Source organism: Gardnerella sp. c23Ub_4 (genome assembly GCF_055804115.1).
The window spans coordinates 114,465-172,135 of record NZ_JANUYO010000001.1 but is presented as its reverse complement, the minus strand read 5'-3'; the positions used below and the strand labels follow the sequence as shown (position 1 = coordinate 172,135).

Genomic DNA, 57,671 nt, shown 5'->3' with positions numbered 1-57,671 from the left:
AAAGAAGTTGGGTGCGCTCGATGGGGATTAGAGCCAAAGGAGATATGGAGACATTATGCACGCGTGTGCAAAAGCGCGCCAAAAAGCACAGCAAGTGTATGCATTTTTACTTGCGATATGCGTTTTTGTAAGTTGCGCAATAGGGTTTGCTGGTGTTGCTGGAATTGCTGGAATTGCTGAGCTAATCGCGGCTCCAACGCCTGCTTATGCTACAGATGCCAATAAAACATACAACACTTGGTCGGAAGTTGCTTTAGCTATTAAAGATCAGCTAGAACAAGGCAAAAGCGAGTATGCAAACGCAAATATGGCAGGAGCAGCAACCAGGTTTCAAGCTGCATACAACTCTGTTTATGTAGCTTCAAACATGATTACAGTTGTGCGAGATACGATTAGTCAGAATAAAGTTCAATCGCAAAGTGACCAATTCCAACAGTTACAAACGTTGGTATATCAACAAAATCAGGCCGCGCAAATTAGTGAAGTTGTATCTACTCTAGAAGCAGACGTTGCGCAAACCGCAACTCAATTAGACGCAAACGCAAGTCTAGATAAGCCGAATGTTTATGCATCCAAATTGCGCGCTCAAATCGCAAAAGAACGCAAAAAACTCGATGCTGCAAAAAAGAAGAATCTTGGGCGAAACGGCAGAACTTGGGGCCAAGTAGCGCGAGAAATGAACGTTATACTAGATAAATCTGCATCAACATACAAGGCAGCAAGAGGAAACAAGCAAGAAGTTGCCAAAGCTGTTGATTTAGTAAACGAAGCCTACTACCAGTATTACGAAAAGCTCGGCTTTGAGAAGAACGTTATGAACGCAATAAGCGGAAGCCGAGTAAGCACTGTTGAATATCAATTCAAAGAGTGCAGACAAGCTATGAACAATGGCAAATCGTTTGCGCAAACAAAAAAGTTCGTTACAGATCTTAAGTCAATGCTTATTGAAGATGCTGCAAAACTAGACGGCGGAGCGGCGGCTAATGCCAATCCGTTTATGCAATTTATAACAAGCTCCTTTGGTCAGGCTTTTATAATCTTGCTGCGCGAAGGGTTGGAAGCTCTGCTGGTTGTTGCCGCAATAATCGCGTATCTTATTAAATCTGGGCACAAGCACATGGTTAAGTACATTTACATGGGGCTTGTTGCTGGAATTGCGGCGTCGCTTGTTGTTGCTGCGCTTTTTGGATTGTTGTTCAATGGCTCTGGCCCGCAGCAAGAGATTACGGAAGGCGTTGTGGCGCTGTTTGCAATGCTTATGCTGCTGTACACAAGCAATTGGATGATTTCAAGATCTTCTGTGCAAGCTTGGAACGAGTATATTCGCAACCAAACAACGGCAGCTGTTTCTAAAGGCAGCTTGATTTCTCTAGCGTTGCTAAGCTTTCTAGCGGTGTTCCGCGAAGGCGCAGAAACTGTAATCTTCTACCAGGCGATTTTTGCTGTATCAAGCGGAGCTGACTCCATGATTTGGGGCGGATTCGTGGCCGCAGCCGCCGTGCTGGTTGTAATCTTCTTGCTGATTCGCTTTGCATCTGTGCGCATACCGATTCGCCCGTTCTTTGCAGGAACAAGCGCGCTTATGTGCATTTTAGTTGTGATTTTTGCTGGCGGAGGTGTGCATGCGCTTATAGAGGGCGATGCGCTCGCTGGCGCGTATATTCAAGGCTTGCCAACTAACGATTGGCTTGGATTCTATCCGTACGTTGAAACGATTTCGGCGCAAGTCGTAGCTGCAATCGTAGTTGTTGCGCTGCTGTGCGCGAGTTTTGTGCGCGCGCGCAAATCGCAAGCAACCGTTGGTAACAGTTAACGGATAAGTCAAAACTAAAAATCAAAACTAAAAATCAAAACTAAAAATCAAGCAATAATAAACAATAACTAATAGAAAAGGTTAGATATGAAGAATAAAAAGATGATGGCAATTGCAGCCTTAGCGCTCGCAGGAATGCTAACACTCACTGGCTGTGGCGCAAACGGAAACGCAGCAAAGTCTGCGTCAAAGCCACAAGCATCCGAGCAAAAGGCTGACGATAAGGGCGGAGACAAGGGCTTTGAAGAGGTTCCAGTTGGACCTAACCAAGACCAGAACATTGGCCCGCTTACGATTGGTGCTGTGTACTTCCAGCCAGTCGACATGGTTCCAGCAGGCATGGGCTTAAAGGCAAGCGAGGCAAGCTTCCACCTTGAGGCAGATATTCACGCAAACAAGAAAGGTACACAGCTTGGCTACGGTAAGGGCGAGTTTATTCCAGATTTGACTGTGAATTATCAAATTATTGATAAGGCGAGCGGAGACGCTGTTGTAAAGGGTACGTTTATGCAAATGAACGCTTCCGATGGCCCACACTACGGCGCAAATGTTAAGCTCGATAAGGCTGGAAACTACAAGTTGGTGCTTTCTGTTGAATCGCCAGAAAAGAAGGGCTGGATGCTTCACGTAGATCCTGCTACGGGCGTGACTGGCCGATTCTGGACTGAGCCAATTACTGCTACATTCGACGATTGGAAGTACACTCCACGTCAGTGGTAGTTTTGCGCATGAAATGCATTAGTAATGCATAAATAGCGCAAAATAGTGCGAAATAGTGCAAAATGGCGCATAAATAAAAAACAAAAATAGATAACAAATAATCACGTAAACAGCAAAGGAGGGAGACATGCTCAGGCTGTTCGTTACAGTACTTCCGGGGCTGCTCCCTCTTGCGCTGCTTACAATGGGATTAAGCGCAACTCTAAGCGTTGGCGAGGGGCGAGATAAGCCAATCAGTTCTCGCTGGCGACTTTTCGGCTTGGTTTTTGGAACAGTTGCGGCGCTTGTTTTTGCATTTTTGCGCGCAAGCGTGGTGATTAATCAGCGCAATTTTGTGAATCTTCCAGCGCTTTGCATTGCCGTTCCGCTAGATATTGCAACAATCGCTTGTGTTGCTGCATCTGGCAAAACGGTTGCAAAATGGCGCAAAAATCCGCGGCCCTTGCACATAAGCAATGCAATTGGCGCGCTATGCCTAGCGTTTACAGTGTTTTACGCGCTTCCAGACGTGATTTTGCAGCTTACGATTTTCGTTGACTCCAGCACGCCTCCGTTTACTTCCGACATGCTTCTTCGCGCGCTAGGATTTATTCTTGGCGCGGCTGCTGCGGTTTGCATAAGTCTTATGGTTCGTTCTTTGCGCGCAACCGCCAGTAAAGTCGTCTTTAGAATCGCAATTATTCTAAGCATAGTAATCTTGCTAATTCAGCATTTAACGTCTTTGTTGCAAATTATGCAAGGAAGTATTTTGCTGTATATAGACGATTTTTCGTTTAGCATTCTTGTTTGGCTTATAAACAACGCTCCGCTTATGATTATGGCGCAAATTTGCGTGTTTTTGATTCCTGCATTTGCGTCTATTGTGATTGGTTTTAAGACGCCTGTAGTTGGAGAAAATCCTGCACAAATCCGCGCAAAGCGAGCGTTTAAGCGCAAGTCTAGAAGGTCTGCGCTTGCGGCGCTAATGGCTGCAATCGTAGTAATACTTACACTTACTGCTGGCGTGTCTCTTATGAATATTAAGCCAACGCTTACGCCGCCAGAACCGTACGAATTGCATGATGGCGTAGCAACAATCAACTTTGTTCAAATTAGCGATGGCCACTTGCATCGATTCCAATACAAAGCTAAAGATGGCACTGTTATGCGCTTTATAATCATCAAGAAAAATGGTGGAGCGTATGGCGTGGGCTTGGATGCTTGCGAAAATTGCGGAGATGCTGGCTACTACGAAAAAGATGGCAAGATAATATGCCGAAAATGCGATGTTGCTATAAACTTGGCGACTATTGGATTTAAGGGCGGATGCAACCCGATTCCATTCCCGTACAAGGCTGGTGGTGGCAAAATTACCATTCACACAGCCGATTTAGACGTGCTTAGCTCGCACTTTAAGTAGGAGTGCTTGCAAATGTTTATGATTCGAATGGTTGCGCGATCTCTTGCAAGACAGATTAAAAAACGAGTTCTTATAGCGATTGTTGTGTGCTTGAGTGCGTGTGTAAGCGTGGCAATGCTCAGTGTTGTTTACGACGTTGGAGACAAAATTAACGCGGAACTTAGCTCTTACGGATCCAATATTATTGTTCAGCCTAAGTCGAATGCTGTTGTGAACGACCTGTATGCGTCTCGCACAAAGTCAGCTTATAGTAATTCGCAATCTTCGCAATCTTCACAAACTTTGGCTGATGCGGAAAGCGAAGAATCTACTGCTTTTTTGAAGGAATCGGATGCTGCAAAAATCAAAATGATTTTTTGGGCGTTTAACATAACGAATTTTGCGCCAAAACTAACGATTTACGCAAATCTTAAAGCAAATCTTAAAGCAAATTCTTCTGCTGAATCTGCTAATTCTGCTAACTCCACTAATTCTGCTAATTCAGTAGTTCCGATTGTTGGCACGTGGTTTAATCGCAAGCTTGCGCTCGCTTCTGGAGAAACAACAGTTGTTGGCGTGCAAGGAATGCGGTCTTGGTGGAAGATGATTGAAGGCAGATTCCCACGCGATTTTAAGCGCGAAGCCGCTGTTGGCACAAATCTTGCTAAAAGTCATAATATAAAAGTTGGTCAGCGAATAAAACTAACTCGTTCTGGCAGGCAAATCTCACTTAAAATTGTTGGCATCTACGATTCTGGAGATAGCGACAATAATGCGATTTACGCGGATTCTAGCGAAGCTCAAAGCCTTGCAAATAAGCCAAATATGGTTGAGGCGATTGAGGTTAAGGCTTTGACTACGCCAGAAAACGATTTAGCGCGTAAAGCAGCTAAGAATCCAGCGGCTCTTAGCCAAGAAGAGTGGGAGACTTGGTATTGCACGGCTTACCCAAGCTCGATTACTTACCAGATTGAAGAAGTGATTCCAGGAGCCGTTGCAAAGCAAGTGCGGCAAGTTTCGGCTATGCAAGGCAGCGTGCTTAACAAGACGCGCGCTGTGATGGTGCTTATGACGGCGCTTAGCTTGGTTGCGGCGGCTGTTGCGGTTGCAAATCTTATGGCGGCTGCGATTTCGGAGCGCTCGGGGGAGCTTGCGCTGCTCAAGGCGCTGGGTGCGCGCGATGGCGCTGTTGCGCGGCTAATGCTTATGGAAACAGCGGTTATTGCGTGCGTTGGTGCGCTAATTGGCATGATTGCAGGCTTTGGAGTTGCACAAGTGATTGGATTTGGCGTGTTTGGTTCTGCGATTTCGCTTCGACCAATGGTATTTGTGCTGGTGTTTGTTCTTCTTGCGATTACTGTTCTTGCTGCCGCTGGCTCTTCTATTCGCTCTATTTTGCATGTGCGTCCTGCGGAGGTGCTTCATGGGCGTTAAATCTGGTTCGGGTATGACTTCTAATAGCGCAATGTTTGCGACTATGCTCTTTGGCGCGGTTTTTCGCCGAAAGTCGCGTGCGCTTATGGCAGTAGTTGCCACTCTTGTTGGTGCTGCAACGCTATTTTGTTTGGCTGCAATTTGCATTGTTGTTCCTCAACAAATGAGTGACGAAATGCGCGCATATGGAGCGAATATTATTGTGACGCCGCTTGCAGGCGAGTGGAAAAATGGCATTGATCGCGCAATGGTTTTGCACACTAACGACATGGTTCTTGCAAAAGGCGCTATGCGATTCTCTACGTACCGTTACGAAAATGTGCGCATTAATGCGGCTCCGTACGTGCTTGCTGGAGTAGATGTTTCTGCTGTTAAGTCGCTTAATAAGCATTGGAATGTGGACGGCGCTTGGCCTAGCAGTGGAAACGTTATGGTTGGGCGAGATGTGTCTACTGCTATGGGCTTGAAGATTGGTTCGCGCATTGCAATCGCGTATCGCGCTGGCGATAATTCCTCGGATTCGCATAAGCCTGCACAAAAGTCTCAAGGTAAGTCGCAAGGTAATCAAGCAGATAATCAAACAGGTAATCAAACGGAAAAGTCTTCCCAAAATAAGCTTGTTGAAGGCAGAGTTTCCACGGATATTATGGATACTCACGGCACAACTTTCCGCGTTTGCGGCATTCTAGATACGGGAGACGCCGAAGATTCCATGCTTTACGCAACTAACGCGGATTTGCGTGTGCTTACAGGCGTTAAGCGCGGTGCGGACGTGATTGCTTACTCGTCTTCTGCGCCGAACGTAGATGCTGTTGTGCGCAGCATTAACGATATGACTTCTATGCGTGTTCGCGCGCAACAAGTAACCAAAGTTACGGCTGCAGACACTGGCATTATTGCTATGCTTCGCAGCCTATTTTGGATTGTTTCGCTGGTTGTTCTTGCGTTGATGATGGTTGGCGTAAGCACTACGATTTCTTCGATTGTGCAACAGCGCAGAAATGAGATTGGCTTGCGCAAAGCTTTGGGCGCGAGTGCTAAGAGCATTGGCGTTGAATTCACTGCGGAATCTGGGCTTTATGGCTTTATTGGCGGAATCGCAGGTACGGCAGTAGGGTATGGTTTTGCGCGTTTGCTTGCGTCAATGGTGTTTGCGCGAGATTTGAGCGTGAATTGGTGGCTGGTAGCGTTTTCTATTGTGTTTAGCGTTGCAGCGTCTTGCGTTGCCGCGTTGCCGCCTGTTTTGCGCGCGTCAAGAATCGACCCTGCGATTGTGCTTCGAGAAGAATAGTTTAGAGTGATTTTAGAATGATTTTAGAATGTTTAGTTAAGGATTTTTAAGGATTTGATATGGCAGAGAATGTAGAAAATAGGCAGGAAAATACAGATTCCAAGACAGAAATGCTGTTGACTTTGGACCACGTTTCCAAGATTTACGGCTCTCTTCGCGCTGTTGACGATTTGTCGCTTACTGTGCCGCAAGGCGAGTGGCTTTCGATTGTTGGCTCGAGCGGCTCTGGCAAAACTACGCTAATGAACATTATTGGGTGCATGGACTCGCCGTCTAAAGGATCCGTTGCTTTGCAAGGCCGAAAGCTCGAGGATTTGAACGCGGGTCAGCTTGCAGATGTTCGTAAAAACGTAATCGGTCTTGTGTTTCAAAAGTTTTATCTTGTGCCGCATTTAACAGCAGTTGAAAACGTGATGGTTGCGCAATATTATCATTCAGTTGTAGATGAATCGCAAGCAATGGAAGCCTTGGAGCGAGTTGGATTAAAGGATCGCGCTCACCATTTACCAAGCCAGCTTTCTGGCGGTGAGCAGCAGCGCGTGTGCGTTGCGCGTGCTCTTATTAACTGCCCGAAGTTGCTTCTTGCAGATGAGCCGACTGGTAATTTGGACGAAAAAAATGAGCAGATTGTGCTCGACTTGTTTAAGCAGCTTCACTCCCAGGGCACTACGATTATTGTTGTAACGCATGATTCTTTGGTTGCTCAATGCGCGGATCGCGAAATCATGCTTAACCACGGTGTGCTTGTTGGGGAGCGTTGGAATAATGATAGTGCGCGCAAAGAGTACGAGGCGATTGGTGGAAAACCTGCGTTTACGAGCGCTCACGTTGATGAAAGTGTTGCAGAAGCTTTGCAAAATCATGAGCCTACTAAATCGCCTAAATTAGCGAATTTAGATGATTAGTTTTTAGATGATTAGTTGCGTATGGTTTTAATTTAAGATTTAAAGGCGATGATTTTATGGTTTCAGATAATATGTTTCACGATGTTTCACGCTGCAATAATTTGCGTGATGATTTGAAGTCTAAAAAAATTGCAAAAACGGTTGCTGCGATTGCTGTTTTAGCTAGCTCAAGTGCGTTTCTTGCATCTTGCGGTGAGCCGAGTGCTGTTCCAATGAATGATGAGTTTGCTGGTAATTCTGGTCAAAGCGAAAACGATAGTGGCAATGCTTCGAAATCTTACGATTCTGGTGCTCAACAATCGCACGCTTCTGCGCAAAGTGAAGATTCTGGGGACTCTAAAAACCAATCTAAAACCGATACTGGCAACTACAAAGATGGCGATTACAAAATCAAAGCTACGTATGGCCCAGTTGCAGAAGACAGTATTGATGTGAATTTAAGCGTTGCAAGCGGCAATGTGAGTAGTGTTGAAATTACGCCTCACCCGTTTACGCCAATCTCCAAAAAACACATGAGCGCTTTTAGCGAGGCTATTCCAGGTAAAATCGTTGGAAAGCCGTTGAAAGATTTGCATATCTCGGTTGTTGCTGGAGCAAGTTGGACTAGTGATGCCTTCAACAAAGCGCTTGACGTTGCTCGTCAAGAGGCCTCAATTCAATCCGCAAAATAATTTACAGCAACCTTAATTTTTAATATAACCGTGATTATATTGTTGAATATTTGTGTGTATTAATAGGGGTTAGTACTGCAGTTGTTTACAATACTAACCCCTATTTTGTTTATTTTTTATGAAATTATTGCTTATTTATTTTTATGCGCTTTAATTTTGCTATTACTACAGCAAGTCCGAATATTGCAATCGCAGCAAAGGCAGTTAGTAATATTTCGCTTCCTGTTTTTGGAAGTTGGTTATTATCGTGTTTGCGTTTTTCTGCAATTTTATTATTCGGATTTTCTTTTGGTTGTGGCGCAGGGTTTGGTGTTTTTTCTGGCGTCGGCTTATATTTTGGCCATGGTGTTTGTTCTGGGGTTGGTTCTGGAACGGGTGTAGGTTCTGGAACAGGCGTTGGTTCTGGAACAGGCGTTGGTTCAGGAACTGGTGCTGGCGGTGTTGGGGGTGTCGGCGGAGTTGGAGGAGTTGGAGGATTATATTCTACTGTGAGAGAAATATCATTAGCGCCTGCTGCTGCGTCAGAGTTTTTCCCTTCGCTTGTTTGCGAGCCGTTCCAAGTAAAGTCAAATAATTTTGTTGTTCCATTAAATGTTGCAGCTGCGTGGAATGAGCCCGATACGGTTCCAACAATTGTAGCTTTTCCGGAGAAATCTTGGTTTATCTTTATTCCCGGAATAGTGATTTTCATTGCGTCGCCAAGATTTGTTTGTACTGCTGTCTGTAATTCCGCATACGTTTTAATACCAGATTTCAAATTAATAGTAACTGTTACAGTTTTGTCTTTAACTTGCACATCCTGGATAGCAAAAGTATCTGAGAATCCATCGAGCTTAAGCGTATTTTTTGTGATATTTTCAGGCAGCGTTAAACTGTCTGGGATAGTAAATGTAGCCATGAAAGAAGATGTCATATCGCTTAGAGCAATATTGCTATAATCTGTCGCTTTTACTTTGTTAAATTTATTTTCTATCGCTTTCATTTGGTCTTTTACTACTGAAGCTGTGATTGTGCCAGTGAAATCAATAGTTTGTCCTGGTGTAACTTTGTATGCTGTAGTTGCTGTGTTATCGCCAGTTAATAAATCTGCAGGAAGATTAATATTCTCCTGCTGTATGTGTTCAATGCTTGGATCAATCTTCCACTTAAGGTAGAAGGTAAGATCATCGTTCACTTTTGGATCATTGTCAATAGTAGCTTTTTCTGTTCCATCCTTGTCTTTGAACCAGTAGTAGTAATCTGTGCTATACACATAGCCAAAGAGTGAGTTTTCTTTTTTCTCATTTATTAAATGATAATATTTGCGCGTGGCAAGATTCGTATAATTTGCATCTGAATCGGAACTTGCTTTGCCACTAATGCCAGGTGTGTCTATATTGACATTATCATCCAAACTTTTAATAAGATTGATTAGCGTCTTGTTTTCGCTAAATTTTGCTGTTTTCTTAACAACAGCAACATCTCCACCGTGCTCATCTTTTTTAATCTCAAATACTTTTGTATTTTTCTTAAAAATACTGCTATCGGAGAAAGTTCCGCCGTTTGCTGAGAATTTTACTGTAAATTCTTTTTCTTCCCAATTTGCATATAAGTCAATTAAGTTTTTATTCTTCGCTATAGCAATATTGCTACCTGCTTTTACAGTCTTGCCTTTGCCGTTTTTCTCTGTGGTCCAACCTTTGAAGACCATTCCTTCGCGGGCAAATTTTGCATTATTCTTAATAACTTCGTCGAATGAAAGAACTTTGCTGGTGCGTTTTGGGTTAGTTTCACTAACAAGGTATGTTGCATCATCTTGAGCGCAATTATGGTAGCGAACAGCATAAGATGAGGCATCTTTTTCCCATTTTGCATACACTGTTGTGTCGCTTGTTATAGGCATACTTTCAGTAAATTGTTGCTCTTTATTCTCAGCGTTCTTGAAGAACCACCCGAGGAACTTATATCCAGGAGCAATTGGATTTGCTGGTACTTCAGTACTTCCTCCTGCCACTGTTTTTGCAAAGTTTAATGCGTAACCTCGTACGGCAAGGGATTCTTTTGCTTTAGTTGAAGAGTCAGAGAATATAGCTTCTTTAGCTTTTTTAGAATCCTCAGCATTTGTATCATTGAGCTCGAATGTCACTTTTGCTGCTGGAACCCATACGTGCTTTTTGTTATCTTTAGAAGCTTTTTTAACTGAGTATATGTAGGCATTTCCATTTTTGTTAATTGGTTTTATCTCATTTACAGAACTATCAGCAAGAGTAAAGAGACTTAGCCTTTCATTACCGTTTTCTTTACCGTTTACAGGAACAGTGCTTCCCCTGTTGCTGTGATAATCAGGAGCATATGTAACCATGTGCGAGCCTCCAGTAACAACATAGCTATTTCCTGTTCCAGCTCCACCATCTGCATTTTTGATTGCCGGGCTATCTATTAAGCAGTCTTCTCTAAGTTCAATAGATCCGTTTTCCTGAGCTCCAAAAAGCGCTCCACTATTTTTTCCATTGCCTTTGATTGTAGAATCGGAGATAATTACTTTTCCGGTATTTACATTTAAGCCGCCAGTGCCACCATTATTAAATTCAAGAGTAGAGTTGGTAACAGTTAATTTTCCGTTTGATATTCCAACGGAAATGCCTGCTGTAGATCCTGCATTCGCAACAATTCGTGAATTATTGGTAACAGTTGAGTCGCCTTGAATTGTTAAACCAGTTGAGTGCCTCCAACCAATTTTATTAATCACAAACTCCGAATTATCCATGTTTAATTTGTTTACGTAGTATGACATTCCAAAGCCTGCTACAGTAAGTGAAGAATTCTTCAAAGTTAAATCTCTTGCATCAAACCATGTGCGAATTTGTGATTTAACGTTAATAGTAGCGTTTTCGAAAGTAATACCATCAGCATAAAAATCTGTATCACAGTTGTCGTCAGCAGTAATTGTTAATTTATCTTTGCTTGTACCTTTTACTGTTCCCGCAAGGTAGATTCCGTTACTGTCTTTTACTCCGTTATCTTTGAAATTGTATGTGCCGTCCGTAATAAGAGAGCCTTCTTCTGCTGTAAGTGCTACCTTAAACGCAGTCATTTTCAATTCGCCGTCACCGCGAAGTGTGGAACCAGATTTCAGCGTGATTCCATCGTTGGCACTATTCGAGCCTGTTATTGTGGCGCCGGATTTATCGATAGAAAGTGTAATGCCTTGTGGAATTTCTATAGGTGCATTAAGTGAAAAATTGCCTTTAATGTTGATATTTGCAGGTTTTTGTGTGGCTTTTTCAAGAGCTTTTTGAATAGTTTTTAATGGCTTACTTTCAGATCCATCGTTTGTGTCTGATCCGTTTGTGCCATCTACAACAAGTTGTGTTTTTGGAGCTGGGTTAGTTACGGTTACTTCTGTTGATGGGGGGGGGTAACAGCTAATGCACTTATTGGATATACAGAAAGTAGCGACATTGCTGCAATGATAGTTGAAGCAGTAAGTATGCGCATGCCTTTATATTTATTATTTCTTCTCATTGTTAGCTCCATATTATCTGCTGAAGTTTGGCATTAGTTAATGCATCGTATTAGTACAATCTCTACACTATACCCGTAGAAGGTAAAAGTATACTCGTATTTGTATTAAACACGATAGTTTGTGAATATTTGCAAATGCTCTAATTAATAGTGCAATATCATCTGTGCTGTGTGTTTATAGCAGCAAAATGTTGAATATTTCATATAAAATATTCCCATGCAAATTCTTTTTTTGGACGAGAGTGGAACTGCACCTAAATGTGATGCTGTAGAGCAAAATCCTTATTTTGTTTTGGGTGGATTAGTTATTCCTGAATCGAAATGGAAATCATTACAAAGTAATCTGCACGGATTAAAAAAGAAATATGGGATTGAAGGGGAAGTTAAGTGGCGTTATTTTATTAATCATCCATTAAGCAACAAGACCACGCCTCTTTCTAATTTAAGTGTTAATGAATTGAATGAATTGCGTGAGGATCTGTTTAAACTGATTTCGGAAAATGAAAATTTTAAAATTATTGCTGCTGTAGTGAACACTAAGGAGTATTACGATAAATATAAAGATGACAATGCTGAAAATATGTATCACACTGCATTTGAAAAAATATGTGAACGTTTTCAGTATTATCTTCAAGATTTAAGTAAAAATGCTGGTACAAAAGTTTATGGAATGATAGTTATTGATGCTCGTAATAGTAAGCAAAATAAGCAACTTGATGATTTCCATTTTGATTTACTTAATAATCATGACTCACATCGAGCTGATTATAACAATCTAATTGAAGGATTATTTATAGCAGCTTCGCATCACAGTGTAGGTGTGCAGTTTGCAGATTTAGTTGCAGGAGCAGTTTATAGAAAATGTTCTAAAGGAGATTCAACTTTTTATAATATGATAAGAAATAACGTTCGTAGAAATAGTCAAGGTAAAGCGGAAGGATTTGGAGTAGTAGCTGTACCTAGTGGTAGCCGTATTATTGAAAAGTGAAATAATAAAAATAGACGCCGTGTTGAAGATTAACCTCAAACCTGCAATATGGCGCAGTCACGACGTGTGTAAATTATATCATAAATTGCTTATTGTTCGCAATAATGCGTTTTGGTACTACAGTCACCTTAATCTTTGACTTCAAAAATAGTGCCTTCGTTGCGAATCATCGTTGCGGGCGTGGCGGCGGTTGTTGCAATAAATGGAATAATAGCATTACTGTATTCGTGCATGAACTGTGCAAAATCATGATCCCAAGAAATAAGCGCAACGTACAAAATAAGGAATTCGAATGCTGTAAATATTGCCCACTTAAGAATCCAAATAAGCGTTTCTTTAATAAGTTTTATATAGTACTTGCTCATGAGTTGTTTCCCTTCCAATTTGCTGTTTTGTTCGTGAGTATTGTAGCTAATTCATGTGCATTGCTTCTCGTTCGTATGTATTTTGTATTTCTAGTATAAATGCCGCAAGTCTTAGAGCAACATTATGTACTAAGAACTTAGTACTCAAGATTGCACGGAAAATGTTTGTAATTAGACTTAAAGCAACGCACAAATATGTTGCGCAAATACGTTACAAATAAAGGAGATACAAACATGAGTAGCGCAAATATGGGTAGTGTAAGCATGAGTGATTTTGGCATAAACTCTTGGCAGCCAGAAGATAACGTAAACAAAATAGGAAACGTTAGTGAAAATAGCATTAATCAAATTCAAAAGCAGGAAGATAACTTTGCGGAAAATAGTAGCGAAGAGCTTTCACAAGATGAAATTGATGAATTAGCTAAGCAATTAGAAGAATTCTTTACAAAATATATTGTGCTAGAAAATGGCTCTTTTGTTGTAAAAGAGGATGCTATTATTGCAGACGGCTATGGCGATTACATAGAATATTTTCGCAATGCTGCAAAAGGATTAAATCTTTCAATGGAAGATCAACAATAAGCTTAGATCCTTAAAAGCTTAAATCCTTAAAGTCTAAATCCTTAAAAATCGCTTTCATCAATAGGGTGACCTTGTGGGCGCTTTATTACTCGCCACAGAATCACCAATGTTACAACGCCATTTGCAATTCCATAGTAATAAATCCAAGGAACGTGAATAAGCCCACAAATAAAGCATGTAATAATATTTGTTAAATTATTTAGATAATTGCTACGTATTTGCTTATTTTGTGATTCGACTTTTTTGCGCTCTTGCTCAAGAGTAATTATGTAATCTTTGTTGCTTTCTATATTCTCAACATCATTACTTGTTCTGTTAGCGCCTGCGCCATCAATCTTAGATATATTATTTTCTATATACGCATTTTTTTCTTTAATAACGCTTTTACGCAAGAAAAAATATGCATAAGAATACAATGCAACAGAAAGAAGTCCTGGTACAAGCCACAAAACGAAGAAGCCAAAGCTACGCATAAAAGCAGCTGTTGAGGCAAGCGCCACCGCAGCTACTTCTGCGGAGTGCAATACTACTAGTCGTTTTGTCATATAATCCTGCTGCAATCATTATTGAAAATGAATTTTCAACGCAACCAAAAGTCACATATTGTTACTTATTATAACCAAGTTTGACTTACATGCATTACTTGTAATCATTTATTACTACACAATTTGCCCTACTTTGCGCGCGTTTATAAAGTAGAATATAAGAAAAGTAGCGTGTGATTGCAAGAAAGCCATTATGCCAAAAACGTATGCAATAGTAGATAACGACCCATTAGTTTTAGCGGTTATGCGAAACGTGCTCAGCAAGCTTTTGCCAAGCGAGTACGTGTGCAAATGGTGCGTAAAATCAGGCGTGCAAGCTTTGAAATATTGCCAAGTAGCAAAAACTACTCCAGATTATATTCTGATAGATATGTCAATGAAAGACATGTCTGGAGTAGAGGTAATACGCGCAATACGTGAGAAAAACAATAATATTGTTTTAATTGGCATGACTTCTTACGATTGTAGATCCTACGCTTCGATGGTTTCGCAAGTTGGCGGGCAAGCGATGGTTGCTAAAGACAATTTCAAAGGGCTAGCAGAAGCTTTGCAATATTGCGATAAGCAGAATGTGTATGGCTGCCGTTGCGTTAAAGATGTTGTTTACGATTTTGCTACACCGCAAGAATCTTTTATTAGGCTTTCTAAATCAAGCTCACGCAGCGTTTTGCCTCCTCAAGAATTAAAAATCATGGATTTGCTCGCTAAAGGCTACACGACGAATCAGATTGCGGCTCAACTTGGTCTTATGCCAAACACTATTAACACGCATATTCATAGAATTTACAAAAAGTTGCATGTTTCTAACCGAGTGCAAGCAATATCCGCGTTTGCTGCAATGCAAAATCGTGAGCAAAATAGCAATATGCAATATTTTAATGATTCGCCGCAGAATCATCCGAATTTTTTGCAAGAAACGGATAATGCATGTTAATGAAAACATTTTCGCGCGTTATTGAGTTGGTTAAAAGCTGGAAAATTCAGCGAACTTTATTCATAATATTGGCGATTCTTGTAGTGTCAATGGATGTGCAATCTTGTAATACGGCTGGTCTGTGGCATAATCCGCAGCAATCTGTGTGCCAATACGTTTGGATGTTTGCAATATTTCTTTTGATTGCTTTTTCGCGTCAAATATCCCTCGTAACTCCGATTTTGTATTGCGTAACGCTGGCAGTACCAGGCGTAAATGCAACTTGCTTTCTTTTTTCATTGATCGCTAGTATGTTTGTTGCAGGCTTTTACGATTCGTGGAAGTATTTGCTTTGTGCGTACATAGTTTCGCTGAATATTATGTACTTTGCAAAAATGGCTTACATTCCGCTTACTTTCCCTTGTTTTATTCTTATTTCCATGATTTGCGGTTACGCTTTGCGCAAGTATTTGAACATGTTGGAAGAAAATAATCGCGCAAAAATGGATATTGTGCGCAGTGAGTTCCAGTCTTATATTGCGTCTGTTGCATTGCAATTGCATGACGATGTGAACAATGAGATTACGGATATTACATTGCTTGCGACGGATGCTTTGTATGCAGAGAGCGGTGAGCATACAAAAGAGTCGTTAGAGCAGATTGTTGAGCATTCTCGTAATGCGCTTTCTAAAACGCGACTTGTTATTAATCTTCTTGAGCAAGCTGAGCATAAGTATGATGATTCTTTAGATTCGAATATTGCTAGTATTGCTAGCACGCAGTTCGTTTATGGTTCTAATGGTAATAATTGCATGACTTTGGCTGATTTTTTATGCAATATTCGCGCACGATTGCAATCTGAGCGTAAGATTTGCGAGCAGCTTGGGTATTATGGCTCGATAACAGTTAATGATGAAAGTTCATTAAGTAACGATTTTGCTGCATCTGCAACTGTTAGTACTGAAAAGGCTCAATGTGCTATTCGCATGTGCAGTGAGTTGCTTACTAATATTCGCAAGCATTGCAATACTAGCGTTGATTTTTCTATGAACGTTACTGTTGATGAGCGCGAATGCAGAATAATGTGTATGAATTCGATTTCGACGTTGAATAAGTTTGGCGAAAGACTTGTTTTTGGCAAAGGGCTACTATTCCACAAAAAATCTGTGGAACGTTTAGGTGGATCTTTAAGCGCGCAAAAAGATGACGACACTTGGCTGGTCAATGTTGTTATTCCGCTAAACTAGCATCACTCAAATCATGCGTTATCGTGGCAGTTTTTGCTAGATTTGCAATTTTTGCCACGATAACGTGTATAACATAGCAACGAAACAGCATTCTGCATTGCAAATTAACCGCCTACTTGCATCTGCCATGCAGCAGACACGTCCAAATACTCGGTTGAAATATGTCCAAATACTCGATTAACGCGCAAGAGAAAGCACAATAAGTATCTTGCACAATGGCTATTTCTCTACATGAAGCGGAACGTGTACATTAATAATCCACGAATCGCCATCTTCAATAACTTTAAAAGTTCCGCCAACGCGTTCCGCAAGCATCTTATGAAAACGCAGTCCATATCCTAATTGCAAGTTAGCAAGAATACCGCGTTGCGCACTATTTATACACGTAATGTGACATTCATTGTCATTAAGCATTACATTCATAGCGTATTCTTTAGGCTTTGCAGCATGCTTTTTTACGTTTGCAAGTAGTTCTCGGCAAATATATTCAATTTGAGCACATTCTTCAAAAGGCAAACGCATTGACCGAGAATCTTCAGCAGTTAAATCACTACTCAAGTCAATGGAACCAATATAGCCAAGCTTTTCAAATGACTTTTGTTCACAGTCAAATAGAGCGCGTAAGCCTGTGCAAAAATCTTTATAACATGTAGTCGATTGCATAACATCGCTAGTGCTTGCAGTTGTAGCATTGTCAAGAAGAGAAATGATATTGCGTGCTTTATAAATAGTTGTAGTAGCACGTTGAAGAATCTCTCGCGAATTTTCATGCTCTTGGTCATGAGTCGTTTGAGGTTCAATAGATTGTTGAGCCATCATCATAATGCTGGAAAGTTCATTAGTTACTTCATCGTGCATGCGAATTGCGGCAATAGTGGCATATTTTTGAAAAACGTTGTAACGCTGTGCAAATAACTGTTCCTGCTGTTGGTGAATAGTAGAAATATAGTATTTTACGATTGCGCTAGAAATAAGAACGATAAGAAGCCACCACGCTAACACATGAGCGTTTTGAAAATCGCAGATAATAAAGAACCATGAAGATACTCCGCAAGAAGAAAGCACAGTGTACCAAGGCTGAGTGATTACAGCAATTGCCAAACAGATCAATATGGTAAGCATCATAGATGAGTAGTTGATATTTGGCGCAATAATTACCAACGGCATCCAAATGAGCACAATAAAAGATGCTTTACGAGGCCATATTGCAATGCACAAGCATATTACAATCCATACTATTTCAACTGTAATTGCATGCCAATTAGAATAGTAATGAAGATTATTATAAGAACAAATTTCAAGAATCAAAGTACAACTTATGATTACACCAATTCCAATTTTCTGCCAGGCATCATGCGGCAAAAAATTGATCATACGCGTTAATAATTTCATAACTACCTACTTTTACACGTTAATTTCTTACACGTTATATGTCATGCGAATACTTTGCGAGCGCAGCAAGCGCCTGCATTCGACTTCGGACTTGAAGTTTTCCATAAATACGCCGTAAATGCGTGTTTACTGTTGAAACTTTCACATTAAGCTGATCTGCAATCTCTTTCGTAGAATACCCCTGTTTGCATAAGCGCATAATTTCCGATTCTTGAGGAGACAAAACTGAAGTCTTCGGAAGTTGAGAAATCATATTGAATGATTCTTGCGGAGTGTGAAAATAGTCAATATATTGTGGCAATTCTGGACAACCGTAGCTTGTTGCGCGCGATTGGATGGCTGCAACTACGTCTGCTAAATTATCTTTATGCACTAGCGCTTGACCACCCGACTTAGCAACTTGCAATACGTATTCATCTAGCATGTAGGAAGTAATGCCAATTAAAACAATATTGCTATTGCGCTCGCGAATTGCTTTAATTACATCAACACCACTCATTTCTCTCATTGACATATCTACTAAAAGTACGTCAGGAGTATTTTCTGTAACGCAACGATGAATAGCTTGTTTTGCAGAAGAACACATCCATGCACAAACAAAGTTTTCAGGCAAACGACTTTTCAGAAGAAGTTGCATATATCGCAATACAAGCGTGTCATTATCAACAATTGCGTAAGTAGTGTTCATACAATATATTGTATCTTGTTTTGGAATCCACTTATCAAGAGATGTGCGATTGTATTGTTTTTCTCAAATTATCAAGATTGTACACATTAAAGTGCCATACGCTAGCACTTTCCGTTGGCACACTCCATTCTTCGGTTTTACCATTCGCAGTAAAACGAATTATTTGAGTTGTTGGCTTACTTATAACTTCAAAATTAGTGAGTTGATTCCACGCAATACGACGAAGATACTTATCGTCTAATTTAGCTAGATTACCCGAGCCTAAAATGACATTCGGATTAACAACAATAAACTCATTATTAGTGGCAGCAATAATACGCGCAGCAACGCCTTGCTCTACATAGAATAATTTAGGTAACAAAAATAGTTTGATTAAATCTTTCCACCAAGGGTCGTATTTCATTGTAAATACATACGTCTTATCAACTGAAAGATTATGCGCTTTAAAGTACTTAACAATATCATCTTCTCTTATACCGCGCAAAGGATTAGTCATAATAAGCACCTCCTTGTGATTCTTGTTTTGTAAATTACCAACATACTAACGTGCAGATTTTATCTACACAAATAGGCGTACCTATTTTTAACGATAGTGCTTTTAGAAAACTTTTAAAAAACTTTTACTATTAGCAGTTTGTATGTTCCTAACAATCAACATTTAAGAATATTTCCGTTTTGGAACTATTTTTAAATATCCGCGTACTTACCGAGTTATCGTGGCAGTTTTTGCTAATTTTGCAATTTTTGCCATGATAACGTGTGATTGCGTTGAGCATATTGAAAAATAATATAATTTAGATTATTATAATTACGATTATAATAATCGCGATTATATTAGCTAGAGTGCAGATTCAGCAGCCATAAGATGCGCTGAAAAATATTGCAATTATTGGCGTAACGGCAGGTGGAATATGGTTTTTGTTGGTAGACAAGACGAGTTACGAGTACTTGAAAAACTGTATGAAAACAGCAATCGCTCGTTCCAGATGGCAATAGTTTATGGTCGAAGACGAATAGGAAAAACTTCGCTTATTTCACAATTTTGTAAAAATAAGCGCGCAATACTTTTTACTGCTCGCGAGCAAACTAATATCGAGAATTTGCGTGATTTCTCGCGCACTGTGTACGACTTCTTCAATCTTCCATCAACTACAGGATCGTTTAATAATTGGAACGACGCTCTCGATTTTGTTGCGCAACAATCTAACGCCGTAGACCAGAATGCTCCTAAATCTCCACTTATTCTAGTTTTCGACGAATTTCCGTACGCAGCTCAAGCAGATAAATCCTTAGCGTCAACATTCCAAGTCGCAATAGATCATAAATTTAAAAACGCGAACATGACTCTTATTTTGTGCGGCAGTAACGAAGGATTCATGGAAAGTGAAGTGCTTGGCAAAAAGAGTCCGCTTTATGGAAGACGTACCGCACAGATTCGCTTGCAACCATTTAATCTTTTTGAAGCATCTGAGCTTATGCCAAATAATGCTACTTGGGAAGATAAAATCAACTATTTTGCATCCCTTGGAGGAACACCATACTATATAGAGCAGTTAGATAATAAGTCTTCGTTTGCGGAAAATCTTGAGCAATTATGCTTTAACATTTCGGGAATTTTGTACGCTGAACCAGACATGCTCATGCGCCAGGAATTGCGCGATCCTTCAACATACAATAGTGTGCTAAATGCTCTTGCTACAGGATGCAATACTCCGACTTTAATATCGGATCGCATTGGATTGCCAGCTACATCAGTGAACGTGTATTTGAAAACACTAGAAGGACTTGGATTAATTGAAAGAAATATTCCATTTGGCATGAATCCACTTCATTGCAAAAAAGGATTATGGCAGATTTGTGACCCATTCTTTGCGTATTGGTATAGGTTTGTAGCGCCTAATAAAGGATTGATCGAACGCGGACTTTCACACGCTGCCGCAAGTAGTGTTCTTGGTGGCGAGCATGAAGTGTTTAGTACTTTTGTAGGTCAACAGTTTGAGAAAATGTGCGAACAGTGGATTGTGCACCAATGCAAAGTTGGCGGAATGGACTTTTTGCCAACTAAGTTAGGTAAATGGTGGGGTGCGGATCCTATTGCTCGTGAGCAAACCGATATTGATATTGTTGCAGAAGACGATATTAACAAGCAGCTTCTTATTGCGGAATGTAAGTGGCGTAATAATCTTAACGAAGCTGAAGCAGTTAGCAAGTTGTTACAGCGCGCAACTTTAGTTGAGAATGCAAAAAATAGCGATTATAAGAAAATATTTATGCTGTTTACAAAGTATCCAACTTCTTACAATCCTCGTCATGCTAAAACAAGCATCAACTTTGTTGACGCACAAACAATGTTTTTTAACTGATTGAGCGACAATAGTTACGACCATATCGCGCAGCCATAATCACACGTTATCGTGGCAGATTTTGCTAATTTTGCAATTTTTGCCACGATAACTTCATCTTCTCATATGTTACGTAAATATATATCTTTATTATTTTTGCGACAAAGCGACAATTCTGGCGACATAAAAATGTCGCTTTGCGTCATATCTCTTATGTTTATTCTTGACAAACTCATACAACAACTTTAATATTTTTAATAAAAGTTTAATTTAATTAAAGTTTATAGTCTGAAGAAAGGGGTGATATGGATCATATTCCAAAATGGATTGCTAATCTCACAGACGAAGATATGTCGTTTATAAAGAACTTTGTATTATCGTCTGGATCGTTAAAAGAAATGTCGCAAATGTATCAAGTCTCTTACCCAACGATGAGAATCAGGCTTAACAGGCTCATTGAAAAACTGCGCATAAGTGACAATGAACCAGAAGACCCGTTCGTTCTTTTAGTAAAGAGTCTTGCTATTGACGATAAATACGATGTTGACACAGCTCGAACACTCATAAACGAATATAGAAAAAGAAAGGATGAATCATGAGCTATGCATTATTTGGTCCGATAATCGACATTCTTATTGCACTTGCTATATGTGCTTTAGTGTTCTTTATTGCAAGAAGTCTTATTCGCTATGCGCATTCTCTTAAGAAAAACGATAAGTCATCTAAGCAGTCTGCAGAAGATAAAAGAATTGCGTTACAGGACTTATAAAACACAAAAAATCACGCGTTATCGTGACAGAAATTGCAAAAATCACAAAATCTGCCACGATAACGCCATAAGTGCGGGGATATTTAAGAATAGTTACAAAACGGAAATATTCTTAAATAATTAAATAAAAAAGGTTGCTTATGAAAGTGCATAAGCAACCTAATTAATTAGTAAAGCGACTGGCGACTAGAAATCCCAATCATCGTCGTCGGTTTCAACAGACTTGCCCATAATGTAGCTGGAACCAGAGCCAGAGAAGAAGTCGTGATTTTCGTCGGCTGCAGGAGAAAGAGCCGCAAGAATCTCTGGGCTTACGTGAGTTTCTTCTTCGCTGTACTTAGCAGGATAGCCAAGGTTCATCAGAGCCTTGTTAGCGTTATAACGTACGAAGTCAAAAACGTCATCGTGGAAGTCAAATCCTTCATAAATCTGACCAGAATACTCAACTTCCAAATCATACAAAGTATCAAGCAAGTTCATAGTGAACTTTTCAAGATTCTTCTTATCGTTCTCGCTTCTAAGCTCCAAACCGCGCTGGAACTTGTAGCCAGAATAGTAGCCGTGAATCGCCTTATCGCGCAAAATCAAGCGAATCATATCGGCAGTGTTCATCATCTTTCCGCGAGAAGCAAAATAAAGCGGAAGGTAGAAGCCCGCGTAAAGAAGAAGCGAAGAAAGCATAGTTGCAGCAATCTTGCGCTTAAGTGGATCTTCGCTCTCGTACTCGCAAAGCACGGTGGTAACGCGCTGCTGCAAAACGTCGTTTCCAACAGCCCAACGGTAAGCCTCATCAATTTCTTCGCTAGAGCAAAGAGTAGAGAAAATAGAGGAGTAGGAGCGAGCGTGAATTGACTGCATAAAAGCAATATTCGTGTAAATAGCCTGCTCGTGCTCTGTGCGCGCGTGCTCAATCTGGCAAAGCTCACCAATAGTTGCCTGGCTGGTATCAAGCAAAGTCAATCCTGTAAAAACGCGAGTAGTTGTCTTGCGTTCAAGATCGGTGAGGGAACGCCAAGAAGGAATATCGTTGCTCAGCGGCACCTTTTCTGGAAGCCAGAAGTTAGCAATAAGACGATTCCAAACGTCCAAATCTTTGTCGTCAACAATATTATTCCAATTAACTGGGCGCACGCGCGATCCGTGATGGTAGCGATACTGAGCTGGAGTGATGGAATCTGCCATCATAGCGTCATCTGCGATTACGCGATTTGTGCCGAAAGGCTTATCGAGGCTACTTCTAAGCTCGGTTGGGCTGAGTTCTGTCATAATTACTCCTGATTCTGTGTTTACGTTTTATAAAATTTTTAAGTTTTTGATTTAATTTGCGAAAGATTTTCAGCGTTACGACTTACAGCGTGCAGCTTACGCAACCCTCGATTTCCGTACCTTCCAAAGCCTTCTGGCGAATACGAATGTAGTAAAGAGTTTTAATGCCCTTACGCCACGCGTAAATCTGAGCTTTGTTCAAATCGCGAGTAGTCGTAGTGTCTGGGAAGAACAAAGTAAGCGACAATCCCTGATCCACATGCTGCGTTGCTTCAGCGTAAGTATCAATAATTGCCTTCCAGCCAATCTCGTAAGCATCCTTAAAGTACTGCATATTGTCGTTCGTCATGTATGCAGCAGGGTAGTAGACGCGACCAACTTTGCCCTCTTTGCGAATCTCAATGCGAGAAGCAATCGGGTGAATCGAACTCGTGGAATGATTGATGTACGAGATTGAGCCAGTTGGAGGAACAGCTTGCAAATACTCGTTGTAAATGCCGTCGCGCAAAATCTCGTCGCGCAAAGCTTCCCAGCTCGAAACGGTTGGAATTGCAACGTTAAAACGAGCAAACAAATCGCGAACCTTTTGAGTTCTAGGCTCAAGAGAACGGCTGCCATCTGTATACTTATCGAAGTAGTTTCCTTGGCCTGCAGGCTTAGCGTAGGCGCTCGTCTTAAAGCTTGCAAAAGCAGTTCCGCGCTCTACAGCCAAAGCGTGAGAAGCCTTATAAGCGTGGTAGGCAACCGTCATAAAGTACATGTCTGTAAAGTCAAGAGCTTCCTCGCTTCCGTACTGCATATGCTCGCGAGCAAGGAAACCGTGCAAATTCATTTGACCCAAGCCAATAGCGTGGCCTTCCGCGTTTCCGCGACGAATCGAAGGCACAGAATCAATCGAAGTGTGCTCCGAGACAGAAGTGAGTGCGCGCACAGCCAAATCAACGCTTGCACCCAAATCGCCGTCCATTGCCTTAGCAATATTAAGCGAGCCAAGATTGCAAGAAATATCGCGACCAACGTGACTATAAGACAAGTCAGCGTTATAAGTGCTTGCTTCTTGAGTTTGCAAAATCTCGGAGCACAAGTTGCTCATAGTAATGCGGCCCTCAATAGGATTTGTGCGATTTACAGTATCTTCAAACAAAATGTAAGGGTAGCCAGACTCAAACTGAATCTCCGCAAGAGTCATAAAGAATTCGCGAGCATCAATATACTTCTTGTGAATACGAGGGTTTGCAACCATCTCATCGTAATGCTCGGTAACGGAGATGTCTGCAAAAGGCTTTCCGTACTCGCGCTCAACGTCGTAAGGGCTAAACAAGGCCATCTTTTCCTTACGCTTAGCAAGCTCAAAAGTAATATCTGGAATCACAACACCCAAAGAAAGCGACTTAATACGAATCTTCTCGTCCGCGTTCTCGCGCTTAGTGTCAAGGAAACGCATAATATCTGGGTGATGCGCGCTAATATACACAGCACCAGCGCCCTGACGAGCGCCAAGCTGATTAGCATAAGAGAATGAATCTTCCAAAAGCTTCATAACAGGCACAACGCCACTTGACTGATTCTCGATGCGCTTAATAGGAGCGCCAAGCTCGCGCAAATTAGTAAGAAGCAGAGCAACGCCGCCGCCGCGCTTAGAAAGCTGCAAAGCAGAGTTAATTCCGCGCGCAATAGACTCCATATTATCTTCCAAACGCACGAGGAAGCAGCTCACAGCCTCTCCGCGCTGAGCTTTACCAAGATTCAAGAACGTTGGGGTAGCTGGCTGGAATCGGCCTGCAAGCATCTCGTCCAAATAGTTGAGCGCTGCTTTTTCGTCGCCATCTGCAAGCTCCAAAGCAACTGCTGCTGCGCGTTGAGCGAAGTTTTCCAAATATTGCTTGCCGTCAAAAGTCTTCAAAGCGTAAGAAGTGTAGAACTTAAAAGCACCCAAGAAAGTGCCAAAAGTGTGGTGTGCAGATTCTGCGTGCTCGTAGAACTTATCTAGAAACTCGTCGCTATATTTGTGGAAAACGTTGCCGTTGTAGTAGTAGTTGTTAATCAAATAATTCAAGCGCTCGCGAGTAGAAGCAAACTTCATGCTGTGCTCTTGCACGTAACCCGAAACGTAAAGCTTTTCTGCTTCCGTGTCTTTATCAAACTGAATGCCTTTTTCTGGATCAAAAAGACCGAGCATAGCGTTAAGAACGTGGTAGTCGCGGCTGTTGCGAATGCGCTCTGCTGTGCTGCTAGCAGTTGTGCCGTCGGCATCAGTGTGATCAAGATTAAGCGAAGTAGATTCGCTCATCGGATCCGTGCTATTCATGGGTTTTATTCCTTTCCTCGTGCGTTGTTTTTGCTTTTCAAACGCTGGTTGTTTTTGTTTATATGCTGTATTTGTTGTTTTTGTTTATTTCGTTTCTTCTGCTTCTTTTAATTGCCTTAAAAATCTTGGTATTCCTTGCGCTACTTTTTCTATGTCTTCTTGAGTTCCCGTAAGTTCAAACGAGTACATATTTGGAATCGCGCATTTTCCTGCGATTTGACCGCCTGCAGCGCAATATGCGTCTCCAAAATTCGTGTTTCCAGAAGATATTACGCCGCGAATAAACGAACGATTTTCGCGATTGTTTAGGAATTTGCGCACTTGCATTGGTATTGCTTTCTTAATATTTCCGCCGCCGTAAGTTGGCACAATCAAAACGTATGGTTCGCGCACGTGCAATTCTGGCTCTTTTGGTCGAAGCGGTATGCGATACACGTTCACATTGTTGCTTGGAAAATCGCAATTTTTTACGAATCGTAGTGTATTTTCGGAGACGGAAGAAAAATAGACTACAGCTCCGATTGATTCGCCTTGTGCGCGCGCTTCTGGCTCGCTTGGTTGTGACATATTTTCTTGATCACACATTTTTATGCTTCTTAATTGCTTTGATTATTTTGACTGCTTTGCATATTTTGATTGTTGATTTTTGACTGCTTTAATCGTTTTGATTGTTGTTTTCTAATTGACTTGCGATTTGTGCAATCAAATCTGGACGATATCCGCTCCAAGATGAGTTTGGAGTAATCACCACTGGCGCTTGGCGATATCCTGCAGCGCGCAACTGGTCTAAAGTAGAAGGGCTTTGAGTTAAGTCTACTGTTTCAAAATTCACGCCTAGCTTAGTGAATTGACGCTTTGTGGCATCGCACTGTGGGCAATGTGGCTTGGTGAAAACTGTAATAGTCACGGTTCGTCTCCCTTCGTTATGTGGTATTTAAGTTTTTGCTTTATGATTATTTAATTTCGTGCTTTTTGGCACGATTTAACAGTCTACTACCACTTAACACTATTTGTAGTGGCGTGTTGTATAGATAATCCCTATATCTAGTGTCTCCAAATTTGAGCCAGCACGCGTGTCTATAAGATTTAAGCGGTATTTATGCTTTCTAAATAGCGATGAATAAAAGTAAAAATGTAATCTTTATCACAAAATTGCCACTATTGCGATAGTGCAAAATTTACGTGTGAGCGCAACAAAAACGCTTGTGCATATAAAACGATAAACTTAAAAAAGTGTGTTTTGATTGGTTAAGTGTTAAAGATAAAACAATCATAAAATAATAAAACGGTTATAAATATTACTGTTATAAATATTAAAAGATAGAGGTGCAAAATGGCGGAAACTCAAGCTAGAGCAAATATTGGTGTTGTTGGCTTGGCAGCTATGGGATCGAATTTGGCGCGAAATCTTGCGCATCACGGCAATACAGTTGCTGTTTATAATCGTCATTATTCGCGCACAGAAACGTTGATGAATCAGCACGGCAGCGAAGGCGATTTTGTGCCTGCAAAAACCGTTGAAGAGTTTGTGGCTTCGCTTAAGCGTCCGCGCACAGCAATTATTATGGTAAAAGCTGGTGCCCCTACAGACGCTGTTATTGAAGAGCTTGCAAATGCTATGGAGCCAGGAGATATTATCGTTGACGGCGGAAACTCCTACTTTGAAGACACGATTCGCCGAGAGAAAAACATTCGCGCGCGCGGTCTTCACTACGTTGGTTGTGGTGTTTCTGGCGGAGAAGAAGGTGCTTTGCGCGGCCCTTCGATGATGCCTGGTGGAACGGAGGAATCTTGGAAGACGCTCGGCCCTATCTTAAAGTCGATTGCGGCTGTTGCAGAAGGCGAGCCTTGCGTAACGCATATTGGCACCGATGGTGCTGGTCACTTTGTAAAAATGGTTCACAACGGCATTGAGTACTCCGATATGCAACTTATTGCCGAAAGCTACGATTTAATGCTTCGCGGTTTGGGCATGAAGTCCGAAGACATTGCAGATGTGTTTAGCGAGTGGAACAAGGGCGAGCTTGATTCTTATTTGATTGAGATTACTGCGGATGTGCTTCGCCAGAAAGACGCTAAGACTGGTAAGCCTTTGGTTGAGATGATGGTGGATCACGCTGGAATGAAGGGCACGGGTACTTGGACTGTGCAATCTGCGCTTTCGCTTGGAATCCCTGTAACGGGTATTGCAGAAGCTGTGTTCGCTCGCGGACTTTCAAGCCAGGTTGCTTTGCGTGAAGCTGCAGAAAACCAGGGATTGACTGGCCCAGATATGCATTTTGATTTGAACGATGCTGAGCGCGAGGCATTTATTGATGATATTCGCCAAGCTTTGTACGCTTCTAAGATTGTTTCTTATGCTCAGGGATTCGACGAGATTGCGGCTGCTGCAATTGAGCATGATTGGAAGATTGACCAGGCTGCTGTTGCTCGCATTTGGCGCGGCGGATGCATTATTCGTGCGCAATTCTTAAACCGCGTTTCCGAGGCGTTTGAATCTGGGCAGGCAAGTGTTTCCTTGCTTTTTGCGCCGTACTTTAAGGATGCTATTGAAAAGTCGCAAGCTGCTTGGCGCCGTGTTATTGCGCGCGCAGTGGAGCATGGTGTGCCTGTTCCAGCATTCTCCAGTTTGCTTGCATACTACGATGGTTTGCGATCCAAGCGTTTGCCAGCATCGCTTATTCAAGCTCAGCGCGATTTCTTCGGTGCGCACACATACGGGCGCATTGACGAGCCAGGCGTATTCCACACTTTGTGGGCAGAGCCTAATCGCCCAGAAGTAAAGCAAGATTAAAACTAATATAATCTAAAAATAATTCTTGCGTAAGCGTCGCATGTATAGGTTTTGCATGCGACGCCTTGTTTTTACAACACAGAAGCCATGTAGTACGGTAAGTAAAGCAGTTTGCCTTCGCGCTTAATTTCTCCGTGGTGAAGCACGATTCCTTCGCTGCTGGTTTGACTAAAAGCTTCCATAAAGTTTGTAATTGACTTTACACTTTTGTTACTACCAGATTTCACTTCTACTGGAATAATCTTGTTATTTTTTCGTAAGAGAAAATCTATTTCCATCACTGTTTTTTTGGTATCGGTACTTGTTTTTTTGTAAAAATAAGCATTGTGTCCATTTGCTTTTAGACACTGTGAGACAATATTTTCTATTATCATTCCTTCATTAATGTGTAGCTTGTCTAGCAGAATTGCTTTATAAAGCTCGTTTTCTAGGTAAGGTCTATCCTTGTATGCTAACGAAGTTAAAAGTCCTGTGTCCATCATGTAACATTTGAAGGAAGGGTTGATAGTGGATAGATTTAAAGCTACGCTTGGGTCTTCAACGCTGTTTGCAATATTTACTATCATTGCTTCTTCAAGCCAGCGTATTGGATCTCTATACTCTTTAATGCGCGCGTTGGAATCTACGTGAGATAGCACGTAACGTTTGTCGTGTTTGGAAAGCTCTGCAGGAATTCTATCGAAAAAATTAGTTACGTAACTAGGGTTCTCTTCTTCCTGATCTTGCATATCTTGCTTATAAAGATTGATTATTTGCTGTTTAGCAAAATCAACCTTCGCAAAATCTTTTGTATCAACGTATGCTTGAACAGCTTGTGGCATTCCACCAACCAGCATGTATTCTCTGAAAGATTTCATTATGCTCTGGTGCATACTGCCCATAGGTTTGAGTGATTCAAAGTGACCTTTAATAGTAGGGAAAATCAGGTCGTTATCGTTCGCTGATAAGTATTCTTCATAATCAAGTGGCAGTACTTCTAATGTGTACTCTTCTGAAGGTATGAGAATATCCTTGCTTTTCTTTGTAATAGAAGCAAGCGATCCTGTTTCAATGTAATCGTAACGACCATCTTCAAGTAGAGTTTTTATTGCTTGCCGTGCTTGTGGGAATAATTGTATTTCATCAAGTATTATAAGAGATTCTCGCTTATAAAGTCTGGTATTGTAAGCTAACTGTATCGTGTTAAATAGAGTATCTAAATCTCTTAGACTGTTTATAAAAAGCTGCTTAATATCTTCTTCGGTTTGATCGAAACGAATCAGAATATAAGACTTGTATTCTTCTTTTCCAAGCTTTTCTGCTAACGTTGTTTTACCGACTCGTCTTGCTCCCTTAAGAAAAAGCGCATAATTTGGTGCATATTCATGCTTCCATTTCAGCATTTCTTTGTATATCTTTCTATCAAACATGTGGGTTTTGCGCTCTTTCTTGGATTATAAATTTGTGCTTGATTTGTTCAAGTGTTACCGAATGCAGTTTTCCCTGTAATTTCAACGGTTTTATAAAGATTTTCGCAAATGCGCCATGTTTTGTCAAGCAGATTTTCGCAAATGCGCCATGTTTTTAGGGGCTGTTTTTCCCAAATGCGCCATGTTTTGAAAGCCATATTTTCGCAAATGCGACATCTAGGCTATGTTCATTCAATTTTTAGTTGATTGAATATTATGCATATTATTGGATTGCAGCGCGCAAAGTTTCGGCGGTAGTTAGCCATGCGATTTCTTCTGTGCCGTTGGCAAAAGACGCAGGATAGTCTGGGTTATTGCTTCCAGAAAGCGCGTTCATTAAAGCTTTTCCTTTTTGCTCGCCAGCAGTTAAGAACCAAGTGCGGCGGCTATGAGCCAGAACGGGTGCGCTAAGCGTTAATCGCATTGGCGGCTGCTTAGGGGAGTGATTCACACCTAAAACTATGCGATCGCGATTGTGAATTTGCGGCAATCCTGGGAAAAGAGAAGCCATATGTGCGTCTGGCCCCATGCCAAGAATCGCCAAATCAAAGTGAGGCTCTGGCCCAAGTAAGCCTATAATTTCTTCCTCATAGTCGTGCGCTGCCGCATCTAAAATAGCGTCATTTTCAGCATCGCTAGCATTCGCCACTTCTTGCGCATTACGCTCATCTGCAGGCATTTCGTGAATATGAGACTCCTGCAAAACTTTGTGATCGCTAAGCATGTTAAGAAGCAACTCGCGAGCCTTGCGCGCATTACGATCGCTGCTGTTATAAGCTACAAAACGCTCATCTGCCCACCAAATATGCACATTAGACCAGTTGATTGCTGGAAGCAATGGGTTGCTAGCTAACATTTGAAACATGCGAATTGAATCTGTTCCACCTGTTAGCAAAAGATGGAATGGCTTATTAAGATTTTCAACATTGTTCTGCCATTGCATAATCAAAGTTACAAATTTTTGTGCAGCAACAGCAGCTAAAATATCTTGATTATCGTAGCCATACACTGTTGCGTTATGCGCAAATCTAAAATCTTTAGCCATAATGAATCCTTTTATTATTTTTACTTGTTGTATTAGAGTTCGTTACATTGCAAGTTCGTTACTCTGCATTGTGCAACAATTTGCGTGAATAAGCTGCGCATAAATCTCGTCTGGGTCAATTCTGCGTAATTCTTCACTTAAACAGTCTTGTAAAGAACGAATCGGCATAGAAATAGGCTGAGAAGCTTGCCCAGGAAGACTTATTATTGCTTGGCTGCTGCCGGAAGGTCGCACAAGCGAAAGCTCGCCATCTTGCCGCTTAAGACTTACTTCCGTAATTGCATGCGCGCTTGAATCTTCAACAATTTCTACAGGAACATTAAGTGAGATTTTTAGCCATTGCGCAAGCAAATGCAGTGGAACGTAATGCTTAGGGCCGCTAACTTTAACGCTAAGAATCGGTAAGTGAGGCGGCTGATCAAGCATAGAAGCCAGCATTGCGCGCCAAGACGTAATGCGAGTCCAAGAAAGATCCACGTCTTTAGAAGACCAATTTTTGCGCAGATTTTGTACAGTTTCAAGAGTGTTGCTGGCGCGCTGGGCGTCTGTGATTCTGCTGCTTGCCATAGCTCCAAGCAAGTCTTTAGCAGGATTTTCGGGCGCGTTTGTAGGCCACCATGCAACAATCGGCGCGTCTGGAACAAGAAGCGGAATAACAAGCGTATCTGGGTGGCGAACAAGGTCATTATGTGGGTAGAGAATAATGATTTCGCCTGCTCCAGCATCTGCGCCAAATCGCACTTGAGCGTCTAAGTTCGGCGTTTCTTCTTCTTGATTTTCTTGATTGCCTTGATTGCCTTGATTTTGATTATGCAAACTTGCATTAGCGCTTTGCCAATCGCGAACAATCGCGATAACTCTGCAAGGGTGCTCGCGGCTGGCTGCGTTTGCTGCTCCAAGCGCGTTTTCAAGCTCTTTAAGAGTGGTGTCAATAAGAAGAGTGAGCACGCGGCCAGTGGCGGATTCGCCTCGTTCTTCGTGAAGCTCGTCGATTTTTGCGGAGATTTTAGACGTGTTTGTATTAGGAAGATTAATAATCATGGCAGCCTCCAATGGCGATTATCGCGCGCAAGCATTTGATCTGCCTCTTCAGGCCCCCACGTTCCAGCGCGGTATGGTTGCGGACGCGTGTTAAGAGAAGCCCAAAAATCTTCAATCGGATCCAAAATTTTCCAGCTTAAATCAACTTCTTGCGTTGTTGGGAAAAGCGGTGGCTCGCCAAGCAAAACGTCTAAAATAAGGCGCTCGTAGGCTTCTGGAGAGTTTTCTGTAAAAGACCTTCCATAGCTAAAGTCCATAGAAACATCGCGAACTTCCATAGACGTTCCGCCTGGCACTTTTGCGCCAAATCGCATTGTTACGCCTTCGTCTGGTTGCACACGAATCACAATCGCATTGCTACCAAGTTCGCGAACAGCAGTAGTCTCAAAAGGTAAGTGTGGAGCTCGCTTAAAAATCACAGCAATCTCTGTAACGCGCTTGCCTAAGCGCTTGCCAGTTCGCAAGTAGAATGGCACTCCAGCCCATCGGCGAGTGTCTACGTCTAATCGCACAGCAGCATACGTTTCTGTAGTGCTATCTGGGCTAATTCCTTGCTCTTGCAAATATCCAATAGCCTTATATGACCCCTGCCAGCCTTCTGCGTATTGGCCTCTTGCAGTGTTTGCGCACAAATCTTTAGGCAGGCGTATAGCAGACAAGACTTTAGTTTTTTCTGCTGTTAAATCGCTAGCACTAAAGCTTACAGGCTCTTCCATAGCGGTGAGTGCCATTAGTTGAAGTAAGTGGTTTTGAATAACATCTCGCGCAGCGCCAATGCCGTCATAATATCCAGCTCTGCCACCTATGCCAATGTCTTCTGCCATAGTGATTTGCACGTGGTCAACATAATTAGCGTTCCAAATTGGCTCATACATTGCGTTTGCAAAGCGCAAAGCAAGCAGATTTTGCACAGTTTCTTTGCCTAAATAGTGGTCTATGCGGAACACGGAATTAGGGTCAAAAACCTCGGAAACTACGCGATCCAGCTCTTGTGCGCTTGCTAAATCGTGGCCAAATGGTTTTTCGATTATCACTCGTCGCCATGCGTTTTCGGAGGAGTGTGAAAGCCCCGATGCAGCCAATTGCTGCGCTACAACAGGGAAGCTGGATGGCGGAACCGACATGTAGAACGCGTGATTTCCGCGAGTTCCGCGATCTCTGTCTAGTTCGCTTACGGTTTTGCTTAATCGCTCGAAAGCGCTTGCGTCGTCGAATGTTCCGCGAACAAAACGTATGCCTTTTGCAAGATTAATCCAAGTGGATTCGCAAAATGGCGTACGGCAATGCTGTTGAATATTTTCTCGCACAAAGTTTACAAAATGCTCATCTGTCCAGTCGCGTCTGGCGAATCCCGTAAGGCCAAAGCCAGGCGGCAAAAGTCCGCGATTTGCTAAATCGTATACGGCTGGCATTAGCTTTTTTCTAGCTAAATCGCCCGTGATTCCAAATATAACAAGGCTGCACGGTCCTGCGATTTTAGCTAGTCGCAAGTCGCGCGGGTCTCGCAGAGGATTCTTCCAATCTGCAATCGAATCGCCCTTATTGCTTTGGGAAAATGGGGTTATTAACTCACTCATATATACCATCGTAATATTTTGACGTGATTTGGGCGGTTTGTTTTGCTAGTCGCAAGTCATCCGCCGCACACTGCTAGTCGTATCATTCGTGCGTATTGTGGTCCGCCAATAGGCGTTAAGTGTATTCCGTCGTCAGTTAGAAACTCGCTATGACCTGCACTCGTGCCATTCCAGTCAATAATTCCAACGTTTTTACGCTTTGATGCAAATGCGCGCAATTTTGCGTTCGTCTCGTCTTGCCAAGGTTGCGGCACGCGAGTTGTTACAAAGTACACGGGCTTTCCGCCAGTAATATTCACCATGTTTTGTAAAACTGACTCGTCTCTAGGCGGCCCGTTGGTTCCAAGTTCGTAGATTACAACACTTCCAGGGTGTTTTTCTGCTATGTCTTTTTGGTAGTCTTCGGCACCGTGGAAAATCTGCCTGCTAACTTTTCCGTCAATCCAAGCGTTTGGTAGAGCTTTTATAAGGTACGGTTTTGCGCCTTCGGTTACTGAGTCTCCAACCATTGTTATGTCTGCCGTGCAAACGTCTTGTTTTGAGTCAATTTTCCAAGGTTTTGTGTTTATGTTTGCTGGCACTTTTTCTGCGATTGGGTTTAGAACTCTATGCGCGCTTGGCTTTGTTGGAAGCATTTGTTTTGTTATATTTTGGCGCTTTCCGCCCACTTTTCTTTTTTGATTTTGATTTGATTTGTTGTTTGACTTTGTGTTTGTCTTGTTGTTTGAGTTATTGTTTGACTTTGAGCTTTGGCCTGACTCTGGCTTTTGCTTGCCATTTTGCGAATGAGTTTTATTGTTTTGTTCTTGACTCGTTAGTTCTGGTCTTAATTGTATTGCTCGCGCCTGCGCAATGCTGTTCCAGTTTAATGGCGCAGCAATTAGTACTATGCACGCTATTGCGCACACAGTAGTTGCAACTCTTCGTAGAACAAATGGAAGTCGAATGTTTTTGCTTTTAACGCTTAAAGTATCGCTAGAAAGATCAAGGTTTTTATTTTCATCTATAGAATCATCTATAGGATTATCTTTTGAATCATCCATCGAATTATCTTTTGCATTCTCTGATTTTGTGTTAACACTAAAAGTCATATATTTACTTGCAAATGGCATTTCAAAAATTCTGTAAAATACTTCACCTGCAGCAACAACAATCATGCATTGCAAAATCTGCTCAAATAGCGTTATGTGAGTAGTTCTAGTTGCAGGATTTAAGACTTCGAGTATAGGAAAATGAACAAGATAAATCGCAAAAGATCTCTTGCCTAAGTAGCTTAACACGCTAGTGCCAAGTATTTTTGCGCAAACGTTGTTTTTTATCATGCAAGCGTGCATTAAAATCGCGCAAACTATTGCAAAAAGCGCATAACCGCCGTACACAATCCACGTTTTTAGTCCGTCTTGTTTAATAAAGCAGAATAAAACAAACGCTAGTGCAGCAAATCCTACAACGGATTCTAAAATTGGCTGTCTGCCTTTGTTTTTGCCATTTTGCAAATCGTTTTCTTGATTTTCAATTTGTTCTTTTTCGCTTTTGCTTCCAACAATGTAGCGAAATGCGTCTGAGATGATTTTTATAGCAGATTTTCCGCTAAACCACGTGCAATACATTGCTAGAAGCGCGCCGATTAAGAATTCACATGCGCGCGTATCTAAAGAGTAGTACACGCGTGAAATGGTTTGCCCTTCTCCATAAAGAATTGTTATTGCAATGTTTGTAAGCGCAGACACAATTGCAAGCATTGCTGTAACAAGCATTCGCACGAACTTTGATTTAACTATTTTAAGAATTGCGCATAGAATAATTGGCCAGCAAATAAACATTTGCATAATAAGGCCTAAGTACCATAAATGCTTAATAGGAGAAGGCAGCCCCGATTGCTCAAAATACGAGACTTTTCGCAAAATATACGCCATGTTGCTGCTAAATGTTGCTCCGCTTAGAGCATCTGATTGCAACTTTGTTAAAAGGCTCGGTGAAAACAGCCACATAAGTGGTGCGCTTAGTGCAATAATGCCTAGCGTAGAAGGCCATATTCGTTTTATGCGTTTAAGCAGGTACTTAAAGTAAGTGATAAGTTTTGATTTTTTCTTCTGGCCTTCTTGGTTGCCATCTAAATGTGAATTTTTATTGTTATTCTCGCTGAACATTTTTAGCAAAGATACGGTGCTAAAGTATCCTGCCATAACAAGAAATATTGTTACGCCTAAAAAGCCGCCGTTGAATACAATTGGACGCAAGTGGAACGCTACAATTCCAATAATTGCAATCGCGCGCATGCCGTCTATTGCAGCGTTGCGTTTGTTTGCAGCGTTTGTTGCGTTGTTCAATTCTGTCATCTTGCCTACAACTTAATACGTGTTTGTTGTGTTTGTGTTCAGTTTTGTGTTCAGTTTTACAAGTGTTTATGTTCGATTTTTCCCATTAGTATCGCTCCAAAACGTAGTCATATTATCTATGTATTAAGACACTAAAGACGCCTATAGCGTGTCTTAGTTTTTCCTTGATTTTTCGCGTATTTTTGCCTGATTCATGAGAGTTTTTTTAATGTGAGCTAAAATATTTTTCAAATGTTTTACTGTTTTATTAATATTTTTTATTAATATTTTTCTTTGTGTTTTTCGCATCGGTTAGTTGACACTTTCTGTGTCTTATCTAAATCGCGCATTATTGCGCTTTGCTTCGATTTGCTTGTGCATATATCGTAAAGCGTATTGCGCACTATTTTTCACATGTCGCAAATATATTACACAAATATGTCTCGCATATATTCCGCATATCTAACTGGTTCTGAATCGCTATCGTGCGCATAGTGTTTTTATATACTCTTTGCTGCGCGCTAAAGTTAGACTGAACAGTCTAAGTTAGATGTACAAACGTTAGATTGATAAACAAATGCTTAAATGTGCTTAAGCATTAAGTTTTACGTTAAGGAGTAAAAATGGCAGAAACATTTAACGTTGTGGTAGAGATTCCACGCGGCTCTAAGAACAAGTACGAAGTTGATCACGAAACTGGTCGCGTATTTTTGGATCGTACTCTATTCACTGCAATGGGCTATCCAGATGATTACGGCTACATTGATGGCACTTTGGGCGAAGATGGCGATCCGCTTGACGCTCTTGTTATGATTCCAAATTCCGTATTCCCTGGTTGCGTTGTTGAATGCCGCGCTGTTGGTTTGTACCACATGGTTGACGAAGCTGGCGGAGATGACAAGGTTTTGTGCGTGCCAGCAGATGTTCGCTTTGACGATATTAAAGATATTGATGACGTTAACGAGTATCACAAGGCAGAAATCAAGCACTTCTTTGAGCAATACAAGGCTTTGGAGCCAGGCAAGGAAGTTCTTCCTGGAGACTTCTGGGCTGGAGTTGAGCAAGCAGAGAAGGAAATCGTTGCAGCTCGCAAGCGTTTGGAAGAAAGCGAAAAGTAGTTCTTGCGATTAGTCGCAAAGCTTCCGAACGTTTTAACAACGTATCTATTAGTGTCTAACGCATTTTATGTGTTAGACACTTTTTAATATCTTTTAATATTTTTTAATATCTTAATAAGTAATTGCTATCTAATTGCGTGAAACAGTGCGTGAAACAGTGCGTGAAACAACGTGTGAAACAACTAGCATTAACTTTAATCGCTTACGCTACAAGCAACATTGCCAATCCAGCTCCGTAAACAACCATTCCGCACATCATAATTGGAATCAAAGCTGTTCCAATTTGCGGGAAAACTGTTCCAGCATTGTATTGTGCGTCTTTAATCCAAAGGTGAGAAAGACCAGCCAAAACAAGAACAACAAACAATCCAAGAATTGCCACTAACACGCCAAGTTCTAATACGCGCACAGAAAAAGTGAATTTAATAATTGACGGCAAGAAAAGCCATCCAGGCAAGGCTGCGCATGCAATACTTGCAGTAAGGCAATGAGATAGGTTTCGTACAAGATTAGACCTATCTTCTCTAAACATTTGTCTAGCAAAACTAACAAATGTTGCTGCAACAAGAATTAGCGCAAAGTTTACCGCCCATCGTTCGTATGGTCTAATAGCAGCAACAAATTTGTGAATACTAACTTCTGATTCGCCATCAATCACACTGCTTGGCAGCCATCCTTTTAAGGCCAGCGTTGCGCACCACATAGACGCTAATGATGCAAGAAAAGGAATAGCTTTATCGGCTGTGGAGCCTTTGAGTGGCCAAAAAGTTATTAAAGCAAGAAGAATAAGAATGCAAACCGTTAAAACTGCTTTTGTTGTTGCAAACGGAAGCATTGCAGTAGATGCTAAAAGAACTATAGCAACAAATTGAGTTACAGCAATCGTAATGTGACCATACATTTTGTTGCGCTGAATATTGTTGCTCATTGTACGCTCCTATCGCGTTTACGCAGTATTCAATCTGTGTATTCAATCCGTGTATTTAATTCGTTAATCATGTATTTACATCATTTTATATGCAAGCGTACACTTGCGCTTTTTGATTCTTCTTAAGCATGGATTACAATTCTTTTTTATAACAGCTTGATTTTGAATTTTAATTCAATTCTATGCGCTATGGAGGTGTCAATATGACGGATATTACATTGATGACCTCTTGTGCCGCGCCTGCAAAAGTTTTGCCATCGCTAACGCTTCTTTCGCATCGCGTGCGCGTAGTGCCAATGGAACCTTCTAGCATGCTTAAAATGCCCGAAGATACTATTCTTCTTGTTGATGCTAGAGAAGACTTATCTTTAGCAAAATCGCTGTGTTCTCTTGTGCGCGCGTCTAATTTAACAATGTCTATTATTCTAATTCTTACCGAGGGCGGTTTTACAGTTGTAAACCCATCTTGGGGCGTTAACGATGTTATGCTAACAACTGCTTCTCCTGCAGAAGTAGAAGGAAGATTGCGCTTAGCTGCTAAAAAAGTTGTATCTGCAGATTCTGCTGCTGGCTCTACTGTTGCCGATTCTACTAGCGTTGAGGTTAACAGCAATGGTCAAATGTGCTCTGGAGATTTAGTTGTGGATACGCAAAGTTACACAGTTAGTTTGCACGGAAAGCCTATCGATTTAGCGTATAAAGAATTTGAGCTGCTTAAATATTTTGTTCAGCATCCTCGTAGAGTTTTTACGCGTGCACATTTACTTCAAGAGGTTTGGGGCTACGATTACTATGGCGGAACGCGAACGGTAGACGTTCATATTCGTAGGCTTCGTGCAAAGTTGGGCGTTGAATATGAGCATGTTATTGGAACAGTTAGAAATGTTGGATATCGTTTCGACCCATTAGAAGCTCAAGTTGACGAAGTAGAAAATGACGATTACGCACAAAATGGCAATAGTGCGGATGCTGGCGATTCGCGTGCCGAGGATTCAGGCGTTTCCAACGATTTAGACTAGGCTTATATTGGCTACAAATAACACGAATAAAATAAATAACACAATAGATAACACAAATAAAATCAATGCGGTAAATGTGATAAATAAAAACAAAATGCGCGAAGAATACAGGATTTTATGCGAAGAAATCCCAAATCCAAAATGTGCGCTAAATTTTACGAACCCATTTGAGCTTTTAATCGCAACTGTTCTTAGCGCGCAAACAACAGATAAGCGCGTAAATCTTGTTACGCGTAAGCTTTTTAAGGCATACCCAACGCCAGTTGATTTAGCAAAAGCGCAAATATGCAACGTGCAAGAAATAATTCATTCGCTTGGCTTTTATAGAGTAAAATCGCAACATATTATTGAGCTTTCGCAAAAACTTGTTAAAGATTTTAATGGCGTTGTTCCAAATAATATGGCAGATCTTACAAAGTTGCCAGGCGTAGGAAGAAAAACAGCAAACGTTGTTTTAGGAAACGCTTTTAATATTCCAGGATTTCCAGTAGATACGCATGTTATGCGCGTTACGTCAAGACTTGGCTGGGTGAGTGACTCTAGCGCTAAGGCTAAAGATGCAGCGAAAATCGAGCGAGAAGTCACAGCTTGTTTTGCGCCAGAAGAATGGACGAATCTTTCGCATCGTCTTATTTTGCACGGAAGAATGTTTTGCACTGCTAGAAACCCGCGCTGTGGCGATTGTCCTCTTAGGTTTTTATGCCCTTCTGTTAGATTGTAGAAAATAAATTTGCACAAGATTAATGGCGTCTAGTAAATTTTTTAGAATATTTTTAGGATATTTTTAGACTATTTTGTGTATAAATTCGGCAATCAAATTCAAACGGTGATATAAACTTTTAATCATGCCTGAATTTGAAAGATACTCATCTGCTTCGCATGTGCGTAGTGCAAGATATGCGCATAGAACTAGACGAAGCGCTAAACCATGGGTTGTATTTATTGTTTTAATCGGCATTCTATCTGCAATAATTTGGGGCGGATGGCGGTTTATAGGCGGAAGATCTTTAATACCTACAAACATCTTTCCAGCGACAAGTTCAACTTTAACAATAGGATTACGCACGGCTCCAGCTTCGCTAGATATTAGAACAGACGATAGTGATTCCTTACAACAGGCACTTTTGGAGAACGTTTACGAAACACTTGTAAAACGAGACGAAAACAATGTTTTACACCCAGGGCTTGCGCAATCTTGGAGCGTTTCGAACGATGGATTGAATTATAAATTTAGGCTCCGCAGCGGAATTAAGTTTGCTAACGGAGACCCAATGGACTCAAGTTCCGTTCTTAAATCGCTTCAGCAAGGCATTACAAAGAATTATCCTGGCTACGAAAAGCTAACAAACATAACAAGCGTTTCTAACTCTGGGCCTAGCGTTCTAAACATAACTCTTAAAACTCCAGACCCACTTTTGCCAAGGCGATTAGCTGGAAGAGCTGGAATTGTTTACAACACAAACATTTTTGTTAACTACGCTTCCGATGCTATTGGAACAGGTCCGTTTACAGTAAAGGGATATAACAAGGGTGGGGATCTCGTTCTTGCTAGAAACAACAATTATTGGGCGGGGCAAGCTGGATGCCAAAGCATAACTCTTAAGTATTTTAACGATGACACGTCTTTAGCAAACGCTGTTAAAGATGGCAGCGTGCAAATGGCAATTCCACTAGACGGAAATGAAAACAAGCGAATGGCTGCAATGCCAAACACTAAGTTGGTAAAGGGAAAAAGCACAAGATTAAGAATGTTTGCTTTTAACACGGGAATGTCATCTATGTTCTGCGATCAGCAAATTCGTAGAGCTGCAAGACACGTGATTGAGCCCAATGTTATTCTTGCTTCCGATCCTTTTGGAGGCCAGCTTGTTGGCGGTCCAATCGACCCTATGTCTCCAGGGTATGAAGATTTTAGTAATACGTATCCTCACGACGTTCAAAAAGCTTACGGTATGTACCACTACTTTGTTGCAGGATATTTGCGCGGAATCACAATGCTTGTTCCAACTGGAATGGCTAGCGTTTGCGATCAAATGGCAAAAAACTTAAGCTATGCAGGTGGATTCCCAGTAAAACTAGAAGAATTAGACCAAAGTGTAATCGATCAACGAATACGCGAAGGTAAATACGACTTAGCTCTTACTTGGACTAATCACACTCTTGACTCTGGAATGTATGCAGACACTAAGTCTAACTACTTGTTCCAAGACCATGCTTCGCAAAAGTATTTTGCAGACGCAATGAAGTCCACAAGTCCGCAAGAGTACGAAGAAAACATTAAAAAGTACGCTAAAGAATTGTGCGATTACGCGGTTTCGGGATGGTTGTACGCAAGGAATAGCGTTGTTGTTGCAAAGTCAAATGTGAGTGGATACCCTACTAACATGACCGATCAGCTGCTTCCTTTGCATGATGTGACTGTTAAATAGTGCTGGCTTAGTGAGTTCTTAGTGCTCTGTTATAGTGCGATGTCTCAGTGAGTTTCTAATATTCAGTTCATGAGTGAACAGGATAACACAGTAAAACACGCACATTTAACACCATTGCCTAATAAGGTTGGTGTTGATGGTCTTGAAGACAAATGGCGTAGCAATTGGGACGAAGCTGAGACTTACGCTTTCCACAATTCTCGCGACCGCAAGGCCGTGTATTCAATCGATACGCCGCCTCCAACGGTTAGTGGCCACTTGCACGTTGGTCACGTATTTTCTTACACGCATACGGATGTGATTGCGCGATATAAGCGCATGCAAGGCTTTGATGTGTTCTACCCAATGGGTTGGGACGATAATGGCTTGCCAACAGAGCGCCGCGTGCAAAACTATTACGGCGTGCGCGTAGATACTTCGCTTAAGTATGACCCTGATTTTAAGCCGCCATTTGAAGGTACTGAAGGCAAGAAGATTGAGGCAAAAGATCAGGTTCCTGTAAGCAGGCAAAACTTTATTGAGCTTTGCGAGCGATTGACTTCTCAAGATGAGAAGCTTTTTGAAGCTTTGTGGCGCAGGCTTGGTCTTTCTGTAGACTGGTCGCAAACTTATCACACGATTGGCGAGCAGCCTCGCCGAGTTGCTCAAAAAGCATTCTTGCGCAATCTTGCTCGTGGAGAGGCTTATCAGAAAGACGCTCCAGGCTTGTGGGATGTTACATTCCAGACTGCTGTTGCGCAGGCTGAGCTTGAAGCGCGCGAATACCCTGGTTTCTATCATAAGATTGCTTTCCGCTTTGAAGATGGTACGCCAATTTATATTGAGACTACGCGCCCAGAATTGCTTGCTGCTTGCACGTCTTTGATTGCACACCCAGACGATGAGCGTTACAAGAAGTACTTTGGCAAAGAAGTTTACTCGCCGCTGTTTAAGGTGAAAGTGCCGATTTTGGCGCATCCTGCAGCTCAAATGGACAAGGGTGCTGGCATTGCAATGTGCTGCACTTTTGGCGATGTAACAGACGTTGAGTGGTGGCGCGATTTGAGTTTGCCAACTCGACCAATCATTCAGCGAAACGGCCGCATTGTAATGACTACTCCTGATTGGATTACGGACGAGTCTGGCCGCGAAATGTTCGAGAAGATTGCTGGTAAAACCACGTTCTCTGCTCGCAAGGAAGTTGTTGAAGCTTTGCAAGCAGCTGGAGATATGGAAGGCGATCCAAAGCCAACAAAGCGTATGACGAACTTCTACGAAAAGGGCGATAAGCCTTTGGAAATCGTCACTTCTCGCCAGTGGTACTTAAAGAACGGCGGCACGGACGAAAAGCTGAACGCTGAGCTTATTGAGCGCGGTAAGGAACTTAACTTCCACCCAGACTTTATGCGCGTGCGCTACGAGAATTGGGTTCATGGCTTAAATGGCGACTGGCTTATTTCTCGCCAACGCTTCTTTGGTGTGCCATTCCCACTTTGGTACCCAGTAAACGAAAATGGGGAAGTTGACTACGAGCATCCTTTGACGCCTAGCGAAGACCGTTTGCCAATCGACCCAACTATTGACGTTCCAGAAGGCTTCGACGAGTCTCAGCGAGACCAGCCAAATGGCTTTACTGCTGAGCAGGATATTATGGACACTTGGGCCACATCTTCCTTAACTCCACAAATTGTGACTCGTTGGGAAGAGCCAGGTGAGGAAAATCAAGCTTTGTTTAAGGCTACTTTCCCAATGGATTTGCGTCCACAAGGCCAAGATATTATTCGTACTTGGCTGTTTAGTACGGTTGATCGTGCGCATCTTGAAAACGGATGCTTGCCTTGGAAGCATGCTGCGCTTTCTGGCTGGATTCTTGATCCTGACCATAAGAAGATGTCTAAATCTAAGGGCAACGTGGTTGTGCCAAATAAGCCAATCGAAGAGTTTGGTGCGGATGCTGTGCGTTACTGGGCAACTTCTGCAAAGCTTGGCTTGGATGCAACTTACGACGAAGGCCAGATGAAGATTGGCCGTCGCCTTGCGATTAAGCTTTTGAACGCTACAAAGTTTGCGCTCGCGATTGGTCGCGAAGATGAGGAACATCAGGTTCTTGAGTCTGCCAGCGCGGACTGGGATTTTGCAGACGTTACGGAAGTTTTGGATCGCTCTGTTATGGCAAAGCTTGCATCCGTTATTCGTACCGCAACTGATGCGCTTGAATCTTACGAGCATTCCAAGGCTTTGGAAGCAATCGAAACCTTCTTCTGGGAGTTCTGTGACGATTACATTGAGCTTGCAAAGAATCGTGCTTATGGAACTGCAGAATCCACTGGGCGCACTCCAAGCGAAGCTGCTGTAAAGTCTGCTCATACAACTCTTGGCCTTGCACTCGACACTTTGGCTCGCTTGCTTGCTCCTTACTTGCCTTACGCTACTGAAGAAGTATGGAGTTGGATGCACGACGGCGAAGGTTCTGTGCATCGCGCAAGCTGGCCATGCGCTAAGGCTTATGAGGCTGCTGCAAACGGAGTTTCTGCAGATACTTTGGCTTACGCGGGCGAGGCTTTGGCTACTTTGCGAAAGATTAAGTCTGAAGCAAAGGTTTCTATGAAGACTCCTATTTTGCAAGTGACTTTGAACGTTGCAGAAAATGCTTACAAGGCTGTTGAGGAGACTTTGGATGACGTTGCGGAAGCGGGACGCGTTACTGGAGAAGTAAAGCTTAACGCTGTTAAGGCTGCAGATGCTGGAGATTCGGCTGCGGATTCTTCTGCTTCTGATTCTGCGGAATCTGATGCAACTAATGTAAACGTTTCTGTTGCTCAAAGCGAACTCGGTGAAGCTCCTGCAAAAAAGAAGTAATTGCCAGTAATCGCAAGTAATCGAAAATGATTAATCGCGAAGTAACTAATCGTAAGCTGCTTCGCGATTAATTGCAAAACAAAAGCGCTGTAAGTCAATCTTCGACTTCAGCGCTTTTTGTGTATTGTAATCGCGAAGCATCGCGCGGTAACGCTAGACTGTAAACCATGAATCCAGAAAGCTTAAGTGAATTAATTGAAAAAATTGCTAAAGATTTAGTAGCAAGCGGTAAAGCTGGCAGTCTAACAGAAGATTTGATTCCTGCTGCCGAAAAACTTGCAGTTATGAGGCCAAAAGATCGCGCACACGGCGATTGGTCTACAAACGTTGCTATGCAGCTCGCTAAAAAAGCTGGTATGAAGCCTCACGATTTAGCTGAACTTTTTGCCGAGCGTTTGCAAGAAGCAGAAGGTATTGCGCGCGTAGAAGTGGCAGGCCCTGGCTTTATTAACATAACGCTTGATTCTGCTTCTGCGGCGGCTGTTGTTGACGAGGTCTTAAATCAGGGTGCTGATTTTGGCAAGAATACGCATTTGAGTGGCAAAACTTTGAATCTTGAGTTTGTTTCCGCAAATCCAACTGGCCCAATCCACATTGGTGGCACGCGCTGGGCAGCAGTTGGCGATTCTATGGCTCGAGTTTTGGAAGCGAACGGCGCAAAAGTTGTGCGCGAATACTACTTCAACGATCACGGTGAGCAAATCAACCGTTTTGCAAAGTCTTTAGTTGCTGCAGCTCACGGCGAAGAAACGCCTGCAGACGGCTATAAAGGCGCGTATATTAACGAAATTGCGGATGCGGTTATAAAAGAAGCGCAAGCAGACGGCGTTGACGTTCTTTCTTTGCCACGAATTGATCTTGGAAAAGATGAAGAAGGTTTGCCACTTGGCGAAGGCGATTCCGAGCAGCGAGAAGAGTTCCGCAAGCGCGCAGTGCCAATGATGTTTGCGGAAATTCGCAAGTCAATGCGTGATTTTCGTGTTGGTTTTGACGTGTGGTTCCACGAAAACAGCTTGTACGAGGACGGCGAAGTTGAGCGCGCTATTTCGGACTTGCGTGAGCGTGGAGACATTTTTGAAAAAGACGGCGCAACTTGGTTTGAATCCACCAAGCATGGCGACGATAAAGATCGCGTAATTATTAAGTCCGACGGCAATTACGCTTACTTTGCTGCAGATATTGCGTACTATCGTAACAAACGTCATCGCGAACAGAATCCTGCAGACGTAGCAATCTACATGCTTGGCGCGGATCATCACGGCTATATTGGCAGAATGATGGCAATGTGCGCGGCTTTTGGAGATAAGCCAGGCGAAAACATGCAGATTCTTATTGGCCAGATGGTAAACGTTATGAAGGACGGCAAGCCAGTACGCATGAGCAAGCGAGCTGGAAACGTTATTACGATTGACGATTTAGTTGATGCAATTGGCGTTGACGCTTCGCGCTACTCGCTTGCGCGCACAGATTACAACACAAGCGTTGATATTGATTTGGATTTGCTTGCTTCCCACAGCAACGATAATCCTGTGTACTATGTGCAATATGCTCACGCGCGCAGTTGCAATGTGGCTCGTAACGCGGCAGACGCTGGAATTAGTGCAGATGGAGCCGATTTAAGCTTGCTTAATACCGAGGCAGATGGCGAAGTGTTGGCTGCTTTGGCGCAATGGCCTGCGGCTCTGGCGCAAGCTGGCGATTTGCGCGCTCCGCACCGCGTTGCGCATTATCTTGAGGATTTGGCTGCAAGCTACCACAAGTGGTACAACCTTGAGCGCGTAGTGCCAATGGAGTTGAGCGACCCAGAAAATCGCTTGCCAGAGGCAGAGCGTGAGGCTATTCGCATTGCAAAGTGCCCAGAGCCAGCACGTGCTGCAGCTCGACTTAAGCTTAACGCTGCTGTGCGCACAGTAATCGCCTCTGGCCTTGATTTGCTTGGTGTTTCTGCTCCAGAAAAGATGTAGCTTTTTCTATTATTGCGCATTTGCCCTTTATTTAGGACGCTAGCTTTTATGTTAGCGTCCTTTTATTTTTACAAAAAGACACGCGCGAAATTGCAAATTTTTGTCTATTAAGTACATGCGATTTATTAATATACCCCCTAATATTATTTTTCGGTTTCAGTTTTGTTATTCAATGCGTTAAATAATATGCTTAAACAATTTTTCACCATATAGGAGGTGTAGCATGAGCGTCACAACACAAAGTGTCAGCACAGACAGTGCCCCGAAAAAAAGGAACTTGACAATTATTGAATCCGCATACGTGGCGGTCATGTTGTTTGGCATGTTCTTTGGTGCTGGAAACCTTATTTTCCCAGTATTTCTTGGTGCTAACGCAGGAAACAATTCTGCTCCTGCAACAATCGGCTTTATTGTTACTGGCGTTGGTTTGCCATTACTTGGTGTTACAGCTCTTGCAATGAGTCGCGCAAACGGCCTTTTTGAACTTTCAAGCAAAGCTAGTAAAAAATACGGCATGTTCTTTACATGCGTTCTTTATTTAACAATTGGCCCGTTCTTTGCAATTCCGCGATGCGCAACAACTTCATACACTGTTGGCTTGGAGCGAATTATTCCGCAAGACGGAAATGGGCAATTGTACTTGTTCTTGTTCTCTGTAGTGTTCTTTGCGCTCGCGTTCTTCTTTGCTATGAAACCAAGCGGCATACTAACGTGGGTTGGTAAAGTTCTTACGCCAATCTTCCTTGTGTTCCTAGCGGTTTTGGTATTTACTGCACTATTTTCTCCTATAAGCGGTGCTTCTTCGGATGCTGCTCCTATGGGAAATTACGTTAATAAGTCATTCTTTACAGGATTCTTAGATGGCTACAACACAATGGATGCTTTAGCTAGCTTGGCATTTGGAATTGTGGTTGTTAGCACCATTCGCCAGTTTGGTGTAAAAGATCCTAAAGATGTGGCAGTAAATACTGCTCGCTCTGGATTCTTTAGCTGCTTGCTAATGGCTTTGATTTACGTTGCGATTGTTGTTGTTGGTGTGCGTAGCCGTGCTCTGTTCCCACCTGCGGAAAATGGTGGCGTAACTTTGGCACAAGTTGCACGCTACCATCTTGGAAATGCTGGCTTATTCGTGCTTGCTGCAACAGTAACGCTTGCCTGCTTAAAGACTGCGGTTGGATTAATCGTAAGCTGCTCGGAAACCTTCTCTAAGTTATTCCCTAAGGGTCCTAGCTACCGTGTTTGGGCTGTATTGATTACGCTTGTTTCGTTTGGTCTTGCAAACTTTGGATTGAGCGCAATCATCGAATACGCGGTTCCAGTATTAATGTTCTTGTATCCACTGTCAATCGTATTGATTCTTTTGGCTTTGTGTGGTCGACTTTTTGGAAATTCCAAGGTCGTGTATGCTTGGACACTTGGTTTTACTGGTGTTGCAGCTGTATTTGACTTTTTGAATAGTTTGCCAACAGCTTTGCGCAACGCATTGCATATGAACGATATGTTGATTGTTGCTCAAAACTGGTTGCCGTTCTCGGAATTTGGAATGGCTTGGGTTTGCCCTGCTGTTGTTGGATTTGTTGTTGGCTATGTTCGCATGGTTATATGTGACAACAAAGGTATGGAAGAAGTGGCTCGCGTAGCTGCTGGCCCAGATCTTGAAGGCAGCGTTGCTAATAGCGATGATTATTCTTCCAGCGAATCTGAGCTTGATGAACCTAGTTTTGGCAATCAATCTTAGTGACTAATTCATATTTATTTGTATAGATAGTTGCAATAATAAATAATCGCCATATTTTGGTGCGTATTTTACGTAACAAGATATGGCGATTTTTGTATAAAACTTGCGACTAGAAGTTGCCGCCGTTCCAGCCCCAGTCAGTTGTTGCAGTGTAGCGAATGTAAGTGCGATCTTGTGGTATTCCAAGCTCGCTCTCCAAAGCCGCCATAATTTGCTCAGTTAACTTTTCCCAAGCCGAACCAGGCACGCTAGAGCCAAAAACGTTCACTTCAACGTATGCTGCAGGCTTAGTATTATCTCCAGCAAAATAAATTGGCATATTGTCTTCGAATGGGCACATAAGCCAATGCTCGCTTTTGCCTGGAACTGCACTAATCGCCTTGCCGTATGCTGCTTTTAAGGCATCGCGCTGTTCTGGCGTAGTGCTTACAGAAACATGAGTGTGAATAACTGGCATAATCGCTCCTTTGCTAAGTTTTATGAATTTTCTAAGTTTATAAACTTGTGCTGCGCAACATATGTTACGCAATAATAAACCTGTGTTACGCAATAATTATAGTAAATTGTTAGCCTCCGCGTGTTTAATTGAATGTATGAAAAAACTTATTGAACAGGTTGTTAAGTTTGGAATCGTAGGAATCATTGCGCTGATTATTGACGTAGTATTGCTAAATCTGCTTCTTCTTGTGCATCTTAATAACGTTGTTGCTGGAACAATATCTTTTATAATCTCGCTTATTTTTAACTACATTGCCAGCATGAAGTACGTGTTTAAGCACCGAAAAGACATGGCTCGTTGGATGGAATTGCTGATTTTTGTTATTTCTGCAGTTATTGGTTTGCTTATTAACGATGCGATTATTTGGCTTAGCACGCTTGGAATGGCACAAACTTTGCGTGGTACTGCGATTTACATGCTTCGCACAAACATTGGCAAGCTTATTGCAACAGTTGTTGTAGCTGTGTGGAATTTTGTTATTAGAAAGTGGCTTTTAGACGACACAAAGTCGCAAAAACCTGATTATGATGCCGCTAAAGACAATACTTTTGCTCACAAGTTGGGCGAGTGGTCGTTAAGTAACACTCCAAAAGGCTGGAAGTAGGTTTGGAAGTAGGTTTATAAAATATGCAAGCTACGACTATTCATTTTGTGCGTCACGGGGAAGTGGAAAATCCAAATCACGTGCTTTACGAGAGGCTCCCAGGATTTCACTTATCTAATCGCGGCTTAAAAATGGCTCGCGCTACTGCGCAATATATTGCGACTGTTCCGCAAATGCGTGGGATTAGCGCGATTTACTCGTCTCCTTTAGAGCGCACGCAAGAAACAGCGCAACAAATCGCAAGCGCTTTGCAAATCGGCCCGATTATTTTAGACAAACGTCTAATCGAAGCAGAAAACAATTTTCGAGGGAAAAGAATCGGCTACGGCGAAGGCGCTTTGTGGAAAAACAACAATTGGAAGCTTGTATCTAACTTGTGGAAGCCAAGTTGGGGAGAATCCTACAAAAGCATTGCTGCGCGCGTTGGCGATTTTGCGTGCGAGCAAGTAAAAAATCACCCAGGCGAGCAAATCGTAGCTGTAACGCACGAATCGCCAATATGGTCTTATCGTCATTTGCTAGAAACGGGTCACGCGGAGCACAATATGCTTTTGCGCAAAACGGCCTTGGCGTCGATTACTTCGATTACGTATGATTGCGCAAATATGAATGTGCTTTCCATCACATATGTGGATCCTGCGGCGCGTGTGCAATAGAACGTGTGGAATAATAAGCAATAGACTTTAAAATATGCATAAAAGATGCGTAGAAACCGTGTTTTTTACAGCTAATGCGAAGGAGCGTTATTATGGGTGATTCTGTAGAAAAGCTGGATTCAAAGGCTTTGAGTCTGCTTGAGTCTGCTGCAAAGTCGGCCGCGGATTTAACTAAATTGTGGCCTTTAAGCGAAGCTCGCCATTTAGATAATGACGCAAAATATGCTGAAAATCTTGAGGTTAGGGCGATTCGCACTATTGCTCGAATTATTACAGATTTAGACGTTACTGTTCCAGATGCAGAGTTTGTGTATGAAGGTGCAGACGAAATTCCAGGACGCCCGCAAGAGATAGTTGACGCGCTTTTGGCTGCTGCAAGCGCTTACGATGATATGGATTTATGCTACGACCCAGACTATAGCGAAGCGCAAGAAGAGCTAGAAAACAACACGAATGATGTTAACGCTATTTTTAGCAAGCTTGAATCCAATCTTTCTAACGATGTTAACGCAATCAACGGTGCTGCGGATTCTTTAAGCGTTGCAGGGAATTGGAGCGTTGAGAGCTTGCAAGATGCGTTTAGGTGCGCAAAACAAGAGTGTGAACAATCATATGAACAAGAGCGCGATTTTTACGGGATTAATCCTGTAGAATCGCAAAAAATTACGGCAATACTTTCTATTCTTAAAAGTCTTATTGAAAAAACCGGCAACATTTACGAAACTTTGCCTATATTCCTATATATTAACGAGGTGTGCGAGTGTGCTGGAGTTCCGCGAATGATGTTTAAGGATAATCAGTGGCGTGAGCTTGTTGATTGCGCAAAAAGTGGTAAGACTGGCGATGATGGCGAAAATAGTAAAAATAGTATGAGCGCGCTGGTTGAATTTGCGGCTCCATTGCTTGAGCGTGAATGGTCAAAGCATAAGGAAGACGTTCTTTGGGACCCAGAAGAGGCTAAGAAGCTTGCAAAAGAAGAAGACGATAGAAAATCTCGCGAAGCTCTTGCTGCTAAGTTTGCGCATGTGGAAGGTAATAAGGAATCAACTCAAGCTCTTGACTAGATAGGCACGTCCGTAACGCGCGGCACAATGGAACCTATGACTGATACAGAGGAAACTCAAGAAGTTGCTAATAATGCAACAAAATCCACAAAGCCTGAACTTCCAAAGAATGTTCGCGTGCGTTTTTGCCCTTCGCCAACTGGTACGCCTCACGTAGGTATGGTTCGTACCGCTCTGTTTAACTGGGCGGAGGCTCGCCACACGCATGGCAAGTTGCTTTTCCGCATTGAAGACACGGACAACGAGCGAGATAGCGAAGAAAGCTACCAGCAGATTATTGAGGCTCTTCGTTGGCTAAATATTGATTGGGACGAGGGCATTGATGTTGGCGGAGAAAATGGCCCATACCGCCAGTCCCAGCGTATGGAAATTTATAAAGACGTAGCGAAAAAGCTTTTTGAAGCAGGATACGCTTACGAATCATTCTCTACTCCAGAAGAGATTAAAGAGCGCAATATTGCTGCAGGTAGACCAGCTGAGTTTGGTTACGACGGTTACGACAGAAACCTTACTGAGGAGCAGAAGCAAGCTTTCCGCGAGGAGGGTCGCAAGCCTGCGCTTCGCTTGAAGATGCCAAATGAAGACATTACTTTTAACGATTTAATTCGTGGCGAAATCATTTTTAAGGCGGGTTCTGTTCCAGATTATGTGATTGTGCGCCCGAATGGCGATCCGCTTTACACGCTTACGAACCCTGTTGACGATGCGTTGATGGATGTAAACGTGGTTTTGCGCGGTGAAGATATTCTTAGCTCCACGCCTCGCCAGATTGTGCTTTACCGTTATCTTATGGAAATGGGAATTGCTAAGGAAACTCCGCTTTACGGCCATATGCCTTACGTTATGGGCGAAGGCAAGAAGAAGCTTTCTAAGCGAGACCCTGAGTCCAACTTGTTCTTGCATAGAGATAACGGCTTTATTCCAGAAGGCTTGCTGAACTACTTGGCTTTGCTTGGCTGGTCTATTGCGCCTGATCGCGATGTGTTCACTATGGACGAGATGATTGAAAAATTCGATGTGCGCGACGTTAAGGCAAATCCTGCACACTTTGACTTGGATAAAGCAATTTCGATTAACGCTGAGCATATTCGTATGCTCGATCCGCAAGATTTCTTGAACCGTTCTGTGCCTTACTTGCATAAGGATGGCGTAGTTAGTGCGGATAATTGGGATGCGTTAACTGACCGCGAGCGTGAAGTACTCACCGCTGCTGCGCCTCTTGTACAGCCTCGCGTGCGTTTGCTTGGCGAGGTCGCTGGAATGGTTGGCAGCCTGTTAAGTGAAGATGGCTACATTGCTCCAGATGACGACGCTCGTAAGCAGTTGAAGGAATCTGCAGGAGAGGTTCTTGACGCTGCGCTCGCTGCCTTGAAGGACGTTGATGCTTCTGATTGGCATACGGATTCCTTGCACGAGCTTTTGAACAAGAAGCTTGTTGAGGAAGCTGGATACAAGCCGCGATTGGCGTTTGGCCCTGTGCGAGTGGCTCTTTCTGGCCGCCGCGTTTCTCCTCCGCTTTTCGAATCCATGGAAATCGTGGGCAAAGACGTGACTTTGGCTCGCTTGGCTGGATTGCGTGAGCATTTGTAAAAATGATTAAGCTTAATGCTGTTTTGCCCCCATGCTTGTTGATTTTTGACTTGCATGGGGGCATTTTGTAGCTGATGCGACACGCCGCTAGTTGCATATACTTGCGTTATGTTGTAAAGTCGACATTTGTTGCGTCTAGAGGCGTAGCAAATAAATTAAGCCCCCGTCGTCTAGCGGCCTAGGACTACGCCCTCTCACGGCGCCAACACCGGTTCAAATCCGGTCGGGGGTACAAAGACGGAACGGTTCCAAGAGCCGCGAAGCCTGCCAATTGGGGTATGGTGTAATTGGCAACACAGGTGATTCTGGTTCATCCATTCTTGGTTCGAGTCCAGGTACCCCAGCGAATAGCTCTCGTAATCGCGGGGGCTTTTTCTTTTTCAACTTCCGCAAATGAATCTTACGAAAATCCCACTCAAAGCTTACACAAAACAAAACCCCGAGTGATTGGCTCGGGGTTTGAAAGAAGAGAAGAAGAGAGGTTCAGTTATTAGTTCTAAATCACTGATTATTGTGATTTATTCCGTCTATGCTTTATATCTAACCACTCTTTTCTTAATGCGAATAGGTTATTAGCTTAAAGTTATCTTAAAATATTGTAAAAAAACGCTATTTTTGCGGCGTTTTGCGGCCTTCTGCCGTGTTTTTCTGTGTTTTTCCGTGTTTTGTTGATACGCCAGATGCTGTGCCGTATGCTTGAACTATGTTAGAAATTGCAGAATCTGATAAAAGCGACTCTAAGATTTTGGAAAGTAGTCTAAACGGGCAGGCGACTTCTCCAAACGCTAAGTCGTCAAGTTTTGCTAAGTCATCTAATGTGTCTAAGTCATCTAATGCATATGATTCGTCAAAGCTACCAACATCCGTCTCTGCAAGATTAGGTAAGTTGCAATTTCATCTTTCGGGAAAATTCCGTGTTTTACAGTTTGCAGATGTTCAAGATGCGCCAAAAATCAGCAAAGACACGATTAAGCTTATAGAGTCTGCTTGCGATGCAGTTAGGCCAGATATTGTGATTTTTAGTGGCAATCAAATTGCAGGATATGCTAAAGATTTTGCGAACACATTTGTGCGAAGACGCTGGGATGAGTCGCAAGATAACCGTGGAGTAGGTGCGCGTGGAGTAGATGCGCGCAAGTCGCATGAAAAAGATTTGCAAAATACGCGCAAAAAAGTCTTAGATCATATTAAATGCATGGTAAAGCCTTTAGAAGAACGCTCAATTCCTTGGGCGCTAACGTACGGGAATCACGATTTTCAGTGCGGATTAAGCAACGCGGAGCTGGATTCTTTGTATCAAGAGTTTTCGGGATGCTTGAATCGCCAGCAAACCGATGGAGAATTTTCTAGCGGATCCGCCATGTCTCTTCCAAAAAGCATTTTGCCAAATCAAATCATATTTCCTTGTAAAGCAGGAACATTCGCTTTGCCTGTTATGGACGTAAATCAAGAAAAAGTCGTATTTTCTATTGTTCTTGTAGATTCTGGCGATTACGAAAAGCGCGGCGGCTACGGAAGTCCTTCTAGCAAGGCACTTGACTTTTTAGCGGATTTGCCAAACTTTTTGCCGCCAAAATTCTGCGTTTTTCAGCATTTTCCGCTTCCGCAATACTACGATTTACTGCGCGAAGTTGCTAAAGATTGCGCTGCTAAAGAAAACGCTATCGAAGGATATAGGCGTTTTGCTGGAAAATACTACGCTTTAGACGATAATTGCGTTTTGCCAGATGGGTATCTTGGAGAAGGCGTGAGCTGCCCAGATAAAGACAGTGGGGAATACAATATTTTGCAAAAGATTGGTGCTTTTGCTTTTTGCGCAGGGCACGATCACAGAAACGCGTTTGCGGGCAGGTGCAAGGATTCTGGCATGCTTCTAATGGCCACTGCAACGTGCGGTTTTGCATCTTATGGGCCAGTGGCTTCTAAATGCGGAGCAAGGCTTCTTGAGTTCGACATTCGTCATCCTTACGAGCCTAGAACGCAAATGCTGGAATTTGGCGATTTAGTTGGCAAAGCATCGTCTAAAAAAGCGTACACATATGGATTAAACGCGGATTGTAGCCACGATTTGCCAGAAGTCGATTTATTGCAAAAGCCTTCACTTTTTGCAAGGATTTTAAGAAGATGGCGGTCTATAGTTGCAAAATAGCACGCGATTATTGTGCGATTGCAACGTCGTTTACATGCGATTGGCACGCGTATCGGTATTATAGTTATTAGTTTTAGTTGCAAACGAAAGAGGTAAATGTGTCTGCGCAAAACACGGCTGAACATAACGAAAGTGGCATCGACGCTGCAGACGTTTTACATGTAGAAGGTGGCAAGCCGCTTAACGGAACGATTAAAGTTCGTGGCGCAAAAAACTTTGTTAGCAAGGCGATGGTTGCAGCGCTGCTTGCTCCTGGAAAATCCGTGTTAAAAAATGTTCCAGAGATTAGAGATGTTCACGTTGTTTCGGATTTGCTTCGATTGCACGGTGTAAATGTAAGCGTTGATGGTGCTGCAGGCGTTGTTAGCATTGACGCAAGCAATGTTCAACTTGCAGACGTTGCCGACGTAGACACGTTATCGGGGTCTTCTCGCATTCCGATTCTGTTTTCTGGCCCGCTTCTTCACAGGCTTGGCGAGGCTTTTATTCCAGCGCTTGGTGGGTGCAATATTGGTGGGCGTCCTATAGACTTCCATCTTGAAACTTTGCGCAAGCTCGGCGCAAATGTAAATAAAGACCACGAAGACGGTATTCACATTACTGCTCCAAACGGTTTGCACGGAACTAAAATCCATCTTCCTTACCCTTCGGTTGGTGCCACTGAGCAAACTCTTCTTGCTGCTGTTCTTGCAGAAGGAAAAACGGAGCTTTCGGGTGCAGCAATCGAGCCAGAGATTATGGATTTGGTGGCCGTTTTGCAAAAAATGGGCGCAATCATCTCTGTAGACGTTGATCGCACGTTTAGAATTGAGGGCGTTGATAAGCTTCAAGGTTACAATCACACTGCTTTAACAGATAGGATTGAGGCGGCATCTTGGGCTTCGGCAGCGCTTGCGACTCACGGAGATGTGTTTATTAAAGGCGCAACTCAGCCAGAAATGATGACATTCTTAAACGTGTTCCGCAAAGTTGGCGGCCAGTTTGACGTTGCAGATAATGGTATTCGATTCTGGCATCCAGGCGGAGACTTGCATCCAGTTGCTATTGAAACCGACGTTCATCCTGGTTTTATGACAGATTGGCAGCAGCCGCTTGTTGTTGCTTTAACGCAAGCTAAAGGTTTGAGCATTGTGCATGAAACAGTGTATGAGAATCGTTTTGGCTTTACAAAGCCGCTTGTGCAAATGGGTGCTATGATTCAGCTGTATCGCGAGTGCCTTGGCTCGCTTCCTTGTCGATTCCAGCAGCGCAATTACAAGCATTCTGCTGTGATTTTTGGACCAACACCTCTTACTGGTCAAGATATTGATGTTCCAGATTTGCGTGGTGGCTTTAGTCATCTTATTGCAGCTCTTACAGCTAAGGGGCCATCTAACGTTAAGGGTATTTCGCTTATTGACCGCGGTTATGCAGACTTTAGAGGAAAGCTCACTGCTCTTGGCGCAGACATTGATTGATTAGTGTGATTAATACTAGCAATGCAAGCAATGTAAGCAATGTGGATAACTTTTCCCTTATTTTTCTAGGACTTTGATGGCTTTGGTACACATTTTCCATTAAGTCTTTTCTTTGCATGAATTAGTGCATAGAGTTTAGCGCACAGGATTATTATCGGTTTGATTTTATGAAAGTGCGGTAAATATGGTTTGTGTAGGTGGAAAATATCAGCTTTTGGGAAAGCTTGGTTCGGGCGGAACTTCTAGCGTTTATCTTGCTGTAGATAATGTTTTACACAAAAAATGGGCTGTTAAAGAAACGTCTAATGAGAATTTAGATAGTGATAAAAAAGCTTTGATTTTGCAATCGCTTCGAGCAGAAGTCGAGGTTTTGAATCATTGCAATCATCCTTGTATTCCTAGAATCGTTGATTTTTTTGAGGAAAATGGCAGAGCGTACGCAGTTCGCGACTATGTTGAGGGAAGTTCGCTAAAAACGATTATTACGCAAAGCGGAGTTATTAGCCCTAGTCAAGTATGCGCTTTAGGAATCCAGCTATGCGAATTATTGCAATACCTTCACTCGTTAAATCCAGCTGTTGTTTATTGCGACTTAAAACCTTCTAACGTTATGATTTCTAATGATTCTAGTGTGCATCTAATTGATTTTGGCTCTGCATTAGAGCTTAAAGGCGAAGATGGTGTTTTGGTGCAACCAAGTCGATTTAAGCAAGATGCGCGTTTTGCAACATGTGGATTTGCAGCTCCCGAGCTTTTTGAGCAGGATGCTAAAATCGGCGTTTTTACAGACGTTTATGCGCTTGGAGCAACGTTGTTTTACGCGCTTACGGGTACATGCTATTGCGAGAGTTCCAATCATTCCGATTCCTCTTTAAGTTTTAACAATTCCGATTTTTCTAGTTTTTCTAGTAATCAGACTTTAGATTTTAAGGATTCTAATAAATCTCATCCGCTTACTAACTTCGATTTGAGCTGCGACGATTGCGATAGTGGTGTGCGCTATGTGTTAATGCGCGCATTGGCGCATAATCCAAAGGACCGATACGAAGATTGTGCGGAGTTTTCTCAAGCGTTAAAAGATTGTTTAGAAGATTTAGAATTTGGCGAAAAAGTTGAGTCAAATATGGGAGAATCTGGTCTTGTTTTGCGCAATAAAGAACGTGCGAGAGGTGCGCAAACTCGCAAAAAATATGATGCAAGTCGTAGCAGCCATGCTCTCTCGCGATTGCGCGTAGAAAGTGGTAATCAAAATATTGGCAAAAGACACAAGAAAAATGGTGTTAAAAATGGTGTTAAAAATGGCAAGAAAAATATTTTTAAGATTGTTTGTTGCGCCTTAATGGCATTTATTGGATGTATTGTTTTTGCATTTGCTTGTAAATCCGTAATAACAAACGCAAGTAGAGCAAAAGTAAGCGAACTGCGCTCATATGTAAAAAGCGGCAATATCCCTACAAAAAACAAGAACGCTAGCAACATAACAAGCAGTGTACAAGAATATAAAAAGTACATGTCTAAGGCTGCAAAATCAACAGATTCTAAGCAAATTGTTGAATATGTTAACAAAGCTATGTCTTTACAAGTAAAGCTTTTTAATGCAAATGTTCAGCCTATATCCATTCAGCCAGCGTTGCGACTTTTAGTAAACCAGATTGAAGATTTTCGATGGAGTGCAAGCGAAAGAGAAGATTTTACGTCGTTTGTTAATAAGTACAAGTCGGATCTTAAAAAATCCGAAGATTGGTATGAATTATGCTTATCTGTTGGAAAAGCGTATTGGTATTACGGTGTTAAAGATAAAGAAGAATCAAGTAGTGCGAATAGAAAGGAACGTATTGAACAGTCTGCAAAGTGGTTTGAAGAGGCGCTAAAGGGTGTTAAGGCAAAGGATTATGAGTCAGCGTTAATGTATTCCACGCTTGGCAAAGGCTACTTAGATCTTACAAACTATTCACAAGCTAAGCCAAAGCCTAAAGTGCGAGAGTATGCTGGAAAGTTGCGCGCTTTTGTTGAAAATGCAAAGAAAAACGAAAATGAGATTGTAAAAATAGATGCAAGTGAGATTGTGTTTGAGTCCCTGAACTCTTGGAGTGCGCAATTTAAGGCAGATGGCGTAAATCAAGATATTGTTGAAAAGATTTTTGACGATGCGTTGGATTTAGCGCGGTCTTTGAAGTCGCAAAATAAAAACGTTGATAACAGAGTTAAGAGCATAATGAGCCAGGCGGATCCGCTAATCGATTCGATTGAAAACGCATTCGATAACAGCGGTGC

Annotated in this window: 47 protein-coding genes and 2 tRNA genes (1 of these 49 only partly in view); 32 read left to right on the top strand and 17 right to left on the bottom strand. The window is 42.3% G+C overall.

All coding sequences use genetic code 11. The features are described from left to right. Positions 1–55: 55 nt before the first annotated feature. The 7 genes from NYP67_RS00800 to NYP67_RS00770 all read left to right on the top strand — a co-directional run bounded on the left by NYP67_RS00800 (position 56) and on the right by NYP67_RS00770 (position 8,212). Complete coding sequence (locus NYP67_RS00800; RefSeq protein WP_248901417.1) at positions 56–1,813, top strand: FTR1 family iron permease; 1,758 nt, start codon at positions 56–58, stop codon at positions 1,811–1,813. 87 nt (positions 1,814–1,900) lie between these two features. Further along, positions 1,901–2,533, top strand: a complete 633-nt coding sequence (locus tag NYP67_RS00795) for an iron transporter (RefSeq protein WP_473411070.1) — start codon at positions 1,901–1,903, stop codon at positions 2,531–2,533. Positions 2,534–2,660: 127 nt separating this feature from the next. Then, on the top strand, positions 2,661–3,932 hold the full coding sequence (locus NYP67_RS00790; protein WP_473411069.1) for a Fe-S-containing protein: 1,272 nt from the start codon (positions 2,661–2,663) through the stop codon (positions 3,930–3,932). 12 nt (positions 3,933–3,944) lie between these two features. After that, positions 3,945–5,345 carry an ABC transporter permease gene (locus NYP67_RS00785; protein ID WP_473411068.1) on the top strand — a complete coding sequence of 467 codons (1,401 nt, stop codon included), beginning with the start codon at positions 3,945–3,947 and terminating at the stop codon, positions 5,343–5,345. Beyond that, the gene (locus NYP67_RS00780; protein WP_115761474.1) at positions 5,335–6,636 is read left to right on the top strand and encodes an ABC transporter permease; all 1,302 of its coding nucleotides are present in this window, start codon (positions 5,335–5,337) and stop codon (positions 6,634–6,636) included. The genes NYP67_RS00785 and NYP67_RS00780 overlap by 11 nt, the downstream gene beginning before the upstream one ends. A 59-nt stretch (positions 6,637–6,695) precedes the next feature. Then, positions 6,696–7,541, top strand: a complete 846-nt coding sequence (locus NYP67_RS00775) for an ABC transporter ATP-binding protein (protein ID WP_020759153.1) — start codon at positions 6,696–6,698, stop codon at positions 7,539–7,541. A gap of 56 nt (positions 7,542–7,597) precedes the next feature. Continuing rightward, positions 7,598–8,212, top strand: a complete 615-nt coding sequence (locus NYP67_RS00770; protein WP_018631954.1) for an FMN-binding protein — start codon at positions 7,598–7,600, stop codon at positions 8,210–8,212. Between the two features lie 124 nt (positions 8,213–8,336). On the opposite strand, the gene NYP67_RS00765 is transcribed toward NYP67_RS00770, so the two are convergent. Continuing rightward, positions 8,337–11,285 (bottom strand): InlB B-repeat-containing protein, encoded by a 2,949-nt coding sequence (locus tag NYP67_RS00765; RefSeq protein WP_020759152.1) that lies wholly within the window; start codon positions 11,283–11,285, stop codon positions 8,337–8,339. A gap of 25 nt (positions 11,286–11,310) precedes the next feature. On the opposite strand from NYP67_RS00765, the gene NYP67_RS00760 reads away from it, so the two are divergent. Next, the gene (locus NYP67_RS00760; RefSeq protein ID WP_032839599.1) at positions 11,311–11,490 is read left to right on the top strand and encodes a hypothetical protein; all 180 of its coding nucleotides are present in this window, start codon (positions 11,311–11,313) and stop codon (positions 11,488–11,490) included. Between the two features lie 443 nt (positions 11,491–11,933). Continuing rightward, on the top strand, positions 11,934–12,704 hold the full coding sequence (locus NYP67_RS00755) for a DUF3800 domain-containing protein (protein WP_018631957.1): 771 nt from the start codon (positions 11,934–11,936) through the stop codon (positions 12,702–12,704). A 128-nt stretch (positions 12,705–12,832) separates the two neighbouring features. Here the strand turns inward: NYP67_RS00755 and NYP67_RS00750 are convergent, their stop codons facing one another. Then, a complete protein-coding gene (locus NYP67_RS00750; protein WP_004133587.1) occupies positions 12,833–13,069 on the bottom strand; it encodes a hypothetical protein in 237 nt (78 codons plus the stop codon). A 234-nt stretch (positions 13,070–13,303) separates the two neighbouring features. Between NYP67_RS00750 and NYP67_RS00745 the strand changes: the two genes are divergently transcribed. Then, positions 13,304–13,651 carry a hypothetical protein gene (locus NYP67_RS00745; protein ID WP_473411067.1) on the top strand — a complete coding sequence of 116 codons (348 nt, stop codon included), beginning with the start codon at positions 13,304–13,306 and terminating at the stop codon, positions 13,649–13,651. Between the two features lie 41 nt (positions 13,652–13,692). Here NYP67_RS00745 and NYP67_RS00740 read toward each other — a convergent pair whose 3' ends face one another. Then, on the bottom strand, positions 13,693–14,196 hold the full coding sequence (locus tag NYP67_RS00740; RefSeq protein WP_128831973.1) for a hypothetical protein: 504 nt from the start codon (positions 14,194–14,196) through the stop codon (positions 13,693–13,695). A gap of 193 nt (positions 14,197–14,389) precedes the next feature. On the opposite strand from NYP67_RS00740, the gene NYP67_RS00735 reads away from it, so the two are divergent. Both NYP67_RS00735 and NYP67_RS00730 read left to right on the top strand, forming a co-directional pair. Next, positions 14,390–15,130 (top strand): LuxR C-terminal-related transcriptional regulator, encoded by a 741-nt coding sequence (locus tag NYP67_RS00735; RefSeq protein ID WP_473411066.1) that lies wholly within the window; start codon positions 14,390–14,392, stop codon positions 15,128–15,130. Next, positions 15,124–16,356 (top strand): histidine kinase, encoded by a 1,233-nt coding sequence (locus NYP67_RS00730; protein ID WP_473411065.1) that lies wholly within the window; start codon positions 15,124–15,126, stop codon positions 16,354–16,356. The genes NYP67_RS00735 and NYP67_RS00730 overlap by 7 nt, the downstream gene beginning before the upstream one ends. A gap of 219 nt (positions 16,357–16,575) precedes the next feature. Here the strand turns inward: NYP67_RS00730 and NYP67_RS00725 are convergent, their stop codons facing one another. From NYP67_RS00725 to NYP67_RS00715, 3 genes are read right to left on the bottom strand one after another with little or no spacing between them, the layout of a single operon-like run. Then, positions 16,576–17,748, bottom strand: coding sequence for a sensor histidine kinase (locus tag NYP67_RS00725; RefSeq protein ID WP_473411064.1), 1,173 nt, complete (start codon positions 17,746–17,748; stop codon positions 16,576–16,578). A 34-nt stretch (positions 17,749–17,782) separates the two neighbouring features. Further along, positions 17,783–18,436: a response regulator transcription factor gene (locus tag NYP67_RS00720; protein WP_004131589.1), complete on the bottom strand. Its 654-nt coding sequence runs from the start codon at positions 18,434–18,436 to the stop codon at positions 17,783–17,785. A gap of 34 nt (positions 18,437–18,470) precedes the next feature. After that, the gene (locus NYP67_RS00715) at positions 18,471–18,932 is read right to left on the bottom strand and encodes a hypothetical protein (protein ID WP_415704423.1); all 462 of its coding nucleotides are present in this window, start codon (positions 18,930–18,932) and stop codon (positions 18,471–18,473) included. Between the two features lie 415 nt (positions 18,933–19,347). Between NYP67_RS00715 and NYP67_RS00710 the strand changes: the two genes are divergently transcribed. The 3 genes from NYP67_RS00710 to NYP67_RS00700 all read left to right on the top strand — a co-directional run bounded on the left by NYP67_RS00710 (position 19,348) and on the right by NYP67_RS00700 (position 21,547). Next, positions 19,348–20,799, top strand: coding sequence for an ATP-binding protein (locus tag NYP67_RS00710; RefSeq protein WP_020758059.1), 1,452 nt, complete (start codon positions 19,348–19,350; stop codon positions 20,797–20,799). A 284-nt stretch (positions 20,800–21,083) separates the two neighbouring features. Beyond that, on the top strand, positions 21,084–21,377 hold the full coding sequence (locus tag NYP67_RS00705; protein WP_004133571.1) for a DUF2089 family protein: 294 nt from the start codon (positions 21,084–21,086) through the stop codon (positions 21,375–21,377). Next, positions 21,374–21,547, top strand: coding sequence for a hypothetical protein (locus NYP67_RS00700; protein ID WP_004131597.1), 174 nt, complete (start codon positions 21,374–21,376; stop codon positions 21,545–21,547). The genes NYP67_RS00705 and NYP67_RS00700 overlap by 4 nt, the downstream gene beginning before the upstream one ends. A gap of 186 nt (positions 21,548–21,733) precedes the next feature. Here NYP67_RS00700 and nrdF read toward each other — a convergent pair whose 3' ends face one another. From nrdF to NYP67_RS00680, 4 genes are all read right to left on the bottom strand, one after another. After that, the gene (gene nrdF / locus NYP67_RS00695) at positions 21,734–22,813 is read right to left on the bottom strand and encodes a class 1b ribonucleoside-diphosphate reductase subunit beta (RefSeq protein WP_004133569.1); all 1,080 of its coding nucleotides are present in this window, start codon (positions 22,811–22,813) and stop codon (positions 21,734–21,736) included. 82 nt (positions 22,814–22,895) lie between these two features. Beyond that, entirely contained in the window at positions 22,896–25,121 is a 2,226-nt protein-coding gene (gene nrdE, locus NYP67_RS00690; RefSeq protein WP_032843144.1) for a class 1b ribonucleoside-diphosphate reductase subunit alpha, read from the bottom strand. An 84-nt stretch (positions 25,122–25,205) separates the two neighbouring features. Further along, on the bottom strand, positions 25,206–25,706 hold the full coding sequence (nrdI, locus tag NYP67_RS00685) for a class Ib ribonucleoside-diphosphate reductase assembly flavoprotein NrdI (protein ID WP_115794051.1): 501 nt from the start codon (positions 25,704–25,706) through the stop codon (positions 25,206–25,208). Between the two features lie 70 nt (positions 25,707–25,776). Then, the gene (locus NYP67_RS00680) at positions 25,777–26,028 is read right to left on the bottom strand and encodes a glutaredoxin family protein (protein WP_004133561.1); all 252 of its coding nucleotides are present in this window, start codon (positions 26,026–26,028) and stop codon (positions 25,777–25,779) included. A 426-nt stretch (positions 26,029–26,454) separates the two neighbouring features. Between NYP67_RS00680 and gndA the strand changes: the two genes are divergently transcribed. Continuing rightward, positions 26,455–27,915: an NADP-dependent phosphogluconate dehydrogenase gene (gndA, locus tag NYP67_RS00675; protein WP_115794050.1), complete on the top strand. Its 1,461-nt coding sequence runs from the start codon at positions 26,455–26,457 to the stop codon at positions 27,913–27,915. A 71-nt stretch (positions 27,916–27,986) separates the two neighbouring features. On the opposite strand, the gene NYP67_RS00670 is transcribed toward gndA, so the two are convergent. From NYP67_RS00670 to NYP67_RS00650, 5 genes are all read right to left on the bottom strand, one after another. After that, positions 27,987–29,324, bottom strand: coding sequence for an ATP-binding protein (locus tag NYP67_RS00670; RefSeq protein ID WP_473411063.1), 1,338 nt, complete (start codon positions 29,322–29,324; stop codon positions 27,987–27,989). A 262-nt stretch (positions 29,325–29,586) separates the two neighbouring features. Beyond that, entirely contained in the window at positions 29,587–30,408 is an 822-nt protein-coding gene (pgl, locus tag NYP67_RS00665; RefSeq protein ID WP_473411062.1) for a 6-phosphogluconolactonase, read from the bottom strand. A gap of 42 nt (positions 30,409–30,450) precedes the next feature. Then, a complete protein-coding gene (locus NYP67_RS00660) occupies positions 30,451–31,449 on the bottom strand; it encodes a glucose-6-phosphate dehydrogenase assembly protein OpcA (RefSeq protein WP_473411061.1) in 999 nt (332 codons plus the stop codon). Beyond that, positions 31,446–33,026, bottom strand: coding sequence for a glucose-6-phosphate dehydrogenase (gene zwf / locus NYP67_RS00655; RefSeq protein ID WP_032840385.1), 1,581 nt, complete (start codon positions 33,024–33,026; stop codon positions 31,446–31,448). The genes NYP67_RS00660 and zwf overlap by 4 nt, the downstream gene beginning before the upstream one ends. 56 nt (positions 33,027–33,082) lie before the next feature. Then, entirely contained in the window at positions 33,083–35,365 is a 2,283-nt protein-coding gene (locus tag NYP67_RS00650) for an acyltransferase family protein (protein WP_473411060.1), read from the bottom strand. 602 nt (positions 35,366–35,967) lie between these two features. Between NYP67_RS00650 and NYP67_RS00645 the strand changes: the two genes are divergently transcribed. Beyond that, positions 35,968–36,462, top strand: a complete 495-nt coding sequence (locus tag NYP67_RS00645; RefSeq protein WP_004105658.1) for an inorganic diphosphatase — start codon at positions 35,968–35,970, stop codon at positions 36,460–36,462. A 202-nt stretch (positions 36,463–36,664) separates the two neighbouring features. Here NYP67_RS00645 and NYP67_RS00640 read toward each other — a convergent pair whose 3' ends face one another. Further along, positions 36,665–37,390 carry a hypothetical protein gene (locus NYP67_RS00640; protein ID WP_018644822.1) on the bottom strand — a complete coding sequence of 242 codons (726 nt, stop codon included), beginning with the start codon at positions 37,388–37,390 and terminating at the stop codon, positions 36,665–36,667. 203 nt (positions 37,391–37,593) lie between these two features. Here NYP67_RS00640 and NYP67_RS00635 point away from each other — a divergent pair, with 203 nt between their 5' ends. The 6 genes from NYP67_RS00635 to brnQ all read left to right on the top strand — a co-directional run bounded on the left by NYP67_RS00635 (position 37,594) and on the right by brnQ (position 47,378). Further along, a complete protein-coding gene (locus NYP67_RS00635; RefSeq protein WP_060785834.1) occupies positions 37,594–38,409 on the top strand; it encodes a response regulator transcription factor in 816 nt (271 codons plus the stop codon). 94 nt (positions 38,410–38,503) lie between these two features. Then, entirely contained in the window at positions 38,504–39,130 is a 627-nt protein-coding gene (gene nth / locus NYP67_RS00630) for an endonuclease III (RefSeq protein ID WP_128813805.1), read from the top strand. A gap of 124 nt (positions 39,131–39,254) precedes the next feature. Continuing rightward, positions 39,255–40,838, top strand: coding sequence for an ABC transporter substrate-binding protein (locus NYP67_RS00625; RefSeq protein ID WP_128813804.1), 1,584 nt, complete (start codon positions 39,255–39,257; stop codon positions 40,836–40,838). A gap of 69 nt (positions 40,839–40,907) precedes the next feature. Next, complete coding sequence (gene valS, locus NYP67_RS00620) at positions 40,908–43,676, top strand: valine--tRNA ligase (protein ID WP_473411059.1); 2,769 nt, start codon at positions 40,908–40,910, stop codon at positions 43,674–43,676. A gap of 167 nt (positions 43,677–43,843) precedes the next feature. Continuing rightward, complete coding sequence (argS, locus tag NYP67_RS00615; protein WP_473411058.1) at positions 43,844–45,640, top strand: arginine--tRNA ligase; 1,797 nt, start codon at positions 43,844–43,846, stop codon at positions 45,638–45,640. A gap of 223 nt (positions 45,641–45,863) precedes the next feature. After that, entirely contained in the window at positions 45,864–47,378 is a 1,515-nt protein-coding gene (gene brnQ, locus NYP67_RS00610) for a branched-chain amino acid transport system II carrier protein (RefSeq protein ID WP_473411057.1), read from the top strand. A gap of 109 nt (positions 47,379–47,487) precedes the next feature. On the opposite strand, the gene NYP67_RS00605 is transcribed toward brnQ, so the two are convergent. Then, positions 47,488–47,835, bottom strand: a complete 348-nt coding sequence (locus tag NYP67_RS00605; RefSeq protein WP_016831952.1) for a phenylpyruvate tautomerase MIF-related protein — start codon at positions 47,833–47,835, stop codon at positions 47,488–47,490. Positions 47,836–47,971: 136 nt separating this feature from the next. On the opposite strand from NYP67_RS00605, the gene NYP67_RS00600 reads away from it, so the two are divergent. The 9 genes from NYP67_RS00600 to NYP67_RS00560 all read left to right on the top strand — a co-directional run. Then, the gene (locus NYP67_RS00600) at positions 47,972–48,481 is read left to right on the top strand and encodes a GtrA family protein (RefSeq protein ID WP_016831953.1); all 510 of its coding nucleotides are present in this window, start codon (positions 47,972–47,974) and stop codon (positions 48,479–48,481) included. 23 nt (positions 48,482–48,504) lie between these two features. Then, on the top strand, positions 48,505–49,137 hold the full coding sequence (locus NYP67_RS00595) for a histidine phosphatase family protein (RefSeq protein WP_016831954.1): 633 nt from the start codon (positions 48,505–48,507) through the stop codon (positions 49,135–49,137). Positions 49,138–49,229: 92 nt separating this feature from the next. Next, complete coding sequence (locus tag NYP67_RS00590; RefSeq protein ID WP_415680906.1) at positions 49,230–50,201, top strand: hypothetical protein; 972 nt, start codon at positions 49,230–49,232, stop codon at positions 50,199–50,201. Between the two features lie 27 nt (positions 50,202–50,228). Beyond that, complete coding sequence (gltX, locus tag NYP67_RS00585) at positions 50,229–51,791, top strand: glutamate--tRNA ligase (protein WP_473411056.1); 1,563 nt, start codon at positions 50,229–50,231, stop codon at positions 51,789–51,791. Positions 51,792–51,950: 159 nt separating this feature from the next. Then, positions 51,951–52,023 (top strand) — tRNA-Glu (locus tag NYP67_RS00580). A gap of 40 nt (positions 52,024–52,063) precedes the next feature. Continuing rightward, positions 52,064–52,135, top strand: a tRNA-Gln gene (locus NYP67_RS00575). A gap of 359 nt (positions 52,136–52,494) precedes the next feature. Further along, positions 52,495–53,940 (top strand): metallophosphoesterase family protein, encoded by a 1,446-nt coding sequence (locus tag NYP67_RS00570; protein WP_004133527.1) that lies wholly within the window; start codon positions 52,495–52,497, stop codon positions 53,938–53,940. Positions 53,941–54,038: 98 nt separating this feature from the next. Further along, positions 54,039–55,397 carry a UDP-N-acetylglucosamine 1-carboxyvinyltransferase gene (gene murA / locus NYP67_RS00565; protein WP_004133526.1) on the top strand — a complete coding sequence of 453 codons (1,359 nt, stop codon included), beginning with the start codon at positions 54,039–54,041 and terminating at the stop codon, positions 55,395–55,397. Between the two features lie 184 nt (positions 55,398–55,581). After that, a protein-coding gene (locus NYP67_RS00560) for a serine/threonine protein kinase (protein ID WP_473411055.1) crosses the window boundary here: on the top strand, positions 55,582–57,671 show its 5' portion. Its footprint extends 4 nt past the window's final position; only the first 2,090 of its 2,094 coding nucleotides appear in the window; its start codon is at positions 55,582–55,584; its stop codon lies beyond the right edge, outside the window.

Coding starts and splice junctions, on each gene's coding strand:
- NYP67_RS00645 (WP_004105658.1), top strand. CDS start 35,968: ATGGCAGAAACATTTAACGTTGTGGTAGAGATTCCACGCGGCTCTAAG.
- NYP67_RS00780 (WP_115761474.1), top strand. CDS start 5,335: ATGGGCGTTAAATCTGGTTCGGGTATGACTTCTAATAGCGCAATGTTT.
- gltX (WP_473411056.1), top strand. CDS start 50,229: ATGGAACCTATGACTGATACAGAGGAAACTCAAGAAGTTGCTAATAAT.
- nrdF (WP_004133569.1), bottom strand. CDS start 22,813: ATGACAGAACTCAGCCCAACCGAGCTTAGAAGTAGCCTCGATAAGCCT.
- NYP67_RS00790 (WP_473411069.1), top strand. CDS start 2,661: ATGCTCAGGCTGTTCGTTACAGTACTTCCGGGGCTGCTCCCTCTTGCG.
- NYP67_RS00700 (WP_004131597.1), top strand. CDS start 21,374: ATGAGCTATGCATTATTTGGTCCGATAATCGACATTCTTATTGCACTT.
- NYP67_RS00670 (WP_473411063.1), bottom strand. CDS start 29,324: ATGTTTGATAGAAAGATATACAAAGAAATGCTGAAATGGAAGCATGAA.
- NYP67_RS00570 (WP_004133527.1), top strand. CDS start 52,495: ATGTTAGAAATTGCAGAATCTGATAAAAGCGACTCTAAGATTTTGGAA.
- NYP67_RS00775 (WP_020759153.1), top strand. CDS start 6,696: ATGGCAGAGAATGTAGAAAATAGGCAGGAAAATACAGATTCCAAGACA.
- NYP67_RS00650 (WP_473411060.1), bottom strand. CDS start 35,365: ATGACAGAATTGAACAACGCAACAAACGCTGCAAACAAACGCAACGCT.
- NYP67_RS00720 (WP_004131589.1), bottom strand. CDS start 18,436: ATGAACACTACTTACGCAATTGTTGATAATGACACGCTTGTATTGCGA.
- NYP67_RS00635 (WP_060785834.1), top strand. CDS start 37,594: ATGACGGATATTACATTGATGACCTCTTGTGCCGCGCCTGCAAAAGTT.
- NYP67_RS00795 (WP_473411070.1), top strand. CDS start 1,901: ATGAAGAATAAAAAGATGATGGCAATTGCAGCCTTAGCGCTCGCAGGA.
- NYP67_RS00640 (WP_018644822.1), bottom strand. CDS start 37,390: ATGAGCAACAATATTCAGCGCAACAAAATGTATGGTCACATTACGATT.
- NYP67_RS00595 (WP_016831954.1), top strand. CDS start 48,505: ATGCAAGCTACGACTATTCATTTTGTGCGTCACGGGGAAGTGGAAAAT.
- argS (WP_473411058.1), top strand. CDS start 43,844: ATGAATCCAGAAAGCTTAAGTGAATTAATTGAAAAAATTGCTAAAGAT.
- nrdE (WP_032843144.1), bottom strand. CDS start 25,121: ATGAATAGCACGGATCCGATGAGCGAATCTACTTCGCTTAATCTTGAT.
- NYP67_RS00740 (WP_128831973.1), bottom strand. CDS start 14,196: ATGACAAAACGACTAGTAGTATTGCACTCCGCAGAAGTAGCTGCGGTG.
- NYP67_RS00765 (WP_020759152.1), bottom strand. CDS start 11,285: ATGACTGCGTTTAAGGTAGCACTTACAGCAGAAGAAGGCTCTCTTATT.
- NYP67_RS00605 (WP_016831952.1), bottom strand. CDS start 47,835: ATGCCAGTTATTCACACTCATGTTTCTGTAAGCACTACGCCAGAACAG.
- NYP67_RS00755 (WP_018631957.1), top strand. CDS start 11,934: ATGCAAATTCTTTTTTTGGACGAGAGTGGAACTGCACCTAAATGTGAT.
- NYP67_RS00625 (WP_128813804.1), top strand. CDS start 39,255: ATGCCTGAATTTGAAAGATACTCATCTGCTTCGCATGTGCGTAGTGCA.
- NYP67_RS00770 (WP_018631954.1), top strand. CDS start 7,598: ATGGTTTCAGATAATATGTTTCACGATGTTTCACGCTGCAATAATTTG.
- NYP67_RS00590 (WP_415680906.1), top strand. CDS start 49,230: ATGGGTGATTCTGTAGAAAAGCTGGATTCAAAGGCTTTGAGTCTGCTT.
- brnQ (WP_473411057.1), top strand. CDS start 45,864: ATGAGCGTCACAACACAAAGTGTCAGCACAGACAGTGCCCCGAAAAAA.
- NYP67_RS00745 (WP_473411067.1), top strand. CDS start 13,304: ATGAGTAGCGCAAATATGGGTAGTGTAAGCATGAGTGATTTTGGCATA.
- nrdI (WP_115794051.1), bottom strand. CDS start 25,706: ATGTGTGATCAAGAAAATATGTCACAACCAAGCGAGCCAGAAGCGCGC.
- gndA (WP_115794050.1), top strand. CDS start 26,455: ATGGCGGAAACTCAAGCTAGAGCAAATATTGGTGTTGTTGGCTTGGCA.
- NYP67_RS00660 (WP_473411061.1), bottom strand. CDS start 31,449: ATGATTATTAATCTTCCTAATACAAACACGTCTAAAATCTCCGCAAAA.
- NYP67_RS00710 (WP_020758059.1), top strand. CDS start 19,348: ATGGTTTTTGTTGGTAGACAAGACGAGTTACGAGTACTTGAAAAACTG.
- zwf (WP_032840385.1), bottom strand. CDS start 33,026: ATGAGTGAGTTAATAACCCCATTTTCCCAAAGCAATAAGGGCGATTCG.
- NYP67_RS00600 (WP_016831953.1), top strand. CDS start 47,972: ATGAAAAAACTTATTGAACAGGTTGTTAAGTTTGGAATCGTAGGAATC.
- NYP67_RS00705 (WP_004133571.1), top strand. CDS start 21,084: ATGGATCATATTCCAAAATGGATTGCTAATCTCACAGACGAAGATATG.
- valS (WP_473411059.1), top strand. CDS start 40,908: ATGAGTGAACAGGATAACACAGTAAAACACGCACATTTAACACCATTG.
- NYP67_RS00730 (WP_473411065.1), top strand. CDS start 15,124: ATGTTAATGAAAACATTTTCGCGCGTTATTGAGTTGGTTAAAAGCTGG.
- NYP67_RS00785 (WP_473411068.1), top strand. CDS start 3,945: ATGTTTATGATTCGAATGGTTGCGCGATCTCTTGCAAGACAGATTAAA.
- pgl (WP_473411062.1), bottom strand. CDS start 30,408: ATGGCTAAAGATTTTAGATTTGCGCATAACGCAACAGTGTATGGCTAC.
- nth (WP_128813805.1), top strand. CDS start 38,504: ATGCGCGAAGAATACAGGATTTTATGCGAAGAAATCCCAAATCCAAAA.
- NYP67_RS00800 (WP_248901417.1), top strand. CDS start 56: ATGCACGCGTGTGCAAAAGCGCGCCAAAAAGCACAGCAAGTGTATGCA.
- NYP67_RS00725 (WP_473411064.1), bottom strand. CDS start 17,748: ATGAAATTATTAACGCGTATGATCAATTTTTTGCCGCATGATGCCTGG.
- NYP67_RS00735 (WP_473411066.1), top strand. CDS start 14,390: ATGCCAAAAACGTATGCAATAGTAGATAACGACCCATTAGTTTTAGCG.
- NYP67_RS00715 (WP_415704423.1), bottom strand. CDS start 18,932: ATGACTAATCCTTTGCGCGGTATAAGAGAAGATGATATTGTTAAGTAC.
- NYP67_RS00750 (WP_004133587.1), bottom strand. CDS start 13,069: ATGAGCAAGTACTATATAAAACTTATTAAAGAAACGCTTATTTGGATT.